The sequence below is a fragment of the Rheinheimera sp. ATLC3 genome, from assembly GCF_059429535.1.
On sequence record NZ_CM182103.1, the window covers coordinates 2,420,643 to 2,478,313 of the forward strand.

Here is a 57,671-nt window from a genome sequence, read left to right on the forward strand (position 1 = left end):
ACCTGGGTACGGCATTTAGTACTGCAGCCGATTAATCCGCCAGGGTGACGGCTACTGACCACAGGCTGATATGTTTTGCTCCGGCACGGCGCAGCAATCGGCACAAGGCATCTGCCGTGGCGCCTGTAGTGATAACATCATCTACCAGAGCAATGCGGGCGGGTATGGAAACATTTTCAGCCAGCTTGAATGCTGAGCGAAGATTGTTAAGCCGCTGCCTGCGGTTCAGGCCAACCTGTGCTGTGTTAGCTTGTGGCCGCACCAGCAAAGGTAGTAGCGGTATTTTCAGTAGCTGTGAGGCCTGCTCGGCCAGCAGCTGAGCAGGGTTAAACCCGCGCTTACGTTGCTTGGCAGGGTGCATTGGTACATAGGTTATCGCATCTGGCAGCTGGGATTGTTGCAACTGATACTGCCGCAGCAGCGCTGAGAACTGTTGTAGCAGCAGATCGCCTGCGGCGTAGTCCTGGGCAAATTTCCAGCGTTGTAGCCAATGCCGGTAAGGCTGCTGGTAGTAACTGATACTAAGTAAGCTATCAAGCCTGGTGCCGGGTAATCCCCGTGCAACCTGCGGCAGCCATAGTAAATTGTAATGGCATAACTGATAGGGCATGGACGGTAATGCGTGCTGGCAGGAGTGGCAAAGCTGGCGCTGAAAGTGCTGTACCGGTAAACTGCACCACAGGCAGGGCGTAGGCAAAACTAAATGCCAGAGTTTGGCCAATAACGTTAGCATTTCCGCTGTACACCTATCTTTTATTTACAATTTTATAACTATGGCAGCTGATATGAAGTCTGACAAACCGACATTGGTTTTATTGCATGGCTGGGGCATGAATCAGGGCGTTTGGCGCGCTGTTGTCAGTCAGTTTGAACATAAAGTTTCGCTGCTGACTCCTGACTTACCGGGCTTTGGTTTAAGTCAGCAGTACCCTATGCCTTATCAGCTGGATGCCGTGATTGAGCTATTGGCTGAGCAGATCCCTGATGACAGCTATCTGTGTGGCTGGTCACTTGGCGGCTTGCTGGCAATAAGGTTGGCAAAGTGTTTTCCACACAAAGTGAAGCAGGTGGGGTTGGTTGCTGCTTCGCCTTGTTTTGTTGCTGACGCCCACTGGCCGGGTATGGCAGAGCAGGTAATGCAGCAGTTTGCACAGGCACTGAGCAATAATCTAACGCAAACGATAGAGCGCTTTTTGGCGATTCAGGCCATGGGTAGTAGTAACGCCCGTGAAGACATCAAAGCACTGCGGCAGGCAATCATGGCTTACCCCGCTGCGCAGCCGGAAGCGGTAGTCGGGGCGTTACAGCTGTTAAAACTCGATTTGCGAAGCGAGTTTTCTGCTTTGACACAGCCGGTAAGAGGCATATTCGGCCGGCTGGATGCGTTGGTGCCGGCTGATGTTGTTAAGCCGTTGCAGCTACTTAATCGCAATGCGCAGCTTTCAGTGGTCGAACATGCCTCTCACGCTCCTTTTATCTCCCACCCCGATGCGTTTAACCATTGGCTAAGTGATTGGGTCGGCGTCGAATTGTAACCAGCGCAGCAGGCCCCGCTTAGCAGAGCTTTCCTTTTTTTGCGTTTTGGTTAATAATTAGCCAGTATTTGCTAATGTCACCGGAGTAGTATCATGGACATTCAATCTGCATTTTATTCTGGGTTACAGGGCTATTCGCGTGCCAGTGCCGGTGTTACGGAAGCGACGGTCAATATTAACCGGCAGACCCAACTTAACAGACAGAATGAGACAGAACAGGCGGTGGCCCAGACTGAGGCTGCTGAGTCCTCCCAGCGCCTACAGGCGCCGGAACAACAGGTATCGCTGACAGACAGCCTGGTGCAGCTTGGCCAGGAAGAGCGGTTGGCTCAGGCAAATGTAAAAAGTATCCAAACTGCCGATGAAGTATTGGGCACTGTGATCGATATCAGAGTCTGACAGCATGCTGGTGTCAAATTACCCTAATGTCAGTATTAACACCGCCAATCCGCCAACTGAGATGGCGCGGCGTGATGCTGTGCGTCGGGATTTATTTGAACCGGTAAAAGAAGCGGAAAAATCAGGCGCGGAAAAGCCACTGGTTTCTGATGAGAAAGCCCGTACAGCTGGCAGCTCATCGACGGTAAACCTGTATGATGCCCGGGGTAAGGAAACTGAAACCCAGCAGGCGATTGAAGGGCAGAGTGAACGTGAGCCGGGGCAGGAGGGTGAAGCGGGCGGTGGTGAACAACCCTCGCAGCAAAATGCTGAGCAGCAGACTACGGCGCAGCAAAAGCAGGCAGAACAGCAAGAGCAAAAGCAGATCCAGGAGTTGAAAAGCCGGGATCAGGAAGTAAGGCAACACGAACAGGCGCATGCAGCAGCAGGTGGCAGGTACGCCGGATCGCCAAGTTACTCCTATGAGCAGGGCCCGGATGGCAAACAGTATGCTGTTGGTGGTGAAGTGCCAATAGATGTTTCCCCGGTGGCGGGCGATCCACAGGCAACAGTGCAAAAGATGAAGCAGGTCCGCTCTGCTGCGCTGGCGCCGGCAGAACCTTCAGCTGCTGACCGTCGTATAGCTGCCGAAGCCGCCCAGACACAAATACAGGCGCAAGCCGAGCTGGTTGAACAAAACTCCGCTGTTACACAAAACAAAGGTCCTGAACCGTCAGAGCAAGGTGGTAGTTTTGCAGAGCAGGTGACGCAAACTGAAATTAGTTACAGTGTGTCAGATACGGAAGGCAATACTGCTATTGTTTATCCACAGCGCGATACTTTGGCCAGCTCTGCCCAGATGCAATTGCGCCGCAACGTCATAGCCGGGTTTTATCAGCAAGCAACAGAACCTAATATCAAACAGTATTTGCAGCAGGCCTGAGTGGGCCACTGCCTTCAACGTTACGCCTTTCCCATAACATACTGAATTATAATAAATAGATTAATAATAGATACTAAAACGGCCTCAAATAGTGCTGGTATTGCCAGCGACTGATTGTTCCATTTTCTCTCTTACTTCATGCTGAGCAGCAAACTGCCTGACACAACCTGTTATGCAGTAACTGATTTATCTGAATAAATACAGGAAGAGATTATGGCGCGATGGCTATTAAGCTTGATATTAACTTTTGCAGCCCTGGCTAGTGTTACTGAAAGTATCGCAAACACAAAAACTGAAACAGCTATGCCTAATCATGCTGTTAACACTATTCCATCTAAAGATATTCAATCCTCTGTAGAGGACGGTCCTTATGCTTTTTTTAGTGATAGCGAACAGCAACTGCAGATTAAATGGCTATGTGAAACGGGCGTGATAGAGAAGACCCAATCAGTCACGGAGGCTATAGCTCCGGTTTGCGCATATCCACGTGAGATCACTCTTCATCATAATCAAACACTTGAACCACTGTTACGCTATCAGGCTGATACTGTTGCAGTGATCAGTGATATTCATGGTCAGTATGACCTGATGAAAAAACTCCTTAGTGCGCACGCAGTGGTTAATGCCGACGCAAACTGGTCGTTTGGTCAGGGGCACCTGGTTGTTATTGGTGATGTCATGGATCGGGGGGATAAAGTTACCGAAATACTCTGGTGGCTTTATCAACTGGAGCAGCAGGCTGAAGCGGCAGGCGGTAAGGTGCATTTATTGCTCGGTAATCATGAAACTATGGTGCTGTACAATGACCTGCGTTACATAAACAAAAAGTACCAGCTAGTCGCAGAGAAATTTGGAGTTGGCTACAGCAGCTTATTCAGCGAGAACTCAGTGCTGGGGCAGTGGTTACGTAATAAGCCTGTACTGGCGCAAATTAATGACATGCTGTTTGTACATGGAGGGTTGCATCCGGATTATCTAGCACTGGGAATGTCTATGGCTGAGGTCAATGAGCAGTTCCGTTTGTCGCTGGGCATACCCCGTGACAAGTTAAAGGAAGTTCCGGTTTTGAATTTTCTGTATGGCTCTTTAGGGCCGTTGTGGTACCGCGGCTATTTCCGGCCGGAACAGGCTATTACAGAACCTCTTTTGTCGCAGTTACTTACCACTCTTAATGTCAACCGTATTGTCGTAGGCCACACGTCCATGGATGGCGTTTACTCACACTTTGCCGGCAGGGTCATCTCTATCGACAGCAATATTAAGCGTGGTAAAAGTGGCGAGATAATGTTTTGGCAACATGGCAACCTTACCCGCGGCACTATAAGCGGCGAAAAGTTACCCATGCGTTCTTTGCCGAATACTGCAAATCCTGCAGATTAACCCTTCTGTTACCACATATTTAGCGCTGATTTTCAGCTGAACTTTTTTTATGTTATTGATTTATAAAAGATAGATATTAAATAGAGTTTGAACTGGTTAAGAAAGGAGTTAGATGTCATTGCAATGACATGTAACACAGCGATAAACCTGCAAGCAGTAAGCCGGAGGTATTTCCGCCCATACCGGTTTTTCTGCCTGGTTGCAGATCAGAAACGCCAGAGTAAATAAAAAACACTGATAAAACTTGGGAACAATAAAATGAATAAGAAATCAGCAGTGGCGCAGGCCGTCAAAACTGTAATGCTGACAGGCGTGTTTGGCGGTGTGTTTTTCACCGGCGCCAGTTACGCGCAAGATAATACAGCAGAGTCAAACGAAGCCGGTAAAGTTGAACGTATTGAAGTAACAGGTTCCCGCATCAAGCGCACGGATATGGAGGGTGTTGCTCCTGTTACTGTTATTTCTGCAGAAGAGATTGAAAAAAGCGGCTTTACCAGTGTTGAAGAGATATTGCAGGCGTCGGTAGCCAATGCCGGACGTACTGTTGAAGGCAATGAAAGTAGCTGGACTCAGGGAGCCAGTACGATCAACTTACGTGGTATGGGCGCAAACCGCACTCTGGTGCTGGTCAACGGCAAGCGGGTGCCGCAATATCCTGCAGCAACGGGTGGCACCACGAACTTTGTTAACACTTCGACCTTTCCTACCAGCGCAGTAGAGCGGGTAGAAATTCTGACCGGAGGCGCTTCAGCTATTTACGGTTCGGACGCGGTTGGTGGTGTAGTAAACATTATTCTGAAGAAGTCTTATGACGGGTCTTCGCTCGACGTACGGTATGAGAACCCTCAGCATGGCGGTGCAGACCGTCAGCGGGCTACGTACACTGGCGGCTTTGAAACCAAACTCGGCCAGACTGTGCTGGTGGTTGAGTATGCAAACGATGAAATATTGCGGGCGGGTCAGCGCGAAATGACACGTGTTGGTGGACCTGATGGCACCGATACCTACAGCTCTACTTCAGCTTATCTGCGTGATTATGATAAGACATTCCATAATATCGGCGTGTCGGGCTCTTCTGCATCTTACATTATGGCCAACCAACAGCAATGCGCAGAACTGTTCGGTGAGCGCGGTATTTGGAATGACGCTGAAAGCCGCTATAAATGCCGTTTCGATACAGTCTCGGACGATGGCCTGCATACAGGTAAAGAAGAATTTAATCTGGTATTAAGCCAACACGGTGACCTGACTGATAACTGGCAATACAGCGTATTACTGCAAGGCAGTGATAAAACAACCAAGCGGGGTAATGGCCAGAAAAGTATCAGCCCGTATATCTATATGGATGCAGATAACCCGGGCACTTACAGCTACGATGCCGCAGAATTTGCCAATAGCCGGGAATTCCGCGTGTACCGCCGCTTAGACGATTACGGCCAAATTCGTGATTACACCGGTAAAGAGAAAAACTTCAATGGCTCAATTGGTGTAAATGGTAGCGTAGGTGAATACGAGCTGGAACTGAACTGGGCTTATGGTAAAAGCTCTTTCAACCGCATAGGCCGCAATCAGATGCGTGCCGATCGTCTGCTGGATGTGATCAGCTTTGATCCTGCCGATTCAGCTAATCCGGAAAAATGGTACCCACTGGACAAAATGACGCCAGAACAGGTGCAGTATCTGTACGCCGAAACCCTGACTGATGCTGATTCAGGTATGAATCAGTTTTCAGCCGTATTAACCGGTGACCTGATTGACCTGCCTGCCGGCCCGGTGCAGTTTGCCGCATCTGCTGAATGGGCGCGTGATTGGTATTCAGATATCAAAGATGCCGATACGTTAAGTGGTAATTTACTTGGTCAGGGTGGCACACAAGGCCGCGGCTCGCGTAAGCGCTATGCCGCAGCGGGTGAACTTGCTATTCCAGTGCTTGACCGTGGTTCAGACTGGGGTGGGTTAGATGCCAGCGTTGCACTGCGCTATGACAAATACGATGACAAATCTAACGTAGGCGGTGCTTTTACGCCGCAGGCTGGCTTAGTTTACCGTCCGAACGAGAGTTGGTTGCTACGTGCCAACCTGGGCCGCAGTTTCCGGGCGCCAGATTTACACCGCATGTATGCCGGTGTCAGCCGTTCTTTTGGTGAAACCAGCCGTCGTGTTGATATCAACCACCCGATCGATTTGGATGACAGCTACGAATCCATCAGTGCCGGTAACCTTGACCTGACAGAGGAGAAAGGCAAGTTCTGGAACCTTGGCGCTGTGGCAGAACTGACGGATAACATTAGCGCCAGTCTGGATTTTTGGAACATCGAGCTGCGCGGCGCGGTGTATACCGAAAGCGTAGACCGTATTCTGGACAATCCGGCGTACGATATGACAGGCGTTGCCGCAAATTGTAATGAACTGGATACGCTGGGTTATATCATGCAGCAGCCATCAGGGCAGGCGTATAAAGACTTACTCTGTGTAAGGCGCGGCATTATCAATAGCGCCTATGAAGCGTCACGCGGTATTGATGGTGAGGTAAGCTACAGCCTGGATCTGGACACGCTGGGTAGTCTTAAATTCACTGCTGCAGCATCTTACACACTGGAAAAAGAATATCAGGCGTTTGCTGGTGGTGAGGTAGTTGAAGAGACTAAAGATGACTATCTGCCAAAGTGGAAAGGGAACTTATCAGCACGCTGGAATTATGGCGACCTGAGCATGAACCTGGCCTGGTATTACCTGGGAACCGGAGAAGGCCGCGACTTGTGGGAGCTAGTTGATGCAGAAGGTGAAGAGTATGAAGATTATGTTCATAGCAAGTTGGCACCGTTTAAGCGGATTAACTTCAACACCAGTTATCGCTTTAACAGCAGCAATAAGCTGACACTGGGTATTAATAATCTGGCTGATGAGAAACCTCCTGTCTATGTGCCAGGCCATCCTGAGCGCAACGAGCATCCGTACTATCCAACCAGCAGTGGATATAACATTTTAGGCCGCACCTTCTATGCCAGTTACGAGTTACGTTTCTGATAAAGCGGTAACTTAGTTGATATAGCCCCGATAACGGGGCTTTTGTTATTGCAAAGGAAACGCCATGCTACGTATTGGATTGTTTTTTTTCAGTTGCTGGATCTCGTCACTGCATGCGCTGACTTATCAGCAACCGGATGGCCGGCTGGCGCAACTGGTTGATGCTGCCAGCAGTGTCAACTGGCAGCTTTCGGCCAGTGAAAAATGGCTGCTTCAGACCGAAGTCGCTGCTTATCCTGAGCTACAAATGTTGTCCCGGCAGACAGCGGCTCTGGCAGGGTTACAAATCGATTTGTCTCAGCTAAGTGCTGGGTTGGGCCGGGGCTATCAGCGTATTAGTATAAAAAGCATGCAGCAGGCAACCCGGCATGAATGGGCTGCTAATACCGGACAAGCGCTATTTAGCCCGCGCTTATCACCGGATGAACAGTGGCTCAGTGTTGTTGTGGCAGAACCTCACGGGCTCTTTATTGAACTGATGAATTTGCAAACCGGTAAGCGTAAACGTATGCGTCAGCGTTTAAATGCTGTCCTGGGCATTCAGTATCAGTGGCTGGCAGACAGCTCAGGAGTGGTCGCAGCTGTTGCTACTTCGCCAGATACACCGTTACAGGAAGCTTTATCAATACAGCCTGTAGTGCGTGAAAGCACGGGTAAAGCTGCTAAATTGCGCACTTTTCAGCACTTGCTGCAATCGGATAGCGATGCTGCTTATTTTGAGCAGTTAGTTCAAAGCCGGCTGGTACGGGTGTCGACGCGGTTAGCCGTTAAAACAATTGCTGAACTGCCTTTGTATGCCTTCTCATTGTCACCGGACAACCGTTTTATCCTGACACAGCAGCTTAGCCGTCCATATTCTTTCCGTGTACGTTATACTCATTTTCCCCGCCAGGCCGCCATTTACGATCTGCGTGGACACAAACTATTTGATGCGGGTTCTCTAGATTTACATGAGAGCCGTAAAACCCGCAATGGGCCGCGTATTCTGAGTTGGCAACCACATCAACCAGCTACTCTGTACTGGATAGCAAAGCGTGATGATAAAGCCAGTAAAGATGAGATCTGGCAGTGGTCAGCGCCTTTTTCAGAGAAGCCACAGTTGTTGTATACAACAGCATGGCGCTATAAAAGGCTGCTTTGGTCAGACAGCAAACTTGCCATTTTGTATGAGACAGATGAAGACACCGAACAGGAAAGGGCCTGGTTGTTTGCAGCAGGGCTGTCTGACACACCTCAGCTTTGGTACCAACGGCATATAAAAGATCAGTATGCGTTGCCCGGTGAACCTTTACTGGCAAAAAACCGCTATTTCCGCCAGGTGCTGCAACTTAGTGAGTCTGGTGAGTTTTATATACGAAGCCGGGATAATACAACGCTGCAGGCCCGGTTGCTAAAAATTATGCCGGTAACACAGCAACAAACATTACTTTGGCAGTCGGCAGCTGATGCAGAAGAAACTCCTTTAGCACTGTTGACTGACGAAGCATTGCTGTTTACCCGGCAAACACAGATGCAGCCTCCAGAGTTGTATTTAAAAACTGCGGCAGGGGCGGTGCAGCAATTCACCGCCAGGCCTCATCCGGCTCCGGTTTTTGCACAGGTGCAACAGCAACTAGTTGAATATCAACGTAAAGATGGGGTTAAGCTAAGTGGGCGGCTGTATCTGCCTGGCGGGTATAAACCCGCTGATGGCCCATTGCCGGTATTAATGTGGGCCTATCCCCGGGAATATACATCAGTAACTCTGGCAGAACAGCGTACTGTACCCGAACAGCGGTTTGCCAATTTCAGGCCTAGCAGTGCACAACCTTTTGCTGCTTTAGGCTATGCTATTTTTGATCAGGTAACTATGCCCATTATCAGCACTGAAGGCGCTTTGCCAAACGACAATTTTTTACCTCAGCTTATTGCTAACGCAGAAGCGGCAGTAGACGTACTGGTAAACCTGGGCGTCGCAGAACGTGGTAATATTGCCGTGGCCGGACATTCTTATGGCGCTTTCATGGTTGCTAACCTTTTGGCGCATACCGATCTTTTTGCGGCTGGCATAGCCCGCAGTGGTGCTTACAACCGTTCATTGACGCCTTTCGGTTTCCAATCCGAAAAGCGCAGTTTGTGGCAAAATACTGCTTTGTATACCAAGATGTCTCCTTTTCTGCATGCAGATCAGATCAACGCCCCTTTGTTACTGATCCACGGTGAGGCAGACGCCAACTCTGGCACCTTCCCGCTGCAGTCTGTGCGTTTATTCGATGCACTACAGGGCTTGGGTAAGCAAAGCAGATTAGTTTTATTGCCTTTTGAAGGACATCATTATCAGAGCCGGGAATCGTTATTGCATATGTTGTGGGAGCAGCAAAACTGGTTGTCCCGCCACCTCAAAGCGACACCCGCTATGCATGCCGTGCACTGAGCAGAGAGTGATATGACGGCCTTGTTTGGCGGTGAAAAAGGCTTTTTGCCGCCGGGTTGTGTTAAGATTTGCCGGCGAAACTTCTTTTAGGTACACCTGTATTGGTAATGCATGATAACGCAGCGATCTTTTTATCTGGCAGAACTTCTTGTCAATCCCGCTGAGCTGAGCCTTTGCACAGCGGCAGGAGCCGGGACGTCAGTGCAGCAGAAGCCAATGGAAGTGCTGGCTTATCTGGCACAACAACATCCGGCCCTGGTAAGCAGGCAGGAATTGATTGACGTCGTGTGGGCTGGCAACAGCTATGTTGGTGAAAAAGCTCTGACCAATGCTATCTGGCAATTGCGAGCTTCGCTGCAACAACTTGCTGAATCAGAACTTATCAACACAGTGCGGAAAAAAGGCTACCGGCTGGCTGTGGCACCTGTGTATCTGACAGAGCAAAATGCAACGTCGCCTGCTCCGGTTGAACCTGCAACAAAGGCTGCAACGGCGCGACGAAAAACAGTACTGTGGTCAGTCGCAGGGGTAATGCTGATTACCCTTTTGGGTATCGTGGCTCATTACAATACAGCAGCTATCGCTAAAGACACTGCTGCGCATATAGTGTCACTGACAAAAGGCAATGGCCGTGCAATGTTCCCGGCCTTGTCGCCGGACGAGCGTTATCTGGTATTCAGCTGGCGAAAATTCGAAACGGCCAGCAATCTGTATTTGCTGGATATGCAGAATACTTCCGCACCTGCGCGACAGCTTACCTTTAGTGTGGATGATGAAAGCCGGCCTCTGTGGTCAAAAGATGGCCGGCATATTTATTACTCCAGCAAAACAGCAGTTTACGGCGAATGCTTTATTATGCAGCTGGATACGGTAACGCTGGCCAGCAAGCAATTAGCAGCCTGCAACCGCCACAGTACTGTGTATATGGATATTTCAGCTGATGGCCGATATCTGGCATTCAGTGGTCGTTTGCAGCCTGATGGCGCCAGTTTGTACCGGCTCGACCTGCAAAATCCTGAAGCTGAACCTCAGGCTGTGCCATGCCATCAATATTGTCAGTATCGGGTAAGAGACATGGCCTTTTCACCTGATGGCCGGTATCTGGCTCTGACCCGCCGAGCTCATCGTCTGTCTGAAGAAATATATTTGCACGATCTCGCGACCGGCCAGGAGCAAAAGCTGACAAGCGGTGAAGAGGATATTCTGGGGTTAAGCTGGCACCCGGATAGCGAGCGGTTATTGTTTTCGACGTTCAGGCATGGCAAACGTCAGGGCTATTTGTTGAATGTGACTGATCGGCAATTGCAGCCTCTGGAGCTGGAAGATTTTGCCTGGCCAAGTCGTATCTTGCCTAATGGTGATGTGTTTTATCATTCCAACAACAATGTGCCTCAGTTGGGTTACTTGCCATTAAATCAGAGTGTGACTGGGGCTGTGTTTCCGCTGACTGCTGCGGATGCCCGGTATGAAGCGCCGCACTACAATAAAAAGCAGCATGCACTGGCTTATGTCAGTAATGAGTCTGGTTATATGGAAATATGGAAAGCCGACCTGAATATGGAAAACCGGCAACAGCTGACGCAATTGCACGGTATGGTAAAGTACCCTCAATGGTCCAACAGCGGTCGCTACATTGCCTTTGTTGCCCGTCTGCCAAATGAGGAAGAAGACAAGCTTATGCTGCTGGACGTTAAAACTGGGCAGCTGACTCAGCTTAAAACCGGTGCACTCTGGCATGGAAAAATTAGCTGGTGGTATGATGACAGCGCGGTCATTTTTTCACACAACAGTAATCTTTTCAGTATTGATACCAGTTCAGGTGATGTGAACCAACTGACGTTTAAAGGCGGAGTATGGGGCCAGATGATGGCAGTAGATCGCTTTTATTTCAGCAAAGGCCGCAATCGTGGTTTGTGGCAGCTCTTGCCCGATGGTTCTGAAAAACAGCTACTGCCTGGCAGCATATTCAGCTCCCGCACAGCATGGACAATCACAGAACATGGTATTTACTTTCTGCAGCAGAAGCCGGGACAGTTGCTGGTCAGCTATTATGATACCAACGATGGCCGGCTGCAGGATCTTATTCTTTTGCCCCCTGATTTACTGCATTTACTCAGCGTGATGAGTTTTGATGAAGAAAATCAGCGCCTGCTGTTTGAGTTGTCAATGCATCCTAGAGCCGATATCCAAAGACTTAGCCATCCGCTACTGCAGTAGCGGATGGCTGCAGCTGACTGGCGGCTACTTTTTCATTTTAGCGAAGGCTTCAGCAAAGGCATTTCCCATAGCGGCATTGCTGTCTGCCGGTTTTGCCTGACGCGGAGCGGCTGCACTGCGGTTGTTTTGTTGCCGCGGCGCTGCTTTATCTGCTGTTTTGGGCTGGGGCTGTTCATCCATACGCATCGTCAATGCGATACGTTTGCGTGCAACTTCGACATCCAGCACTTTTACCTTAACCACATCGCCGGCTTTTACAACCTGATGCGGATCGCTGACGAACTTATCGGTTAACGAAGAAATGTGTACTAACCCATCCTGATGCACACCAATATCAACAAAGGCGCCAAAGTTGGTTACGTTAGTAACTACGCCCTCGAGCTGCATACCCGGTTTCAGATCTTGTAGCGTTTCTACGCCATCTTTAAAGCTGGCTGTTTTAAACTCGGGGCGCGGGTCGCGGCCGGGTTTATCCAGTTCTTTTAAAATGTCGCTAATGGTGGGGATACCAAAATGCTCATCAGCGAAGGCCTTGGCATCAACGCTTTTTAAGAAGCTGCTATTGCCGATGATCTGATCAACCGATTTTTGATGCGCTGCCAGAATTTTTTCTACCAACGGGTAAGCTTCAGGATGCACGGCCGAAGCATCCAGCGGGTTATTACCCTTACTGATCCGCAGGAAGCCTGCAGCCTGTTCAAAGGCTTTAGGGCCTAGCCGTGGCACTTTTAACAGTTCTTTGCGTTCATTAAAGCGACCATGGCTGTCACGGTAAAATACAATGTTCTGCGCCAGGGTTTTATTCAGGCCGGCTACGCGGGACAGCAGTGGCACTGACGCCGTGTTTAAATCTACCCCTACCGCGTTCACACAGTCTTCGACTACGCCATCGAGAGATTTGGTCAGCAGGCTCTGGTTTACATCGTGTTGATACTGGCCAACACCAATAGCTTTGGGTTCAATTTTCACCAGCTCTGCCAGCGGGTCTTGCAGACGGCGGCCAATGGATACCGCGCCGCGCAGTGACACATCGAGATCAGGGAATTCCAGTGCTGCCAACTCAGATGCTGAGTAAACCGACGCGCCAGCTTCAGACACCATGATTTTCTGAATTGCCTGCTCTGGCAGTGCTTTGATGACATCGCCGGCCAGCTTGTCGGTTTCGCGTGATGCGGTGCCGTTACCGATAGCAATAAGTTCTACTTTATGTTGCTGGCACAACGCCGCCAGGGTGCGTACTGACTTATCCCACATATTTTGCGGCGCATGCGGAAATATCGTAGTTTGTGCCAGTAACTTACCGGTTTCATCAATTGCTGTTACTTTCACACCTGTGCGCAGGCCCGGGTCCAGTGCCAGTGTTGTGCGCATGCCCGCAGGGGCTGCCATCAGCAAGTCTTTTAAATTGCGCGCAAATACTTTAATGGCTTCTTCTTCGGCTTTTTCACGCAGTTCACCCAGCAAGTCGTTTTCCAGGCTCAGGTGCAGTTTTACTTTCCAGGTCCATTGCACTGCTGTTCGTAGAAAGGTGTCGGCGGCGCGGCCTTCATCTTTGATATTAAAATGTTGAGCTACCATTTGCTCACACAGGCTGTGTGCGGTTTCTTCGTTTGCGTCCGGCACCAGCTGCAACTGCAGTACACCTTCATTGCGACCGCGCAACATCGCCAGTGCACGGTGTGACGGCGTTGATTTCCAGCTTTCAGAGTGACTGAAATAATCGCGGAACTTGGCGCCGTCCTGCTCTTTGCCTGCAACAACGGTGCTTTTTACTACCGCATGTTGAGCCAGATGCTGGCGCAACCGGGCCAGCAGGTTAGCATCTTCTGCAAAACGCTCCATCAGTATGTATTTCGCACCATCCAGGACGGCTTTTTCATCAGTAAAGCCGGCATCAGCATTAAGATAAGCACTGGCCTCGGTTTGCGGGTTCAAATTAGGGTTTTGCATTAACGCGTTGGCCAGTGGTTCAATGCCGGCTTCAATGGCAATTTGCCCTTTGGTGCGGCGTTTGGCTTTGTAAGGCAGGTATAAATCTTCTAAACGGGTTTTATTGTCGGCTGCCAGTATGTCCTGCTTCAGCTCTGGTGTTAACTTACCTTGCTCATCAATAGTTTTTAAAATTACCTGGCGGCGTTCTTCCAACTCGCGCAGATAGGTTAAACGTTGCTCCAGATGACGCAGTTGGGTGTCATCCAGGCCGCCGGTGACTTCTTTACGGTAACGGGCGATAAAAGGCACCGTTGCGCCTTCTTCCAGCAAGGTAATAGTGGCAGCAACCTGCTCCGGACGGGCAGCAATTTCTGCCGCAATCTGCTTAACAATAATAGACATAAACGAAACATTCCTGATTTTACGCACCCTGAGGGGTGAAAGACGTCAGATGAAAGACCACGAGATATGCCGATTGTCCCCTTTGTCAGACAAAAAATCCATTCTTACATGCAGGGTGGTCGCGCTCAGGTGTAACGGATGGCGTTAATAAACCAAAGTTTATCACCAGTCGGGGTGCGTACCAGGGCGTCGTCATCCACCGCTTTTTTTAACAGCGCGCGGGCCATAGGTGAGTCGATAGAGATATAATCTTTGCGGCCATAGATCTCATCCGGGCCGACAATTCTAAAGTTCAGCACGTCGCCGTCGTCATTTTCAATTTCTACCCAGGCACCAAAGAATACCTTTCCGTCCTGCTGAGGCGAGTAATCAACAATCTTCAGAACCTCCAGCCTTTTACGTAAAAAGCGGATGCGCCGGTCTGTTTCCCTTAGCAGTTTTTTGTTGTACTGATAATCGGCGTTTTCGCTGCGATCGCCGAGGCTGGCAGCCCAGGCCACTTTGGCCGTTACATCGGGACGCTTTTCACGCCACAGGTAATTCAGCTCCTGTTGCAGCGCGTCAAAGCCTTCGCGGGTGATCAGATCTGTGCGCATAGAGTAAGTTGTTATTGCTGGTTAAAAACGACAGCAAATGGTAGCAGTTTTTAGCTAATGCTGGCTATCAGATGGCCATAGAATTGCGGGATCAAGGTTGTTGCTGGCAAAGAAAGATATTTCTTTCCATTAAAAATAGCCGGACAAACTTTGTAACATAAAGAACTGCCAAGGTTTTTCGCCCTGGCAGTTTTTTCGTTTATAGTGAAGCAAATATTGTGGAGACTTCACTATGGCCAGTTCTGAAACCCCGAAAATCCTGGTTGTTGACGATGATATGCGTCTGCGTGCTTTGCTGGAACGCTATCTGGTTGAGCAAGGATATATAGTGCGTAGCGTGGCGAACTATGAGCAGATGCAGCGGCTGATGGAACGGGAGAACTTTCATCTGGTGGTGCTGGATTTGATGCTGCCCGGCGAGGATGGCCTGTCTATCTGCCGCCGTCTGCGCCAACAGGAGAACGAAATTCCTATTATTATGCTGACCGCTAAAGGCGATGAAGTTGACCGTATTATCGGCCTGGAAATGGGCGCAGATGATTATCTGCCCAAGCCTTTTAATCCACGGGAGCTGCTGGCGCGCATTCGCGCTGTGATGCGTCGCAAAAGTAAAGAGCTGCCCGGCGCACCGAGCCAGGCCGAAGGCGTGGTAGAGTTTGGCCCATTTAAATTTAATTTAGCTACCCGGGAGATGCGAAAGGGCGATGAGCTGTTGCCGTTAACCAGTGGCGAATATGCCGTGCTAAAAGTGCTGGTTAGCCACCCCCGCGAGCCATTATCGCGCGACAAACTGATGAATCAGGCCCGCGGCAGGGATTATTCGGCGATGGAGCGCAGCATCGATGTTCAGGTGTCGCGTCTGCGCCGTATGCTGGAGGATGACGCCGCCAACCCGCGTTATATTCAGACTGTCTGGGGGTTGGGATATGTGTTTGTACCGGATGGCAGTGTGAATTAAATGCGTATACTCCCGCGCAGTGCTTTTGGTCAGACGGTTTTTCTGATTGGCTTATTGTTGCTGATTAATCAGTTGGTATCCTATTTGTCGGTGGCATTTTATGTGATTAAACCGACAACTCAGCAGATCAATCATCTGATTGCGAAACAGATTAAAGTGGTTTTTATTGATGTCGGTCACACCCAATCAGTGCTATCAACCGAGCTGACAGCCCGCTTTCAGCAGGCGACAGGTATAGAAGTGTATACCGAGCAACAAGCGCTGCATCAGGGCCTTGAGCAGGCCATTTACTACGGTTACTTTTCTGACCTTATGTCACGCGAGCTCGGCGGCCCTGCTGAGGTAAGGGTGGCACAGGGCGATACTTATGCGTTTTGGGTCAGGCCGCCACAAGCACCGCATTATTGGGTAAAAGTACCGCTTACCGGCCTGGATGAAACTGATTTTTCGCCGTTGACGTTTTATCTGTTGATGATAGGCGTGCTGAGTGTCGGTGGCGGCTGGCTGTTTGCCCGGCAGCTGAACCGGCCGCTGAAAAGCTTACAGCAAGCCGCGCTGCAGGTTGGGCGGGGCGAGTTTCCGCCGCCATTGGCTGAACACAAAGGCTCTACCGAAGTCATTGCAGTGACCAAAGCTTTTAACTACATGGCCCGTGGTATCCGGCAGCTGGAGCAGGACAGAGCACTGCTGATGGCTGGTGTATCCCATGACCTGCGCACGCCGTTGACACGGATCCGCCTGGCATCCGAAATGATGCAGGAACCGGACAACTGGATCCGTGAAGGCATTATTAATGATATTGATGATATGAACGCTATCATCGATCAGTTTATTGATTATCTGCGCCATCATAAAGAAGAGCCCGGCCAGAAAGAAAATCTGAATACATTGGTGCGGGAGCTGGTACAGGCGGAGCATCTGCAACAGCGCCGAATTGTTACCGAGCTGGCCGATGATTTGCCGGATGTTATGTTAAGGCGCATCGCTATTAAGCGCTTACTGAATAATCTGCTGGAAAATGCACTGCGCTATAGTGACGGCGACATTGAAATCTCCACCGGCTTTGAACGCAACCGTAAGCGGGCTTATCTGCAAATCCGTGACCATGGACCTGGTATCCCGGAAGATCAAATGAAAGCGATGTTTGAGCCGTTCACTCAGGGAGATATCGCCCGTGGCAGCGGTGGCTCAGGCCTGGGTCTTGCGATCATTAAGAAAATTGTCGATATGCACCATGGCGATATTACCTTACACAACCATGCCTATGGTGGCCTAGTTGTAACGGTATACCTGCCACAGCGTTAGTCTGCCAGTCAGTTCATTGCATGGGCATTTTTGTTGTGCGCATGCTGTTAATCTCATTTCGTACTAACTCGGTTAGTTAACTTTACATTTTTATCGCTGCTCCATATAAAAACTTTACGTTAGGGCGTTACATTTATTTACAGGTGTGATAATAGAGTTATTGCGCTAGCAAAAATAATAAAGAGAGTAAAACGCTCTTAAGTTGAAGTATGGAGTAGAACGTTTTGAAACAGATTAATAAATCACTGGTCGCTATGGCGGTCACTATGGCTGTTGCCGGTACCGCATCGGCGGCAACCCTGGAACAGTTCCGTATGGGTGCAAAAACTACCGTTTATGGTGGTGAGCGTAATGCCACGTTGCAACAGGCGGACAAAGAGTTAAAACAGCCTTCTGCCTATCTGGTTCAGCTGAATGCGCAGCCAACCAGCTATGCATTGTCCGGCAACCAATATGACAGACAGCGGGCGCAGCAGCTGTCACAAAATATCGCCGAGGTGCAGCAGCAGGTTGCATCACAGTTACAGCAACTGGATAAAGACGCCGAGGTGCTGACAACAACCAAATATCTGGCCGCATCTATTGTGGTTAAAGCCAGTGATAAAGCGCTGGCTAGCCTGAGGAAAAACCCGGCAGTAAAGCAGATTTTACCGGTTTATGATAGCAAACCTCTCGTTGCTGCCAGTCAGGAATATATAAAAGCGACACCGGTTGTACAGTCAGGTGTAGCGACAGGCGCAGGCATTAAAGTCGCTATTCTGGATACTGGTATCGATTATACCCATGCAGCTCTGGGCGGGGCTGGTACAGAAGAGGCGTATACAGAAGCATTTGCTAACCAGTCTGGCACAGTCAGCTGGCCACAAGGCAACGTCGTGGGTGGTTACGACTTCGTCGCTGACGACCCAAACCCAATAGATGATGTAGCACAGGGGCATGGTACTTCAGTGGCTAACTCCGTAAATGGTATAGCGCCGGACGTATCATTTTATGGTTACCGGGTATGTGCTCCGGCTCCGGTAAACTGTACGGGTGTGGCACAAATCAATGCACTGGAAGCCGCGATGGATCCCAATGGCGACGGTGATTTATCTGACCGCGTTGATGTGATCAATATGTCGCTGGGTGGCGATTTCGGTTCCACAGATACCAGCGGTGGTACTCAGCTACTGATCCAGCGTGCGGTAGAGCTGGGCGTTAACATGGTAATATCAGCCGGTAACGATGGTCCGAACCCGTTTATTGTTGGTGGCCCAAGTACGACACCGAATGCACTGTCAGTAGGCGCAATGACACACCCGACGGCTGAAACCGCTCACATTACTGCCAACACGGTAGCGGGTGAGGCTGTTGAAATGATAGCCGCCGGGTTTAACCCGGTAACCGTATTCAGCTTTACCAGTGCAGAACACGAGCTGGTGTACGTTGCGGAGAATGGCCTGGCATGTGATGCCTTCGCCGACGACATTGACCTGACGGGTAAAACTGTTCTGGTCGATCGCGGTGCTTGTAACTTTACACAAAAAGTACTGAATGCTCAGGCTAAAGGCGCAGTGTTTGTTATCATTGCAAATAATGCGGCTAACGCCGGTCCGGTAAGTGCCGGTGGCAGTGCGCCGGGTATTACTATTCCTGCTGTCGGTATCTCACTGGAGCAAGGCGCGCGGATTAAAGCGTTGCTGGCCGAAGGCAGCGCTGTAACGTATTCGGTAAAAGCTGAGTCTTTTGCGACACCTGGTTCAATTTCAGATTTCACCTCTCGCGGACCTGCTATGGATGGCTTATTAAAGCCTGAAATTACTGCGCCGGGCACCGCAATTATGGTTGCTGACGTAGGCACAGGCACGGGGCTGGCACCCGCGACAGGAACCTCATTCTCAGGCCCTATCACGGCAGGTGCCGTCAGTTTGTTGCGTCAGGCAAGGCCGGAGCTGAATGCTTTTGAAGCTAAAGCGCTGTTGATGAATACGGCCAATCTGAATGTTACCGCGGAGCCTAAAGCGTTAAATGCTAATGCAGAGCTTGCACCGATAAGTGCGATGGGCGCAGGTCTGGTTGATGTACAAAAGGCGGTAAACTCACCCGCATTGGCGTGGGTGTATGACAGTAAATTTGATACTAAGCAGGCTGCGTTATCTTACGGTTTGCAAACTCTGACTGAAAAAGCGCAGTTTAATAAAACGGTTAGCCTGAAAAACTTCAGCGATGAAGCGCGTACCTACAGTTTGAGTGTGCAGCAGCGTTTTGCCAACGACAGCGCAACTGGCGCATTAAGCTGGGAGCTGCCAGAGTCGGTGACGGTTGGCGCGGGTCAAACGGTACAGTTTGTTGTAGCGCTGACGGTGGACCCGACTAAGTTACACGACTGGGAACTAAACAACGGTAGCGATGTTAATGAGAAGAATGATTTGCTGACCGTAGTTGAATACGATGGCGCGATTTTATTCAATGACAGTGCGACTGGTGAAGATATTGATCTGCACTTGGTCTATCACATTCTGCCTAAGGCAAATGCCGATCTAAAAATCCGTTCTGATATTACCGAAGAGGGTATTCAGTACATTGTACGTAACGATGGTGCAGTGTCAGCACAGCCCTTTGCCGCACAACTGGTGGCAACATCAGCAAAAGATGCTGTGCCGCAGGATCTCAGGGCAGCAACGTTGGACGTGATACCGGTCGAATACTGCTCATCCGGCTATCTGTTAGCGCCAAGCTTTACGTTGGATAAACCACTTAGCCATACGTTACAGGCAAACTTTGCTTTCCTGCTGGATGTTGATAACGACGAGAACTTCGAATACGAAGTGATGAGCTTGCTGTTATCCCGCCTCAGTGATGACTACCCAACCGGTTATGTCGGCTCTTTCGCAGTGCCGTTTGGTACCTTAAGTGGTATGGCCGGTGATGCTTATCATGTTTCAGGACAGCGCAATGTCACGCTGACGGCTTGTTTTGAAGACGTCGGCCTGACGGCTGCCGATATCGGTAAAGACATCAGCGTCGCCTACCTGAGCTTTAACGACGGTTACAACCTGGGCTTTGCGTCGGGTTCAATAGATTACGACGATCTAATTTACACCAGTGCTAAGCTGACATTATCGCCAGATGTAGCTCTGACAGACGCGGCAGGTGAAGCCGTTACAGAGCTGGCACCAGGGCAGTCGGCTGTACTGAACTGGAATACCACCTCAGGCTTCGTGTTACTGTCTGATGTGGGTGATGGTATTGCAGTGGCAGATCTGAATGCAGCTGATAAGGCGCCGGTCGTTACTGCCGGTCAGGTATTTAGCGTGGATGAAAACAGTGCTGATGGCACTATCATTGGCAAGGTTGACGCTGAAGTTGATTTCTCTTCACCGGTCTCTGAGTTTGTGCTGGCGGGTAGTAATTCTAATGCGGTAACTGTTGCCAGCAACGGCGATATCATGGTCAGCAATAGTGCGTTGCTGAACTACGATGCGGGCTTAACCCAGATACAGCTGGAAGTGATTGCGCTGGATACAGCCGGTAATGTATCGGCACCAGAGCAGGTCATTGTCAACGTAAACAACCTGGCGGATGAAAGCCCGGTGGTGTCGGTAACGCTGACCAAAACCAAGGTTGATGTTGGTGCTGCATCAGGCACCAGCCTGGGTAATGTGGCGGTAAATGTCACTGAAGCGGGTGCAACGGTAAACAGCCTGACAACTAGCAATAGCTTGTTTACTGTAGTAAATAACCAGCTGGTGCTGGCGCGTACGCCAACCAAGTCTGATGCTAAAACCCACAGCGTTGTTATTACCGCGACAGACAGCGCAGGTATGACAGGCACGGCAACGGTAAGTGTAACGGTAAATAAACCATCAAGTGGTAGCTTTGGCTGGTTTAGCTTACTGGCACTGCCATTATTGCTGCTGCGCCGCAAACGTAGTTAACCAGTAGAGAAAAACAGAGCCTTCGGGCTCTGTTTTTTTTAGTGCTATTGCTGATCTGAGGAGGGTAATTCTTTACCGTTAAATTGCTGAGTTTTCTCTGCCATTAACGCTGCAACTTGCTGCTCCAATTGCTCCAGCTTTTCGCGCGTGCGCAGTAACACCTGGCGCTGTACATCAAACTCTTCACGGCTGACAAAATCCATATCTGCCAGTTTATTTTGCAGCACCTGCTTTACCTTGGCTTCGACATCATCAGCGAACTGCCGTACTTGTGGTGGGATAGCATTGCCAATTTGTTTGGCGATATCTTCAATTTTTTTTGCATCTATCATTTCGTTCTCCTGTGTTACATCAGTAACTTGCGACCTCGTGCAAAACCTTCAGCGTTATTCTACAGGGCAAAAGCTGTCAGTCGAATGCTAATTAGCGGCAAATTTCGTTACAATGCCCGCCTTGGTATAAGGGTGTGTCAATGAAGTTAAATCCGCAACAAAATGCTGCAGTTAAATTTATTTCCGGGCCTTGTCTGGTGTTGGCGGGTGCCGGCAGCGGCAAAACCCGGGTTATTATTAATAAAATTGCGTATTTAATTCAGGAATGCAATTTACCTGCGCGCCATATTGCCGCGGTAACGTTTACCAATAAAGCAGCACGCGAGATGCGTGAACGTATTAACCACCAACTGCCTAAAACGGCAACACGTGGCCTGACAATTTCAACTTTCCACACACTGGGTTTGGAAATTCTGAAAAAGGAATACCGGCATATTGGTTATAAAGCCAACTTTACGTTATTTGACGATCAGGATAGCCTGGCGCTGTTAAAAGAGCTGAGTGAGCATGACATTCAGGGTGATAAAGATATCCTACGGGCATTGCAAAGCAAAATAAGTAACTGGAAGAATGAACTGACATTGCCCGCCAAAGCGCTGGCTGACGCTGCTGACGCGCAAAGTATCAGTTTCGCAAACTATTATCAGCAGTATAGTCAGCAACTTACTGCTTACAATGCATTAGATTTCGATGACTTAATTCTGATGCCAACCTTGCTGTTTCAGCACAATGCCGAAGTACGCGCCAAGTGGCAGCATAAAATTCAGTATCTGCTGGTCGACGAATATCAGGATACTAATACCAGCCAATATCAGTTAGTTAAGTGGCTGGTGGGTGAGCGGCAGCGCTTTACCGTCGTAGGCGATGACGATCAGTCTATTTATTCCTGGCGTGGTGCCCGGCCACAAAACCTGGTGCTGTTAAAAACCGACTTTCCCAGCCTGAATGTGATTAAGCTGGAGCAAAATTACCGCTCGGCCGAGCGTATTTTGAAAGCGGCCAATATCCTGATTGCCAATAACCCGCATGAATTTGATAAACAACTGTTCAGTGAGAATGGTTATGGTGTGCCACTTAAAGTTTTGCCCTGTAAGCATGAAGAAGACGAAGCCGAAAAAGTGGTCGCAGAGATAATCTCGCACCGTTTTATTAACCGCAGCCAATATCGGGATTATGCGCTGCTTTATCGTGGCAATCATCAGTCGCGCTTGTTTGAAAAAGCGCTGATGACCAACCGCATTCCGTACAAAATATCCGGTGGTACCTCATTTTTTTCACGCAGCGAAATTAAAGATGTAATGGCGTACCTGCGGCTGGTAGTCAATCAGGACGATGACAATGCGCTGCTGCGCATTATTAATGTGCCCCGGCGTGAAATTGGCGCGGCGACACTGCAGCAAATTGGCAATCTGGCGAATGAGAAGCAAATCAGTTTGTTTGCGGCTTGTTGTGAAAGTGAGTTATCGATGCATTTGTCTGCCCGTGCCCATAGTGCCGTAAAACAGTTTGCTCACTGGATAGTAGGTATTGCAGACAACGTACTGCGGGCCGACCCGGCTGAGGCTATTCGGGATTTGATCCGGCAAAGCCACTATGAAGCCTGGTTGTTTGAAACCAGCACCAGCCCGAAAGCCGCCGAAATGGCACTGAAGAATGTCAATGAGCTGTATCGTTGGATAACAGAGATGCTGCAAGGCAAAGACGATGATGAACCCATGACTTTGCCGGAGGTGGTGACACGCCTGACACTGCGTGACATGATGGAGCGGCAAGAGCAAGAAGACAATGCTGATCAGGTGCAACTGTTAACCTTGCATGCTTCTAAGGGCCTGGAGTTTCCTTATGTGTTTATGGTGGGGATGGAAGAAGGCATATTGCCGCACCAGAGCAGCATAGACGAGGATAATGTCGAGGAAGAACGACGCTTGGCCTATGTTGGTATTACGCGGGCTCAGCGAGAGTTATTTTTTACCTATGCCAAAGAGCGACGCCAGTTTGGCGAGACGATTCGTCCTGAACCAAGCCGGTTTTTATATGAGCTACCACAGGATGACCTGGAATGGCAAAATGCGGCACCCGTGAAAACCGCTGAACAGCGCCAGCAGACCGGTGCTGCACATATTGAGCGTTTACGCCAGTTGCTGAAAAACAACTGATGGCGCGTTAGCCAGCTCGTGGGCGCTGAGTAACTCCGCAACATATTTACCCTGCATAAAGCAGCAGCCCTCTGCCAGCAACAGGTTGAGCAAGTCAGCGTTGTCAACGCCGTCTGCCAGTAGGCGGAATTTGTAACTTAGCGCTAAGGTTTGCAGCATCTGAAGTAACTGACGCTTTTGCTCATTGCGTGGAAGTTGCCGACAGAAGCTCGCGTCGAGTTTTACAAATTCAAACAGCTGTTGCAACAATAAGCCCATCGGAGCCGTTTCAGCAGCGAACTGATGCAGTGCCAGCCTGATGCCCATTTGTTTTAGTTGTTTTAACGGCCCGTAAGCCGAGCTATCTGCCTGCAATAATTCACGCTCGGTAAATGCCAGGCATAGTCGGTGTTTATGCTCTACGACCGCAAGTTGTTGCTTTAATTTTTCGAACAGCTCGGGTTTTTGCAGGTGCGCTGTACTGAGTTTGACGGTCAGCAAACCGCTATCGTTACTGCTGACCGTCAGATGCCGGCAAGCCTGTTGTAACATCAGCTGTTCTATCTGTGGCGTCATGCCTGCATCGGCAGCATATTTACTGAAATCGTATTGAGTGCCAAGTTCAGGATGTTGCCATTGAGTGTGTACTTCATACCCGATAAGATCCCGGGCCTGACCACATAAAACCGGTTCAAATACCGCTGTAAACTGTTGTTGTTCCAGAGCTTGTTGTATCACTTGCTCCATCGTCAGTGCTTGCAGCATCCTCTCGCGCATAGTGTCATTAAATATGACAAAGCGGTTGCGCCCCATCGATTTGGCCTGATACATAGCGGCATCTGCATCACGTAAAATAGCCTCTGCGGCACTGTGTTCTTTCTGAAACTGAGCAATACCAATACTGGCACCGGAATGTACGGGTTGGCCTTGCAGCAAAAAGGGCTGACGGATCTTATCAATGATACGCTCTGCAATATCCTCAGCGTCAGTGTCATCCAGCAGACTGGTCAGTAATACAACAAACTCATCGCCACCCAGACGCGCAACCAAATCATGCTCGCGCACTGTGCTTAACAGGCGCTTACTCACTTCAATCAGAAAGGCGTCGCCAACATGATGCCCCAACGTATCGTTGATCAATTTAAAGCGGTCTAAGTCGATAAACAGCAGCGCCATGTTCAGTTGTGGCTGGCGTTTACTCAGTGCGAACTGTTGTTTTAACTGCTGTAAGAACATCTGTCGGTTAGCTAACCCTGTCAGTGCATCATGGTTAGCTTCATAAAACAGTTTTTGCTCGGCTTTTTTCCGTTCTTCGACCTGCAAGCGCAGAAACAGGTTGGTTTGGCGTAACTCGCGTGTACTTTCAAACACTTTGCGTTCGAGATCTTCCTGCTGGCGTTTTTGCTGTTCTGTCGCCAATTTGCGCTGGATAGCAACGGCAATATGCTGAGAAACAAAACGTAGAATATTCAGCTCGGTATCGCTGTAGCTGTAACTCTGTTCATAAGACTGTAAAGCGATAACCCCAATAACTTTCTGATCAATCAGTAGTGGCGCACCCAACCAACTGGTCGAGTAACGGGCCTGATGGTTCGGCGACGCCATACCCCGGCGTATCTCGCCGGCATTAACCAGCTCGGTAGCTTTTTCACTGCTAATTAATCTGGCATCGCCACAACGAATCACATATTCGGTAAAACCGCGGCTTAGTGGACGCTCTCTGGCCGGCGGAGAGTATTGATCAAGATAGAAAGGAAATGTCAGTTTTGCTTTGTCTGGATCTAACAGTGCGATATAGCAATTTTCTGCGGGCATCAGGCCGGATAGTACCTGGTGTACAGCGTGATAGAAGCTATTCATATCATGGCTGCTGGCTGTTAACTCTGAAATACGATAAAGCGCAGCTTGTAATTGTTCAGCGTTACTACGCTCTTTAATTTCTTTTTGCAGGGAACTGTTAATCTTCTGTAGCTGACGAGTGCGTTGTCGTACCGTGTCTTCCAGTAACTCGCGGCTTTTAACTCTGTCCAGCGCTGTAATAGTATGTCCACCGATGCTGCAGAACAAATCTAAATCAGACTCGGTGTACCGCTGCTTTTCGTTATATGACTGAATTGCCATGACGCCTATGACTTTACTGCCACGGCAAAGTGGAATACCGAGCCAGTGTGTACTTGGCGAACCCTGAGACTGGATATGGCCCCCGGCAATCAGTTGCTCGAACTGCTGATTATCGCAAAGTAGTGGCTTGGCGGTACGGACAACATAGCCGGTCAGGCCGCTGGAAAATGCGCTCGAAGGGACCTGCTCGATAATTTGCTGGTCTTTTTCATCAGAAAAATATTGTGGGGCATATAACTCGTTTTCGTTGTCATAGAACACGACGTAGAAATTTTCGGCATGCAACAATTCTGACACCATCTTGTGAATCGCAGGATAAAAGTCCCGCATGTCACTGATCGTGCTTGCTAATTCAGACAGCCGTAATAAGGCGCCCTGAGTAATATACGCCTGCTTATAACGCTGTGCCAGTAATGTTAGGCGGCGCAATTTGTTTTCCGCCTGTTTTTGGCTTTTGTTCAGCTTCGTTGATCCCTTCAACCCTGACTCTTATTTTTACAGTCGAACAGCTGCGACTTTATATTAACAGCGCATCATTATGCACAAAGTTTAACCACATGGAAGAGGGGTATGGCTATTATTTATACCTTTTCTTAGGTCAATTTTTTATATAAAACAACAAAGACAATAAAGGCCACCGTCAAGTGGCCTTTATTTAAAAGCTTTAGCTGTGCAATTTAGACACCTTCAGTCATAAACTTAATTGCTGCAGCCAGCTCGTCGTCGCTACAGTCACCACAAGTGCCGCGGGCAGGCATATTCCGAATGCCTTCAATCGCATGCTTCAGCAAGGTGTCATAGCCTTGCTCTAAGCGGGGTTTCCAGGCTGCATCACCTTTCTTTGGTGCATTCAGTGCCCCGGTACCATGACAGGCAAAGCACGCTGTTTGGTACACCTTCTCACCACTGCGCGGACCTGATGCGCCTGCTGCTGGAGCTGCTGCTGCACCAGCAACATATACTTGCCCAACCGGCGCAAGGCGCTTAGCCAAAGCTTCTTTGTCTGCATCAGCGCTGGCATGAATGCCAAATGTCGTTAACAGCAAAGCTATCGCTAGGGTGAATTTAGTCATGTTATAGATTCCTGTGGTAATGTCCGCACAAATTTTACGCCATTATAGCCTCCAAGCTGCGGCAAGGGGAAGCCCTATAGTCGCTGCTGATCTACCGATTAAGGCACAACGCGATAAAGTACAGAAGTAGGGAGGCGAACTAACAAAACCCGGCAATATAGCGCCAATACTCGCATATGCTTTTCATGTCAGTTTGAAGCTTTTTTAAAAGCAAAATTATTTAAGGGTTTTGCTTTGCATCTGCGTTCAGTGTGGTAGTCTACTTGACCGGTAGATACTCAGAGATTCAGAGTTTTCCGCCGGCGGAAGACATTAAAAAGAGTTTTCCACAAAAAGGAAGTACAAAAATAATAATATGGGCTCAGCAGTAACTCCCTTATTTTTTCTTTTAAAACAATGAATTAAATTTATTATAAACTGGGCTTTTAGCTAAAGCACCAGCTCTTCTGCTTTGGTTTTTCACAAAGTTATCCACAGCTTTTAGTATGGCTGCACCCGGCAGACTTGCTGGCAGTAAACAGGGTGCCTGTGGCATGCTATAGCCCATCGCTTTCTTTACTCTTCAGGACAATATTACTGATGGTTTCTATTCCTGGTACTCCGCTGATTCTGGTCGATGGTTCATCTTATCTGTTTCGTGCCTATCATGCGCCACCACATTTGACCAATTCCCGCGGGGAAGCCACTGGTGCAATCTACGGTGTGGTTAACATGCTTAAAAGCTTGTTACGACAGTATCAGCCAGAGCAAATGGCGGTTGTATTCGATGCCAAAGGGCCGACATTCCGCAACGATATGTACAGTGAATATAAAGCACATCGCCCGCCGATGCCGGATGATCTGCGCAGTCAGATTGAACCGCTGCATCGTATTATTGAAGCGATGGGTTTACCGCTGTTATGTGTCAGTGGTGTGGAAGCTGATGATGTTATCGGGACATTAGCGCGTCAGGCCAGCCGGCAAGGAAGACATACTTTAATTTCCACCGGCGACAAAGATATGGCGCAGCTGGTCGACCAACATGTCACCCTGATTAATACGATGACCAATACACTGCTGGATCCGCAAGGCGTAGTAGACAAGTTTGGCATTCCGCCGGAGCTTATCATCGACTACCTGGCTCTGATGGGGGACAAAGTAGATAATATTCCCGGCTTGCCTGGTGTAGGGGAGAAGACTGCTGCGGCATTATTGCAGGGGCTCGGCTCAATAGAGCAGATATATCAGCAGCTGGACAAGGTAGCGACACTGACTTTCCGCGGCGCTAAGACCATGGCAGCGAAGCTGGACGAATATCGCAGCCAGTTAGAACTTTCCTATCAGCTGGCCACAATTAAGACAGACGTTGAATTGCCATATCAACTGGCAGATTTGATGATTAAAACCGCTGATAATGAGCGCCTTGCTGAACTATATAAGGAATGCGAGTTCCGTCGCTGGCTCAGCGAAGTGTTGAGTGCAGGGGCAACTGCCAGTGTGGATACTGAAAACAACACTGGTCAGCATGTGGCGCCGCCAGAAGCTGGTACCGAAGAAGCTTCGCAAGATAGTGATAAGGTAAAGTCTGCGAACTATGTAACAGTTCTGGATAAGGCCGCGTTTAATAGTATGCTCGAACAACTTAATGCTGCCAAGTTGACTGCTTTTGATACCGAAACGACCAGTCTGGACTATATGCAGGCCGATTTGGTTGGATTGTCTTTTGCTATCGAAGCGGGGGTTGCCTGGTATGTGCCTGTCGCACATGACTATGTTGGTGCTCCGGAGCAACTCGAGCGTGACTGGGTATTAGCGCAATTAAAGCCCTGGCTAGAGAATGATAGTAAAGCCAAGGTGGGACAGAACCTTAAGTATGACCAAAGCGTGCTGGCTCGTGACAACATCGCACTGTGCGGTGTCAGATTTGATACGATGCTTGAGTCCTATGTGCTGAATTCCGTAGCCGCACGGCATGATATGGATAGTCTGGCGCTTAAATACCTCGGTTACAAAACGGTAAGTTTTGAGGATATTGCTGGTAAGGGCGCTAAGCAGCTGACATTTAACCAGGTAGAGCTGGAAAAGGCCGCGCATTATGCAGCTGAAGATGCTGACATTACGTTAAGGCTTCATCAGACGCTATGGCCGCAGCTGAAACAACATAACGGTTTGGTCACTGTACTGCAGGATATCGAAATGCCGCTGGTAGATATATTGTCCCGTATAGAGAGACATGGCGTGCTGATTGATTCTAAGCTACTGGCTAAGCAAAGCGAACAACTGGCTGAACGTATTGCTGAATTAGAGAAGCTGGCTTTTGAACAGGCAGGCAAGCCGTTCAATTTGTCGTCGCCTAAGCAATTACAGGAAATTCTATTCGAGCAGATGCAATTACCAGTGCTTAAAAAGACACCAACAGGCGCGCCTTCAACGGCTGAGGACGTGCTGGCTGAGTTGGCGCTGGAATATGACTTTCCCAAGCTTATCACTGAACATCGTGGCTTAACCAAGTTAAAATCTACTTACACGGATAAGTTACCGCGGATGCAAAATAAGCAAACCGGCAGAGTACATACGTCTTATCATCAGGCTGTAGCGGCAACTGGCCGGCTTAGCTCAACCGATCCTAATTTACAAAATATCCCCATTCGCACTGAAGAAGGACGCCGTATCCGGCAGGCATTTGTTGCTCCGGCAGGTAAGAAAATTGTGGCTGTCGATTATTCTCAGATAGAACTGCGGATCATGGCGCATTTGTCGCAGGATAAAGCATTACTTGATGCTTTTGCCCACGGGCGGGATATTCACCGCACAACGGCTGCAGAAGTTTTTGGTGTGGCGCTGGACGAGGTTACGTCTGATCAGCGACGTAGCGCCAAGGCTGTTAATTTCGGCTTAATCTACGGGATGTCAGCATTTGGCCTTGCCAAACAACTGGGCGTCAGCCGCAGTGAAGCGCAGCAGTATGTTGACCGTTACTTTGAAAGGTTCCCCGGCGTTCTGGATTATATGGAACGTACCCGTAAGCAAGCGCACGAGTCTGGTTATGTCGAAACATTGTTTGGCAGGAGATTATACCTACCGGAGATCAATGCGCAGAACATGGCACGGCGAAAAGGCGCCGAACGTGCTGCAATCAATGCACCAATGCAGGGTACTGCTGCAGATATTATCAAAAAAGCTATGATCGTCGTTGATAACTGGTTACGACAACAGACTGAACCAGCTGCGACAATGATAATGCAGGTTCACGATGAGCTGGTATTTGAAGTCGATGCAGATAAGGTCTCGTTAGTTAAGCAGCAATTGGTTGAGCTGATGGCCAAGGCGGCACAGTTAGATGTGCCGTTGCTGGCAGAAGCTGGCGATGGTGATAACTGGGACCAGGCGCACTAAATATTTTGAACTAACAGTATAAAGAGCGAGTCTGAAGAATTAGTAATGCTGTTAGTTTCTCTCCTGTACCCTTTTCTAACCCGCCTAAAAAGCGGGTTTTTTTTATTCTAGCTAATTTAATTTGGTAATTTAATTACTAAAATAAATTGATATTGTGCTTTTATCGGTATTTTGTAGTTTTATTACAGAAATGACTTGCATTCCGGCTCGGTCTGGTTAAAATTTGAGTTGTAGGGTACAGAGGTAAGATGTTCTATCTTTCAGTGTCTGAGCTCAATAGAGCTACAGTGCAAGAAAGTAGGCTTATTTAGCCGCCCCACTGCTTGCAGTGGGGCGTTTTTTTTTGCTATTTGAAATCGATGGCATAGCAGTTGTTAAAATACGAAATGTGGCTGTATGTGACAGCTGGCAGCAGAAAGTTGGCGGGGAAACTGAAAATTTATTAGATTTTTTAGAGTAAATACTTCAAACCGACAAGAATTGCTGTATAATGAACCTGTCTTAGCAATAAGACACCCTGTTGATTTGAAATTATAGCTTCTCCCCGTTTGCTATGACCGACACCTGAGTGTGTCGGTTTTTTTATGCCTGTTATTCAGCAACAGTTTGTTCCATTTCACTGGCACCAAACCAGAGATCAAGCACTTGTTCCAAATCACTCAATCCTTGTTTATTTAATGAACTGAAGCTATGCACAGTTACATCACCCATAAATGCCAATGCAGCTTCCCGGACTTCAAGTAAGGTCTTCTTTCTGGCGCCTGGGCCAAGCTTATCCGCTTTAGTCAGTAAAATGAGTACGGGTAACTCACTTTCCACTGCCCAGTGGATTAGGTCTTGATCGAGATCTTTTAGCGGGTGTCGAATATCCATTAACACAACCAGACCTTTGAGGCTGTCGCGTTTCATCAGGTATTCAGCCAGTGATTTCTGCCATTTTTGCTTTACCGCTAACGGTACTTTAGCAAAACCGTAGCCGGGTAAATCAATAAGCCGGCGTGTTGGGTCCAGACTGAAGGTATTAATAAGCTGGGTTCGCCCGGGCGTTTTACTGGTTCTGGCTAAGCTATTTTGCTTAGTTAGTGTATTTAATGCACTGGATTTGCCAGCGTTAGAACGCCCGGCAAAGGCAACTTCGATACCTTCATCAGCAGGTAAAGCTGCAATATCCGGTGCGCTGGTTAGAAATGCAGCACGTTGATAATTAATTTTTGACTTGTACACAGCCTTCTCCGGCGAATCGTTTGGTGCCATTGTAGCGGATCTGAGGGATCGGCAGAAGCTTTTGCGCGCTGTATGGGATTTTACTTTGACCAGTTTCGTGTAAAATAGGCATAAAAATTAGGGTTATTACACTTGGTTGCCAGTATGCTGGCGGTTTAATGCGGACAGAGACGGATAAAAAATGAAAAAAATTCTATTTCCACTGACGCTGTTATTCGGTCTTATCGGAACAGCTCAGGCGTTTGATGGTGATGCCGAAGCCGGTAAAGCGAAATCAGCAGTATGTGCAGCTTGCCACAGCGCCGATGGCAATAGTTTAGTGGATATGTATCCAAAGCTTGCCGGGCAGCATGCAACGTATTTATATAAGCAATTGAAAGACTTTAAAACCGGCATGGAAACTGGCGGCAAGCAAGGTCGTAACAATAGCATCATGTTTGGTATGGTTGCTTCGTTGTCCGATCAGGATATGAAAGACCTGGCAGCATATTTTGCTTCCCAAAAAATGAAAGCTGGCGCGACCCCTGAAAATGTCATAGCGCGAGGCGAAGAGTTATACCGTGGTGGTGACGCCAGCCGTGGTATTGCAGCATGTATTGCGTGCCACGGTCCGCGTGGTTCGGGTTTGAGTCTTGGTGGTTTCCCTAAAATTTCATTCCAGCATGCCACATATCTTAAAAAGACGCTGACGGAATTCCGTGAAGGTAAGCGGGCAAATGATTTAAATGGCATGATGCAGGATATTGCCAGAAAGCTGACCGATGAGGATATTGAGGTGCTTTCGCAATACCTGGGCGGTTTGCACTGATTATTTGTAGCGACTGCTGAAATTTATCGCGGAAAAACCGGCGTTCATCGCCGGTTTTTTTATTTTGGGGCCAGGATTTTGTGAGATATATCTCACAGCTGGTGTAGGAAAAAGGCCTTCCTTAAAATAAATTGAACTTTTTTTGAACTATGATTTTATTTTAATCTATTGATTTTTATAATTAATTATCCTGAATATTAAAAATAACGTAGTTTTTTTTGAGTAGTGTATTGCCATATAAACTCATCAGAGTAAATTAAGCCTCAGTTACATTTCGTAACGAATGAAAACAAGGACTATCCGCAGGGAAGTGTCAGTACCAGTACGTAAGTGCGCGGTGCCTTTGTTTAGAACACATCCGGATGATGTGCTGCGTGATTTCACGCTCAGGGAAGATTACGAAAGTATCAGGACGATCGTAAAGAATAAAATTACTCAGCCAGGAAGGCAACATAAAAACAGGAAGAGCAGACAGGGTGTCGTAACTTCATCAGGAAGATGGCAGCGAATGAGAGAAGTGTCCAGTTGACACACATATATCCAGGGCGATAAGGCGATCTTATCGCCTTTTTCTTTTAGTAGGTTAATCTTCTGTCTATGTTGAACTCCCCTTGCCCTTTGTGTTTGGCTGAGCAATGCCAGTTTTTCCATCAGGACAGCCGTCGCAGTTATTATCAGTGCCAACGTTGTAGCCTCGTCTTTGCCGACAGAGCATCAGTGCTTACAGCGCAAGAAGAGTTAGCACAGTACCAGCTACACCAGAATGATCTGAACGATAAAGGTTATCGTAACTTCTTACAGCGATTAGCGGGTCCCCTACTACAGGCGCTGCCTGCGAAGGGGTTATCCGGCCTGGACTTTGGCTGCGGCCCGGGACCTTTACTGGCAAAAATGTTAACGGAAGCCGGGCAAACGGTGGCGGTATGGGATCCGTATTTTGCCCCGGACGCGACAGTGTTGCAGCAGCAATATCACTTTATCTGCTGTAGTGAGGCGATAGAACATTTTGTGAACCCGGCACAGGAGTGGGCATTGTGGTTATCACTGCTGAAACCCGGCGGCACTCTGGCCATTATGACAAAGCGTTATACCACTTTAGAAGCCTTTACCGGTTGGCATTACAAACTTGATCCAACCCATGTCAGTTTCTTCAGTGAGAATACTTTTCGCTATCTGGCAGACCGAGATAATTTTGAACTGGATTTTGTTGCGCCAGATGTCGTGATACTGAGGCACCGAAAGCATTAGTGTTTCGCCTCAAATCTGGTTAAAATGTGCGCCCTTTTTTACAGGTGATAACCATGACTCGTCAGAAAAAAACACGTTCGGCTGGCCCGAACGGACAGCGGCATTTGTCGGCGGATGATATCCGTAAAACCCGGCAGCCAAAAGAACAGACCAAGAAAAAAGGCGCCGGTTTGAAATCAGGTAGCCGTAACAGCGTTGCTGTTGTTTCGTCTGTGTCAAAAGGAGAGTCTGTAAAAAAAGATAAGCGGGTTGGCAGTAAGAAGCCGATAGCCCTTGTGGTTGCAGATACACAGCAACCGGTATTACATACTCAGCCGAAAGCCAGTTTGGCTAAAGCGAAACCGCTAACATTGACACCGGAGCAGGAACTGGCTCTGATAGAAAATGATGGCTACCTGCAACAACTGCTTGAGCGGGTTGAGCAGGAAGAAATTCTGACGGGTAAAGATGCAAAATATTTTAATGCCAAAACAGCACGTTTAGAGCAGCTTCTGCAGCAGCTGGGATTAGCCGATGATGCAGATGATGAAACTTTAGATCCACTGGCAGCGTTTGAGCGTAAAGATTGGCGTAAAGATTTACTGGGTGATGAGGACTGATTTTGACTACAACACTGTGGGTGCTTTTTGTCGCGGCGGCGTTGTTAGTGGCAGGGTTGGCATTTTATGCCGGCACTCTGTTGTGGCGCTTGCAACAACAGAGTAAACAGGCGAAGCAGCAACTGGCCGACAAAAAACGCTATCTGCTCGATAGCATTGTACTGATATGTAAGGCAATGCGCGAAGAGCAATGCGAACTATCTGAAGGTGCTCTGCGGGTGTGGGTGTTGCTGGATCATCTGGTGCCGGAACATGAGCCAGACCCGGTAACGACTTACCCTGGTATACATCAGATGTATCAGGTGGTGAAAGATATGCCGACACATCAGGCGCGCAAAGCGCAGGATAAAGCTCTGACGCGGCAGCAAGACGATATCAGGCTGAAAGCTGAACAGGACTTGAAAGACTTCATTCTTGCCGATGCGAATGCATTGTTAAAGCGCTTCCAGCCTCAATAAAGCCGGAAGCGCGGCGTTATTATTGCCGGAAAATTTGGCCGGCTTTCATCACGAAGCTGATTTGTCCCATCAAATTTATATCCTGTAAAGGATCGCCCTGTACAGCGACGATATCTGCCAGTTTACCCGCTTTAATGCTACCCAGCTCATCCGCTACGCCCAGCAAGCGAGCCCCTTCGATCGTGGCACTGTGAATCGCTTCAAGTGCTGGCATACCAGCCTCTGTCATGTAAATAAACTCGCGCCAGTTGTTACCATGTTCATACACTCCCGCGTCGGTGCCAAAAGCAATCTTTACACCTGCCTTATAAGCTTCAGCAAAGGTCTGCTGAATTTTGCCACCAATAGTAGCGGCCTTAGGCCTGACCAAATCAGGGAAGAAACCGGCAATATGCGATTTTTCTTCCGCCCACTTACCGGCACTGATTGTTGGTACAAAGTAGGTGCCTTGTTTTCGCATCATCGACATGGTGTTTTTATCCATGTAGGTGCCATGTTCAATTGAATCAACACCCGCACGGATCGCCCGTTCCATACCTTCTTTGCCATGGGCATGTACGGCCACTTTCATGCCATAATCTTTTGCCGTACTGACAATTGCCGCCAGCTCTTCATCGGTAAATTGCGGATTGCTGCCACTTTTGGCAACACTGAGCACGCCGCCTGTGGCTGTAATCTTTATTAAATCGGAGCCTTCTTTATAGCGCTGACGCACGGCTTTACGGGCATCATCCGGACCATTGATCACACCTTCTTTCGGCCCCGGATCAGCCATCAGAGCATAAGCCAGTCCGTTAGTTGGGTCGGCATGGCCACCGGTTGTGGCGATAGATTTACCGGCGGCATAAATTCGTGGTCCTTTGATATACCCTTTAGCGATGGCTTTTTTTAGCGCCACACTAATCTGATTATTATCACCTAGCTCCCGCACCGTGGTAAAACCGGCCATAAGGGTTTTCTCAGCAAAAGTGGCTCCCCGAAGCGCGTAATCTGCTTCATTCATGGTGAATCCTTCGCTGTATACGGAAGGGCTAAATTGGGTGTAAAAATGCGTATGCATGTCCATTAAACCTGGCATGACGGTATGTTGTTTAAGATCGATCACAGTATCGTCAGCCTTGGCTTGGCGGAATCCGGCCTCCAGCGCTGATATTTTGTCCTGCTCTACTACGATGGTGTGGTCGGTAAGAATTTTACCGTCTTCGGCGGTAATAATTTTACCTGCATGGATCAATGTAGCGGCGTTGACGCTGCAGATGACTGAACTACAGATAAGAGCGGTGCTGAGTAAGGTTGCTATTGGCGTTTTCTTCATGTTGTTATGGCCTTATGTCATCAATTAGACACTAAGTGATAACACAGTCGGCTGATTCAGCAACCGGCTTTAGATAAAATGTCGTATTTCACCGACCAGCATCACAGGCGCCTATCGCGAAAGTGTATGGGAAACCGCCACTTTTTATCTGGTAATGCAACCGGGCATTACAGTATACGGCACTGACATGTTCCGCCAACTGATAATAGACATTGCGGTGTAACTTCGCGGTTAACCCACGCCATAATTGCAGATAGGGTAAAAGCTGTTGCTGCGGATCGCGCTGAAGTTGTAATGGATACTGCGGGCTAACAATGAGCTGCTGTTCTGTGTTAAGTGTCAGGCACAGCGCTTTGCCGTTATCCGTTTCATGCCAATGGTGTTGTGTCACGATAAGAGGCGCGTCAACAACGTCGATACGGACTTTTTCTACCGGCGTCTGTAAGTAATATGCATCGTCCTGATACAGCAACACGGATGCAAACAGCTTTATCAAAGCAGGGCGCTGAATTTTACTGTGCTGATATAACCAATCGCCATTGCTATCAATTTGCAATGGTATATCGCCGCAAAAAGGCGGATTCCAGGTTTCTACTGGCGGCAGGCTGGACTGTTGTAATTGCTGCTGTAACGCGGCAAGGCTCAGCATATTGTTCTCTGTGTTATTGTCAGAAGCACTTAGCTTAGCAAAAAGAGAAGAGTGGGGTGACTGATGGGGCTCGAACCCACGACAACCGGAATCACAATCCGGGGCTCTACCAACTGAGCTACAGTCACCACTTAGAAGAGGCATTTTACCTAAGTTTGATGTGGGTACCAAGCGTTTTCCGCTGCCCGGTTAGGTTAACAACTTGTAGGTTTTGCCTGACCAGGCCAGTGCTGCTGTGTTATTATCTGCGCTGCTTGCTAAACCGGATAATTCACAGGAGCGTGTTATGGAGAAAATTACTCAGTTATTCGAAGAAAATCACGAGTTGCTGTTAGCCTACCTGTTGCAGCTTGTCGCCGCGATAGTTATTTTTTGCGTTGGTCGCATGGTTGCCAAAGCTGTACGTCGTTTTCTGGAGAAATCACTTTTAAAGCGTGCGGTAGACAAGGCGGTCGTTTCCTTTGTCTGTGGCATCGTTTACGCCGTTATCATGATTGCGACGGTTTTAATGGCGCTGTCTCAGGTTGGTGTACAGACGACGTCATTTATTGCCATTTTAGGTGCTGCCGGTTTAGCGATCGGGTTAGCATTGCAGGGGTCTTTGGCAAATTTCGCCTCTGGTATTTTGATTATTCTGTTCAGGCCGTTTAAATCAGGCGATTTTATCGACGCGGGTGGTATCACCGGCACAGTAGATAAAATTGAGATTTTTCAGACCATCATGAAAACCCCGGACAACAAGCTGGTGATAGTGCCAAATGCACAAATCACCGGTAGTGCCATTACCAATTACTCAGCAGAAGCGACACGTCGCGTCGATTTGACCATCGGTATCAGCTATGACTCTGATCTGCGCAAAGCCAAACAAATACTGGAAGAAATTATAAAGAGCGATGAGCGCGTGCTGGCTGAACCGGCAGCAGCAATAAAGGTTGGCGCGCTGGCAGATTCCTCGGTCAACATTCTGGTGCGGCCTTGGGTAAAATCGGCTGATTACTGGGGCGTGTATTGGGATACGCTGGAAAAAGTGAAGCTGACATTTGATGAGCACGGTATTGGTATTCCATTTCCGCAAATGGATGTACATATTAAGAAAGATAAGCAGGAGTAAGTATGAAGGTTTATTCAGTTTTAGCATTGGCCGTGATTGCCAGCATGCAGGCACAGGCTAACGATACTGCTGCTACTGACAAAGTGTGGACAACATCGGCAGAGTTGGGGGCGATAACCACCTCAGGTAACACTGTCGGTACCTCCATTACCGGTAAGATCGATGCGAAGCAAGAACTGCAGCAGTGGAGCAATCAGTATATTTTCAGCGCTTTTTTTAAAGAAGATGAAAAAACCGATGACAACGGTGATAAATACACTGAAAAGTCTGCAGAAAAGTATCTGATCTCGGCAAAAGCGGCGTACAAGCTGGACAATGAATTTGATAAGTTATTCGCTTTTGGCTCGTACACTGATGATGAGTTTGGCGCTTATACTGAATACACCACTGTTGCTTTAGGTTATGGTACACGGGTGTACAATACCGAAGATAAATATCTGGACGTGGAAATCGGTCCGGGTTATTTCACCGGTAAGCGTTCAACAGGCGAGACAGAGAATGGCCTGATTGTGCGTGGTGCGGCTGCTTTTAACTGGACAATCAGTGAGTCAGCCAGCTTTGCTCAGACGCTCAGTGTAGAATACGGGGATGACAATACCCGTACTATCAGCGAAACGTCGTTGTTGGCAAAAATTAATGGTTCGCTGCAAATGAAAGCTGCCTTTGTGGTGCAAAATGACTCTTCTGTTCCGGAAGGAAAAAAGAGTACAGATACGCAAACGTCCCTGACACTGGTGTATTCTTTCTAATTATTCCAAGGCCTGCATCATGCAGGCCTTTTACTAAATACCTTTCAATTTAGCCATTTAGCTTGGCCTGCGACAAAAGTAGGCTATGCTGTCATTATCAATACATTAATAATATCTCTACTTTAGTGTCATGAATCAGGTATGGAAACCCCGCTTGCAGCTGCTGTTACAGCACCCCTGGTTTGGTGCTCTGGTGTATTTCCTGTTTGGTCTGCTGTGGATTACCTGCAGCGATAAAGTACTGGCCTGGCTGGTCACCGACAGTCATATGCTGACGCAGTATCAAAGTTATAAAGGCTATTCCTATGTCGCGCTGACAGCTCTGCTGGCGTGGTTTCTGTTAAAACAAAAACAGCACATAGCCCGCTCGCTTAACCAGTCTGAACAGGCTTTTATTGATACGTTTTCGCATGCAGCAGCTGGCATAGCGCATGTGTCGATGGATGGTCGTTTTTTACGGGTGAATCAGGTGTTATGTCGCATGCTGGGTTACACCGAAGCTGAGCTGATAAGAATGAACTTTCAGCAACTTACTTTCCCGGCAGATTTGGATACTGATATTGCCATGGTCAGACAGCTGCAAAATGGCCAGATAGACAATTATGAATTAGAAAAACGGTATATCTGTAGGGATGGTAAAGTGCTGTGGGCGCACTTGTCCGTCGCCATGATCCGCGCCCCGGCATTCAGTTACTTTATCTCAGTGATACATAATATTAATGAACAGAAGCAGGTCCAGCAGCAACTGGCGCAAAGCGAACTGCGCTTTCGTACTTTGCTGGACAACACGCCACAAATTGCTGTTCAGGGTTATTATGCTGATGGCTCGACGTTTTACTGGAATAAAGCAAGCGAACTGATTTACGGTTATAGCAGGGAAGAGGCAATTGGCAAAAACCTGCTGGAGCTGATTATTCCTGCACCGATGAAACCATTAGTCGCAGAAGCGATGACACAGATGGCGCAGACAGGTACGTCTATCCCTTCAGAAGAGCTAATGTTGCAACGCAAAGACGGCTCAATGGTGTCAGTATTTTCAGGTCATGCAGTAGTGAAACTACCGGAAATGGAGCCGCAGATTTTCTGCATTGACGTCGATTTAACTGAACACAAAAAGCAAGCAGCAGCCCTGGCATTTCTGTCTGATTTTGATGCTGTGACACAGCTACCTAATCGCCAGCACTTTACCCGCTGCGTTGATAAAGCTATTGCCCGTGCCCAACAGCTAGAACAGCAATGCGCCGTATTACTGATGGATTTGGATAATTTTAAAGATATAAACGACAGCTTTGGCCACAGTGCCGGCGATCAACTGCTGATGCAGGTGAGCCAAAGGTTGCAACAAGGCTGTGGTACACAACATGTGCTGGCCCGGCTGGGTGGCGATGAATTTGGTGTGTTGCTGCCAATTGTGCAATCTGGCGCTGAAGCTGAAGCGTTGGCAAGGTTACTGATGAAGCAGTTGCAGCAACCTTGTACGCTAAATAACGGTGCGGAAGTTAATACCGCGGTTTCCGTCGGAATAAGTCTGTATCCAGACCATGCTGCCAATAGCGAAGATTTGCTCAGAGCCGCCGATGCAGCAATGTATAAAGTCAAAGGCGAAGGGCGAAACCATATCGCACTGTATACCGATGCCTTAACTGCTCAGGCTAAGCAGCGAGTTATGCTTGAGGCACGTTTGCGCCAGGCAATTAAAAATAATATTTTGCAATGTTATTATCAGCCACAGATTGACATTGCCAGCGGCAAAATTGTTGGTGCTGAGGTATTACTGCGCTGGCATGATGACGAGTTAGGTGTTATCACGCCGTCAGTATTTATTCCATTGGCGGAAGGGTGTGGCCTGATCCACAATCTCGGGGCCTGGGTATTGCGCAATAGTCTCAGGCAGCTCAAGCATTGGCTTGATCAGGGTATCGCTTCGTTTAGCCTGGCCGTTAATGTGTCGGCACAGCAATTTAGCAAAGATCAGCTGCTTAAAGAATTAAAGCGGGCATTGGCAGAAACAGCGGTACCGCCTGAACTGCTTGAACTGGAGGTCACCGAGAGCGTGCTGATGACAGATGAAGAGCGGGTTATTGCTACCATGCATCAGATCAAAGCGTTAGGAGTCAGGCTGGCGATTGATGATTTTGGTACCGGCTATTCATCATTGTCTTATCTTACGCGCTTGCCATTGGACGTACTGAAAATAGACAGGCGTTTTATCGAGCATATTCCCCAGGCAAAGGATGACAAGCAGATCGCTACGGCGATTATCGCGCTGGCACATACGATGAATTTTAAAGTGCTGGCAGAAGGTGTGGAAACCGCTGAGCAACTGGCGTTTTTACGCCAACAGGGCTGTGACTTCTATCAGGGTTACTACTTTAGTAAAGCGTTACCTGCCAGCGAGTTTACTGAGCTGATACAGCGGTAATTAACCGCTGATCCGGATCTGGCTGTAGCCTAACCCTTGCTGCTTCTCTACTTTGATCTGCACACTAATACGCTGCTTTAACGCTTCAACATGGCTGATAATGCCGATCATTTTACCGCTGGCGTTCAGGCCGTCCAGAGCACTGAGCGCACTGTCGAGGGTGTCAGCATCCAGTGTACCGAAACCTTCGTCCAGAAACAGAGAATCGATACGCGTTTTATTGCTGACCAGATCGGACAGCGCTAACGCCAATGCCAGGCTCACCAGAAAGCTTTCGCCGCCGGATAATGTTTTGGTATCACGCATGCTGTCGGCCTGCCAGGTATCCAGCACAACCAGCTCCAACTCTGCTGCAGCATGCCGGGCCAACTGGTACCGGTTATGCAAAGTCTCAAGCTGCTGGTTGGCCAGTACAACCAATTGCTGCAATGTCATGCTTTGCGCAAACCGGCGGTATTTAGCACCGTCGGCAGAACCAATCAGGCTGTTTAGACGCTGCCAGTGTTCATACTGCTGCTGTTTCTGTGCAATATCCTGCAGTAACTGCAACTGATTGTTTTGCCGCTGTTCGTCGCTGCTGAGTTGTTGTTGTAGCTGCCCTTGTCTCGCGCTTAATTGTTGCATCTGCTGCTCATGCTGTTGCAGTTTTGCTGTAATCCCGGCCAGCGACTCCGTTGTTAGTTGTTGCTGCTGCAATTGCTGACAACGCTGTTGCCATTCACTCTGTAGCCGTTTTGCCGCAATGTCGGCCTGCTGTAGCTGCTGCTGTAATTGCTGCAAGGCCTCGACTTCTGTCTGCTCCAATACGGCCTTTTTGAATGCGGCTTCGTCGCTGAAACTGCTTGCTGTAAGAGCGTGTTGCCACTGCTCGTCATACTGCTTTACCTTAGCGTCCAATGCTTGTTGTCTGCGCAGCAGAGCCTGTTGCTGGCCCTGCGCCTGTTGGTTCTGTTGCTGCACTTGCTGTAATGCCGTGTTTAACGCTGCAAAGTTTGCTACCTGCGTCGGCTGTTGCGGCGGGTCTTGCCGGGTATCCTGCCATTGCTGCAGCCAGTCCTGATGCTGTGCCGCCACGGCATCATATTGTTCTTTAAGGCGTTGTATGTGTTGCTGCAGCAGCTGTTGCTGATGTTGATTTTGTTCCAGTTGCCGCTCTGCTGTTTGTAATTGTTCTTTTTGCTGCTGCAGCTGTTGTTGCTGCTGTTCTGATTGTTGCAGAGCATTGGCAGTGTGCTCCAGTTTGGCGGTTGTGTCGGCCAAAGCGGCATCTAAATCGGTTGGCTGCTCTCCTTTTAACCGGCTCGCCATATCTGCTTCAAGCTCAGCAAGCTCTTGCTGTTGCCGGCTGAGCTGCTGCTGTAACTGCTTCTGTTCTGCCTGCAAAGCAGATTGATTCTGATTAAGCACTTCTCCTTGTTTCTGTATTGCAGCCAGCTGTTGTTCTTTTTGCAGCAGTTGTTGCTCGGTAGCTGAGCTGCTTAATTGCTGATAACGCTCTACAGCAGGGTGGTCAGTTGCACCACACAGCGGGCAGGGTTGGTCGGGCTGCAAGCGTGAGCGGTGTTCGGATAATTGCATAATCAACTGCTGTTGCTGTAGCAACTGCTTTTTGTCAGTAATCTGTTCCTGCAGGGTTTTATATTGCTGACGCAGTGCCTGTAGTTGTTCTGCCAGCGGCTGCAGCTGTTGTGTGTTTTGCTGCAATTGCGACTCTGTTGCTGCATACTGCTGTAGCCACTTCTGCCGTTGCAGTTGCTGTTGTTGCACATATTGCAATAAGTGCTGCCTGGCCTGATGTCGCTGCAGCTGCTGACGCAATTGCTGAATATCGGTGTCTTGCAGTGCCACTGTCAGTTGTTTTAACTGGAGTTGCAGTGTCTGCTGCGTCGCGCTGATCACCGGTTGCTGTTGTGTCAGTTGCTGCAGTTGCTGCTGCTGTTGTTGCAGCTGCTGCTGGATTTGTTGTTTTTGCTGTGCAAGCTGCTGTACGCCATGCCAAAGTAAACTGGCTTGTTGCTGCTCGGCCTGCTGTTGCTGCTGTTGCAGTGCCAGTTGCTCCTGCTGACATTGTCTCTGCTCACTGAGCGCACTTTGACAGGCACTATATAACGGTAACAGCTGACTGGCCGGTTGCCATGCTGTTAAACGGGCCAGCTGTGGGCGGTGGGCTTCTATGGCGCTGTGTGCAGCACTAACCTCCAGTTCAGCCTGTTGTAGCTCGTACTGCGCTTTGTCCAGCTGCTCACGCCAGCTTTGCTGCTTACGCTGTTCTGACAGCGACAGTTGCATGGTGGCAAATGTAGATTGCACTTCACTCAGTTCTGTTTGCAGCTGTAGTTTCTGATCTTCGCTTAGCAGCTCTACTGCGCCAGCGCGCGCCTGCAACAATTCCAGCTGGCTTTTCTGTTCACGGCAATCGGTAAACACTTGCTCAGAAATACGGCCGTAGATATCGGTACCGGTTAGTTCTTCCAATAACTCGGCGCGTTCGTTAGCATCCGCATTTAAAAAAGCGGCAAAGCCGCCCTGAGCCAGCAGCATTGATTTGGTAAAACGGCCGAAGTCCAACCCGGTTATTTCGGTAACCAGCCGCAGTTTGTCACTGGTTTTTTCGGCCAGAATAGAGCCATCGAGCCTGGCCAGTTCGGTTTTTGCTGCTTGCAGGTTGCCATCAGATGCTCCTCTGGCACGGCGCTGACTCCAGAATGCGCGGTATCCAATGCCGGCAACTTCAAATTCAACCTCTGCCAGGCATTCGCTGCAGTTGCGCGTCATCAGCTCATTGCTGGTCGGTGATGTTTTTAACCTTGGTGTCTGGTGGTATAGCGCCAGGCAGATAGCGTCCAAAATAGTGGTTTTACCCGCGCCGGTTGCGCCGGTAATGGCAAAAATGTTGGTCTGGTTAAAAGGGGACTGGCGAAAATCAATTAACCACTCGCCACGCAGTGAATTCAGGTTTTGCAGCCGTACCGACAGGATCTTCACTGCGCCTCCAGTACGGTAGCTAAAACCTGCGTGTGCAGTTTGCTCAGTTGTTGTTGCTGTTCTGCGGTCAGTTCCTCGCCAGCAAGCCGTGCTTGCCATACCTGTTGCGGCGTTAATTCAGACAGTTGGGTGTCATTTTGGCCGGCTAACACGTTAGTTACGGCAGTGCGCTGGCGGCGCAAGCGTAGCAGGGCAACGGGCAGGTCTTGCAGCTGACTTTCTACTCTTTGTTGCAGGTCTGTCAGGTAGGCGTCGGTTTCGGTAATAACCAGCTCCAGCCATAAGGTGTCGGTTGCCGCTATAGCCGCAACTGCTTGTTGTACCTTTTGCTTTAAACCCACTAACTCGGTTTTTATACTCACAAGCGGCTGAAAGCATGGCACCGGTAGCGTCGAAACCGTTTTAACACCGTCTTTGAACTCTATCAGCCACAGCTGTTTTTGCTGCTTCGCTTCATCAAAACTCAGCGCTATCGGTGAGCCGCTGTAGCGGATATCGGTGTCGGCTTTTATCTGCTGGCTTTGATGAATATGACCAAGCGCAATGTAATCTGCCGGCGGAAAGGCATTTGCCGCAAAAGCGTCAAGTGTGCCGATATAAATATCCCGTACTGACTCAGACCGGCTGGCTCCTATTGTTGTCAGATGTCCCGTCATTACCACCGGCAGCTTTAGATTATGCTTGGTATTATATTGCTGTGCCAGCTCGTACAACTGCTGATAGTGCTGGGTTATCGCCAGTTGTAAGCTTTGCTGTTTATCGCTGGCGCTTTGTCCGGCCTGGCTTTGCAGCAGGTCACGGGCGCGCAGAAAAGGTATTGCGCAAAGAAGTGCAGCAGGCTGGTTCTGGTGATGTAATATCAACAGTTGCTGGCTTACATCTTCGCTGATATTGGCGATGACGCTGGTGTTTAAATGCTGCAGCAATGCTTTACTTTCATTTAATACCGCCGGCGCATCATGATTCCCAGCCAGCAAAACAAGCTGACACTGACAACTTTGCAGCTCAACGATGAATTGGTTATAAAGTTCACGGGCATAGCTGGGTGGGGTGGCAGTATCAAAAATATCACCAGCTACAATAATCGCATCAATCTCGAGCGCTTTTACCTGGGAAACCAGCCAGAGTATAAAGGCCTGATGTTCAGCGGCGCGGCTGCGGCCAATAAAATGCTGGCCAAGATGCCAGTCTGAAGTGTGCAAAATGCGCATAACAGCATGCTACTAATATCGTCAGTGGCGCCAGCATACCGGAATGGGTCTCTAACAGCAAAACGCCAGCCCGGGCATAAGGCCCAAGCCGGCGTTTAGGATAACGGCACAAGTTATTGTGCTACTTGCAGTTTATCGACGACTTTCGTTACATCATCGGTATTTTTGGCAATAGCAACGGCTAAGTCTTTTTCAGCGTCAGAATCAACTTCGCCCTGTAAAGTTACCACACCGTTTTCGGCGTCTACATCAATTGACGTACCGCTGACTTCTGACTCAAACAACAGGCGGGTTTTCACCACAGTTGCGATTTTCGCATCTTTCAGTGCACTGTTTTCTTTGTCGTCCCGCTTCATATTTTTGTCAGCCAGGACCGTCAGCTGGTTGTCAACGCGGCTAACACCGTCCAGATTTTCCAGCAGCTCTTCAGCCAGCGCTTTATCAACTTCGCTTTCTACTTTACCGGTCAGGGTAATAACACCGTTTTTTACATCGGTATTGATATCAAATGAATTTAAGTTGCCGTTTAACAACAGAGTTGTTTCGGCTTTACCATCAATCCACGCATCTTTTGCACCATCTTTCCAATCATTGGCAGCTACCGCTGTAGTGGTAGAAAGTGCCAAGGTCATCATCATTGCTAAAGTTGTACGTTTCATGTCTTCGCTCCTTTGTATTGAGACGACTAACCTAATGCTATTTCAATGCCACTTTTTAATTTGTTGTTTTTAATAGGTTTAATTTCTTATTTTACAATTCTGATAAAACTTTTGTTGTAGCTTTTGCCCGTTTGTCGGTAAAACTTTCAGCAGAGGTGATAACTGATCATAGGCCATCTGCAATGCGGCTGATAAATGCGCCAGCGTCACCTGTGCGGAGCTATTGCCAACGTGTTTGGTTAGTTGTTTCAACGCATGCAACTGTTGTTGCAGTAAGTCTGCTAATTCGGTCAGCATCAGCGGTTGCGGTCGTTTATTGTTTAAGCCTGCTTGCTGATGCAGATACCAGAACTGAACAGCAGCAAGCTCGCTATCTGGTATCTGTGGCGACGCGGTTGACGTTGCTGCTGGCAGCTTTCTGGCGGCATTGGCATGCAGTTTGGACAGCTCAAGGAATTTATAACGCAGGTTGCTGTCATCTACCTGATAAGCAGCTTGTTGAAAGAACTGTTGTGCTGAAACACAGAGCATATGAACGCCATGCAGCATTCTTAATTCAGTGTTATTATTTTGTGAAGCCGGTTCTGCATACCCCATAGTTACACCTCTTTTTCTATGCCGGTACTGGTTCATATTCAATTCATATACCAAAGTTTAAATTTATGATTTGCATGGTTATTTTTTGCAGAAGAGTACGGTGAACAGATAAGGCAGGTAAGTTTTACCAATGGGTATTGTTATAATTACAGTACCGACATAGGGTTAGAGCTCATAACTGAGTACTTATATATGACACAACCACGCTTATTTTTACATGTGCATGATCCTGAACTGAGCGCCCAACTATTGCAGTCAGAAATCGTACGGCGTTTTGTGGTTGTCAGAAGCAGCAATACGGCTCCCTGGTCAGAACAGCTACTACAACAACCCTGTGACGTGGCTTTTATTCAGGTAGATCATGAAAGCGAAGCCGACTATCAGCCGTTAATTAGCAGCCATTTACTGGCGGAAATGGATTTTATTTTTATCAGCGATGGTAGCGCAGAGCCGATGCTGGACGAATTGATGCGCTATGGTGCTGGCTATCATTTCAGGCAACCTATTGATATATATTCTATTTTAGAAACTTTGCAAGATTTTTATCAGCAGCTTAGCAATATACGTCAGCCTGCCGACACCAAAGCCAGTATGCTTGACCAGTTCGGCTTGCTGGTAGGTTCGTCCAGAGTCATGCTGAAGCTGTACCGTACGTTGCGTAAGGTCGCGGTAACGGATGCTAATGTACTGGTGATCGGTGAAAGTGGTTCCGGTAAAGAGTTGGTGGCGAATACGTTGCACCTTGCCAGCTACCGGGCAGAACAGCGCTTTGTCGCGATTAATTGTGGGGCCCTGAGCCCCGAGTTAGTCGACAGTGAATTATTTGGGCATCGTAAAGGCGCTTTTACCGGGGCATTACGTGATCACCAGGGGGTGTTTACCCAGGCTCAGGGCGGAACCTTGTTTCTGGATGAAATTACCGAGATGCCAACGGAGCAGCAAGTTAAGCTACTGCGGGTACTTGAGAGTGGTGAGTTCCGACCGGTAGGTGCTGACAAGGCGCATCAGGCCGACGTAAGGGTCATCGCGGCGACGAATCGCGACCCGCAGCAAGCCATTGCAGAGGGCTTGTTGCGCGAAGATTTGTATTTTCGTTTGGCCCAGTTTCCGGTGCATGTGCCCCCCCTTCGTGACAGAGGCAGCGATATCAGCGGCCTGGCGCAACATTTTCTGGCCTATCGCAATGCGCAGGAGCAGCAAGAGAAGTCACTTACGGAAGAGACGATGCAGCTTATTGCCAGCCACAATTGGCCTGGTAATGTCAGAGAACTTAAACATGCTATTGAACGTGCTTACATTTTGTCTGATAAGCAGATCCTGCCTGAGCACTTATTGCTGAACACTGAAGATACCGAGGCTGATGCACAATGTCTGGCGGAAGTGCCTTGCGGGGTGCCACTGGACGATTTGGAAAAGGCAGCAATTTTGAATACTCTGGAGCAAAACGCTGGCAATAAAACGGATACGGCGCAGCAACTGGGGATCAGTGTGAAGACGTTGTACAACAAGTTGGAAAAGTATCAACAGACTGACCAGTAACCCTGCTTAGCTGACAGGAGTGTCTTCTGTATCCTCGTCAGCCAGCATTACACAGAGCGACGCCGGGTTGATGCTAATATCCAGAGTTTTGGCTTCAAATAGCTCGCCGTCAATTACATAATGCAGTGGTTGGTCATCCTGGCGGCGCACTGCAACTTTGCTGGCCTGACAGCTCTGGCTGGCAACATTGGGGTTGATATTGGTTAGCCCGGCCAACGCCAGCTCAGCCAGACCCAGAAACTGGCTATCCTCGTTATCAGCCACCAGCCAGGTGATATCCAGTTTGCCGTCGGTTAAATCCGGGGCGCCACTGCCCTGTGCGAGAAGTGTTGTCAGCGGTGCTGCATTGGCAACAACCAGACTGGCGGTATCGAGTAGCTGCTCAGGTTGTTCATCAAATTTTACCCACAGTGACTGAATATGGTTGCTTTGCACTGCCTGCCATAGCCCGTTAAGGTAGGCCAACTGCCCGAGCTGGTTTTTTTGGTCCCGATCTGCAGCTGCAACCATCTGCTGTTCAAAACCCACGCCGGCCAGCAGCAACATTAATTTATCATTGCAGCGCGCAGTGTCTATCGCGCGGCTCTGGCCATCGAGAATATTCAGACAAGCTGAACGCACCGGCATCAGTTTGGCACTGATACCCCACAAAGCATGGCTCAAAGCATTAGTCGTACCCAGTGGAATAATGCCGAGGCAGGTATCACTGCCAACCAAAGCCGAGGCCACTTCGGTAACAGTGCCATCGCCACCGCAGGCAATAACCAGTTTGCAACCGGCTTGTCGGGCTTGCTGTGCCAATTGTTGTGCAGAGTTGATCTCGTTACTTAGTTTGATATCCAGTGTCATAAAAGGCGATAACAGACTAACGATTTCCGTTTCGGCTTCATGCCACTTACCACCGCCGGATACCGGATTTGCAATCAGCCAGACAGGGCTTGGATCCGGGCTGTCAAAGCTGGCGACAAACTGATGCAAGGCGGCAAGCTGGTGCCGGTTTAGTCGCGCAGTGCGTCTGACTTGTTTAATCAGCGCCAGTGCTTGCTCAGCTTTTTTGCTATTGTGGCGGCTTAACAGAAATGCAGCCAAAACCAGCACCGAGCGACCACGACCCAAAGCACAATGCACCAAGATTCTTCTACCGGCAGCGCGTTGCTGTTGTAGCCAAAGCACGCTTTGTTTCAACTGTGCTGTGGTCGGGCTGGCGTGATCCAAAACCGGCACATTCAGATACTGCATGCCCTCCATCTGGCTAAGGCCATCAAGTGCAGCAAACTCGGCCGTGACGTCCAATACTGCAGTAATACGGTTTTTCTGCAGGTAGGGTATATCTGCTGCAGTAAGGCGCGCGCCCAGAAACAGCCCTTTGGCTACCCGTTGCATGGGTGGCACTGTATCACGGCGCCGGGTCAGCCGATTATAGGCACCGGCACCGAATAAAAATGGAATAAACAACCAGTAGCTATACCAGGGGATGCTGCCGTCACTACGTTTACGAAATACACTGGCGCTATTGAGCCAGTAGGCTGAGCTGACGACAAACAATGAAAGTGCTACCCAGGCCAGCAATAGTTTTAACAACCAATAGGGCGCGAGCCAACTGGCAACAGTGAATAAAAGTGCAAGGAAGATATACAGTGCGGCTATGGTCATAATACAGAGTACCTTTTCAGAAAGTACCGTCTGGCTGAAGGGAGAAAAAGCAAAGCGGCAACAGTGTTAACTGTTGCCGCTTATAAATTAGCAGTCTTTATCTTCGGCATCTGCTTTATCTTTCACATCTTCGCAGACATCTTCGACTTTATTGCCGGCGTCAGTTACAACTTCATCTATTGTCTCACCGACTTCCTCTGCGTTGTTGTCTTCACAGGCAACAACAGACAGTGCAAGCATGGCAACCAGTGCGAAACGGCTCATCAGATTAGCTAACGTCATAATTTTTATCCTTCTGTAAATTAGTTAAATTAAAGCCTTGGCGATTTTCCCCGCAGCGCATTTACCAGCAGCGATATCACTAGCAACACGATGAAGATAAAGAAAATTACCTTGGCTATACCGGCTGCTGCACCGGCAATACCACCAAAACCCAGCACTGCTGCTATCAGTGCGATGACTAAAAATGTTAATGCCCAACCCAACATACTTTGCTCCTTAGTGCTTAATGCACAGATCGTAAGAAAACGATGTATTAGCTATAGCCAAAGTCATGCCAGATTGTTTTTTATGGATAACATTATGAATTATATTGCTATTTTTGTTTTGCGCTGGACGAGGGCTTGGCAGCTGGCGGCAAAAATCACGAAAAAGTTACCGGCAAGCCGGTAACGTTTTCATAGCAGTAGATAAGAGCTGGGTTTACAGCTGTTGCAGCAGTTGGGTTAAATCTTCGCGGCTAAAATGGTAGGTTTTATTGCAATATTCGCAGCTGATATCCAGTTTGCCTTCTGCAATATGCTCGTTGATGACATCACGGCCCAGACTGACAATAGCAGAACTGCATTTTTCACGTGAACAGCCGCAAACAAAGCTCACTTGCTGCGCCGGGAATAATTCTACCTGCTCCTGATGGAATAAGCGGTACAGCAGTTGCTCTGCAGGTAAGTCGAACATTTCGGCCTGCGTCAGCGTATCGCTTAGCATAACCAGATCATCAAAATCGGCTTTGGCTTTTTGCTGGTCAACCGGCAGAACCTGCAACATAAAGCCGGCCGCGCGACAATGCTCAGGTTGCAAGTCGGTATACAGGTACAAGCGTGTAGGTAACTGCTCAGATTGAGCAAAATAGGCCTCCAGCGTAGTCGTCAGGCTGTCACCACTTAGCGGAATAATGCCCTGATAACGCTCACCCTGTTTGGGTGTGATGGTAACCAGCAAATATCCTTCACCGATAAGATCGCGGAAACTGCTGCCGGTAATTTCTGCCTGCATCCTTACGACACCGCGAAACTGCTGCTGGTCTGTGCCGTTTACTGCGGCAAAACGCACCGGGCCATCGCCCTGAACCTGCACGGCGATATCACCTTCAAACTTTAGTGTGGCTGTCAGCAGGCTGGTCGCAGCCACCAGTTCTGCCAGTAGTTGCTTCACCGGCTGCGGATAACTGTGGTGCAACAGCATTTGGTCCAGGCTGGACGACAACTGCACTATCTCGCCGCGTACGTTGCGTTGCTGAAATAAAAAGCGGAATAAATTATCTGAATTCATGCTGTTCTCTTACTGCTGCGATTTTAATAAGAGCAGTTTACGCCGCTCTTTTTTGTCAGGTTTGGTTTCCGGGTGCGGGGCAAACAAGCTATTGGTTTTTCTAAGCTCAGCCCGCTTTAACCGCTGTTCAATACTCTCGGCGGTTTCTTCATACAAAGCCTGCGCCAGTGGCGCCGACAAACGTTTCTCTGATAAACCCAGCACAACAACGGTTTTTTCATCAGTGCCCTGGGCCAGTTTTACCGTAGCGCCCGGTTCCACCGTTTTACTGGCTTTGCAGCGCTGGCCATTATAATGTACTTTACCGCCTTCGATCATCTCTTTCGCCAAAGCACGGGTTTTATAAAAGCGGCATGCCCACAGCCATTTATCTAATCGTAATATTGGGCTGTCAGACTGTGCCGGCGTTTTTGCTGACGACATAAAATTTATCACTGCTGTTGCCGAACTAAGACCGCCATTATAGTGCCAAAGCGGGGAAATTGGCGGCAGAAAACAAAAAAACGTGGTTAATACCTTGTAAATGTTGGTGCTGACCTTGTTGGCTGCCAGACAACTGGGTAAGATAATTTTCTCTTTGAAAGTAGAAGTGTGCAATGAAGCCGTTAATAGACACGCAACAGCTAATGAAGCAATTACAAAAGGTGCCGCTAAAGCAGGTACAGCAAGGGCTGAATCTGATGTTAGTGCTCGCACTGGCGTGGCTGCTGGCCAGATTGACCTGGCAACTTCTGCCAGCTGACACACCGGCATTTTCCCCAAGGCCAAATACCACTGTAGCGGTAAAACAAAGTGGCGGCATTAGCCTGGCAGCGTTAACCGGTTTTTCGTTATTTGGTAAAGCTTCTGCAGAGCCGGTAAAGATGGCGGCACCGGTGGTGACCGAAGCGCCCAAAACCCAGCTGAATGTGAAGCTGACCGGCCTGGTGGCTGTTGGCTCTGAGCCGAATCAGGGCAGCGCTATTATCGAAAGCCGCGGCGTTGAAGCCACCTATGCGGTGGACGATAAGATAGAAGGTACCAATGCGGTATTAAAGCAAGTGTTGTCTGACAGGGTATTGCTGCAGCAAGCCGGACGCTATGAAACGCTGATGCTGGATGGCTTTGAATATACCAAAATTGCTCAGGCCAATGCCGGCCTTGGCCGGGCCGACGAGCCATCTAATGACGAGCCTGCGGTTGATATGGCACCGGTTGCCGAGCCAATGGAAATGCAGCCGCTGCAGGTCAATGAACAACTTGAACTGCGCCGCGAAGAGCTGATAGCTGAGCCGATGAAGTTTTTTGACTACATCAGGGTTTCGCCGCACAGGGTCAATGGGCAGCTGGCCGGGTATCGCTTAATGCCGGGTAAAGACCCCAGCTTGTTTACCCAGCTTGGCTTACAGCCAAATGATCTGGCGGTAGAGATAAATGGTATAGCATTGAACGATATGCAGCAGGCGATGAGTGTAATAAATGAGTTACGCGAAGCCAAAGAAGCGGCAATCAAAGTAGAACGCGATGGTGAGATCAGAGATATTCTGGTAAGTCTGTCACAATAATTATTAAAACTAATTGGTTATAAATTAATGAAATCAGGGCAATTTTCTCTTTTCTCCCGCCGGTCACTGGCCAGTATGCTGGTTGCCGCTGCGCTTAGTGCTATGCTGGTTCCGGCAGCTTCCGTTGTCGCCCAGGAAGAGGTGATGTACTCGCCAAACTTTAAAGGCACCGATATTAATGAGTTTATTAATATTGTTGGCATGAACCTGAAAAAAACCATTATTGTCGACCCTCAGGTACGTGGCCGTATTAATGTGCGCAGCTACGAAATGCTGAACGAACAGCAGTACTACCAGTTTTTCCTCAATGTGCTGGAAGTATACAGCTTTGCCGTGGTGGAAATGGACAACGGCGTGCTGAAAGTGGTGCGCAACAAAGATGCCAAAACCAGCAATATACCGGTAGTGACAGATGATTCCCCTGGGCAGGGCGATGAAATGGTCACCCGGGTGGTGCAGGTGCGTAATGTGTCAGTGCGCGAGCTGGCACCGCTGTTGCGTCAGTTCAGTAACCAGGCCGGTGGTGGCCATGTTGTCAACTACGACCCGTCTAACGTCATTATGATGACTGGCCCGGCTGCGGTGGTAAACCGTCTGGTGGATATTATTCAGCGCGTAGACAAAGCCGGCGATCAGGAGCTGGAAATTGTTAAGCTGCAGTATGCGTCGGCGCCGGAAATTGTCCGTATTCTGGAAAGTATTTATAAAAGCCAGGGCCGGGCTGAACAGCCTGATTTTCTGGTGCCGCGTATCGTCGCAGACGAGCGTACCAACAGTGTGATTGTCAGTGGCGAATTACAGGCGCGCCAGCGGGTAATCGAGCTGGCTAAGCGTTTGGACAGCGAACTGCAAACCAGCGGTAACACTCGGGTATTCTATTTAAAATATGCCAAAGCCGAAGAGCTGGTGCCGGTGCTTAAAGGTGTAAGTGATTCTATCGTTGCTGAAGTGCAGGGCGCAACAGGTGCAGCCGGTGCACAGGGTGGGCGCAGTGCGTCAGCCAATCAGGGCCGCGCTATCAGTATTGAAGCCCATGCTGACAGTAACTCGCTGGTGATCACGGCACAGCCCGATATGATGCGCTCGCTGGAAGAAGTGCTGCGTCAGCTGGATATCCGTCGCGCTCAGGTGCTGGTAGAGGCGATAATTGTTGAAGTGTTTGAAGGCGACGGTACCGATTTTGGTGTGCAGTGGCTAAACGCTAATGGTGGTGGTACTAACTTTAATAACGGCAATACCATTCCTATTATCAGTGTGGCAGGTGGTGCTGCGGTAGCGTCGCAAGTTACAAGGGGAACCACAACAACATCTATCGTTAATGGAACAACGGTGACGACAACAACGCCAGATTCTAATCGCGACTACTCCGTTCTGGCAGATGTGTTAAGTGGTTTAAACGGCGCTATGCTGGGTTTTTATAAAGGCGATTGGGCGGCAATCCTGCAGGCGGTACGCACCAGCACCAACTCTAATGTATTAGCGACACCGCATATTACCACCATGGATAATCAGGAAGCCTTCTTCCTGGTGGGGCAGGAAGTACCGGTTATTACCGGCTCTACCACAGGCTCCAATAACACGAACCCGTTCCAGCAGGTCGACCGGCAGGAAGTGGGTATTAAGCTTAAAGTGACACCGCAGATTAACGAAGGTGATGCGGTGCAATTAACCATCGAGCAGGAAGTGTCCAGTATCGGTGGCGCCACTGCGGTAGATATTACGATTAATAAACGCGAGATCAAAACCACTGTGATGGCCGATGATGGCGCCACTGTGGTGCTAGGCGGTTTAATTGACGAAGACGTGCAGGAAAGTGAGTCTAAAGTGCCGTTGCTGGGCGATATTCCAATACTGGGGCATCTGTTTAAATCGACCAGTGTCACCAAGCAAAAGCGTAATCTGATGGTGTTTATTAAGGCGACCATCGTACGTGAAGGCTCGGCTATCTCCGGCATTTCAAAAACCAAATATAACTATATCCGCGCTGAGCAGTTAAAACGGCAGGAAGAAGGCATCAGGCTGATGCCGATGACCGACCAGGTGGTATTGCCAGAGTGGGATGACAGCCTGGCATTGCCGCCAACCTTTGATGAGTATATGAATAAGCAACAACAGCCAGCTGCAGGCGCGGCAGAACCACGGAAGCAAGACTAATGGACGCGCTGGACGCAGAGCAGGTTGTACCTGCCAGCAACCGCATCCGGCTGCCGTTTGGCTTTGCCAAACGCCACGGCGTGTTGCTGCAGCAGCAGGATCACGGCTGGCAGTTGTATATTCACACCGCGACAGCACCGGCTGCCGTGTTAGAAGTGCGACGTATGCTGGCAGAGCCATTTCAGATAAAGCGCTTATCTGCCGTTGAATTTGAAGCCTTGCTGGAAGCCAGCTATCAGCGCGACTCTTCCGAAGCGCAGCAGTTGATGGAAGATATTGGCAATGAGGTGAATTTAGCCTCGTTAGCGGATGATATTCAGGAAAGTGAAGACTTACTGGAAAACGAAGACGACGCGCCTATCATCAAGCTGATTAATGCCATGCTGGGTGAGGCAATTAAACTTGGCGCCTCGGATATCCATGTTGAAACCTTTGAGAAAGCCTTAATTGTGCGGTTTCGGGTGGATGGTATTTTACGTGAAGTACTGCGGCCAAACCGGCGGCTGTCGAGCTTACTGGTGTCGCGGATTAAGGTTATGGCCAAGCTGGATATTGCCGAGAAACGCGTGCCGCAGGATGGCCGCATCAGCCTGCGTATTGCCGGCCGTGCGGTAGATGTGCGGGTGTCTACCATGCCATCCAGCCATGGCGAGCGCGTTGTGCTGCGTTTGCTGGATAAGAACAACTCACATCTGAACCTGGCTGACCTGGGCATGACACCATCCGTGCAGCAGGCATTTTCACAACTGATTTTAAAGCCGCACGGCATTATTCTGGTGACGGGCCCTACAGGTTCAGGTAAAAGTACCACTTTGTACGCTGGCTTAACCGAAATTAATACCAAAGATCGTAATATTCTCACCGTCGAAGACCCTATTGAATATGAGCTGGAAGGCATAGGCCAAACCCAGGTAAATACCAAGGTGAATATGACTTTTGCCCGTGGCTTAAGGGCGATACTGCGGCAGGACCCGGATGTGGTGATGGTGGGTGAAATACGTGACCTTGAAACCGCACAAATAGCGGTGCAGGCCAGTTTAACCGGCCACCTGGTATTATCCACGCTACACACTAATACTGCAGCCGGTGCTATTACGCGATTGGAAGACATGGGCGTCGAAGCATTTTTGCTGTCCTCCAGCTTACTCGGTGTGCTGGCGCAAAGGCTGGTACGCACACTGTGTCCGCATTGCAAAGCTGCACACGAACCCGATAAAGAAGAGCGTAATCTGCTTGGCGTTGCTAAAAAAGATGGCGTGCTGATTTACCGCGCAACCGGTTGCGAGCACTGTAACTTTAGCGGTTATCGCGGCCGTACCGGTATTCATGAGCTGCTGCTGGTCGATGAGCATATCCGCGAGCTTATTCACAATGGTAAAGGCGAGCAGGCGATTGAAAAATATGTGCGGCAGCACAGCCCAAGTATCCGTACTGACGGCTTTAGCAAGGTATTAAACGGTGAAACCACACTGGAAGAAGTGTTGCGCGTTACCCGTGAGGACGTGTAATGGCGGCGTTTGAATATCAGGCGCTGGATGCGCGTGGCAAAACCAGCAAAGGCGTGCTGGAAGCCGATAATGCCCGCCACGCCCGTTCGTTACTGCGTGAGCAAAAACTGACGCCGGTGAACGTAGTGTTGGCGTCGCAGCAGGAAAAACTGCTGGCGTCGGGCAAGCAATGGTTCAAACGCAGTATTTCGGCATCAGAGCTGGCACTGATCACTCGGCAAATAGCTACACTGGTTGAAGCAGCGCTGCCAATTGAAAGCGCGCTGCTGGCAGTGGCAGAGCAATGCGACAAGCCGCGGCTGAAAAATATGATGATGACAGTGCGCTCAAAAGTGGTCGAGGGCTACAGCCTGGCCGAAGGGCTGGCTGAGTTTCCGCATGTGTTTGATCATTTATTCCGTTCAATGGTGGCAGCAGGGGAAAAATCCGGCCATTTGGATCAGGTGCTAAACCGGCTGGCTGATTACACTGAACAGCGTCAGCATATGCGCAGCCAAATCCTGCAGGCGCTGCTGTACCCAATCATTCTTACCTGTTTTGCCATCCTGGTTATTTCCATTTTGCTGGCTGCTGTGGTGCCAAAAATTGTCGGCCAATTTGAGCATATGGGCCAGAGTTTACCCGGCACCACATTGTTTCTGATTGCCGCCAGTGATTTTTTGCGTGCTTACGGCATATTCGTGTTGCTGGGTATCATGCTGGCGCTGGTGCTGTTTAAACGGGCACTGCTAAAACCGGCATTTCGTTTTCGCTGGGATGCGCTGGTATTGCGTAACAGGCTGCTTGGTAAAGTAACTAAGGGGCTAAATACCGCCCGTTTTGCCCGTACCTTAAGTATTTTAAATGCGTCGGCGGTGCCGCTTTTGGAAGCGATGCGTATCAGTGCTGACGTGTTAAGCAACAGCTACATGAAGCAGGCGGTAACCGATGCCACCGCCAGGGTGCGCGAGGGCACGTCGCTACGCAATGCGCTGGAGCAAACTAAACTGTTTCCGCCGATGATGCTGCATATGATTGCCAGCGGTGAAAAAAGTGGTCAGTTAGATTCTATGCTGGAGCGTGCCGCGAATACGCAGGACCGTGAATTTGAAACCCTGGTTACAGTGTCATTAAAGGTTTTTGAACCGGTGCTGGTCGCGGTGATGGCCGGTATGGTGTTATTTATTGTGATGGCGATTTTGCAGCCCATCTTAGCGTTAAACAATATGGTAGGTGGTGGTTAGTATGAAAAGGCAACAAAACAACAAACAGCGCGGTTTTACCTTGCTGGAAGTGATGGTGGTTATCGTTATTTTGGGCATTATTGCCAGTATGGTCGTTCCCAACCTGATGGGTAATAAAGAGCAGGCAGACCGCCAGAAAGCGGTGGTGGATATTCAACAGCTGGAGAGCGCACTGGATATGTACCGCTTACGCAACGGCTTTTATCCGACAACCGAGCAAGGCATGCAGGCACTGGTTACCGCGCCAACATCACAGCCTGTACCACGCGCTTTTCCAGACGGGGGCTTTATCCGTCGTTTACCTAAAGACCCATGGGATGAAGATTATATTCTGATTAGCCCGGGCCAGGTAGGCCGTATTGACATTCTGACCAAGGGGCCAGATCGCACTGCAGGTACAGAAGACGATATTGGTAACTGGAATC

General features: G+C 49.0%; 44 protein-coding genes and 1 tRNA gene (2 of these 45 cut by a window edge). 26 read left to right on the forward strand and 19 right to left on the reverse strand.

The annotated features are described in order from the left end of the window. Positions 1 to 35 carry the final stretch of a M14 family metallopeptidase gene (locus AC5SV9_RS11190; protein ID WP_475152513.1) on the forward strand. 2,506 nt of this gene lie to the left of the window's left edge, so only the last 35 of its 2,541 coding nucleotides appear in the window; its start codon lies off the left edge, out of view; its stop codon occupies positions 33 to 35. Here AC5SV9_RS11190 and AC5SV9_RS11195 read toward each other — a convergent pair. Continuing rightward, positions 32 to 733, reverse strand: a complete 702-nt coding sequence (locus tag AC5SV9_RS11195) for a ComF family protein (RefSeq protein ID WP_475152516.1) — start codon at positions 731 to 733, stop codon at positions 32 to 34. The two genes, AC5SV9_RS11190 and AC5SV9_RS11195, sit on opposite strands and share 4 nt — an antisense overlap. A gap of 52 nt (positions 734 to 785) precedes the next feature. Between AC5SV9_RS11195 and bioH the strand changes: the two genes are divergently transcribed. The 7 genes from bioH to AC5SV9_RS11230 all read left to right on the forward strand — a co-directional run bounded on the left by bioH (position 786) and on the right by AC5SV9_RS11230 (position 11,893). Beyond that, complete coding sequence (bioH, locus tag AC5SV9_RS11200; RefSeq protein WP_475152518.1) at positions 786 to 1,535, forward strand: pimeloyl-ACP methyl ester esterase BioH; 750 nt, start codon at positions 786 to 788, stop codon at positions 1,533 to 1,535. Between the two features lie 93 nt (positions 1,536 to 1,628). Continuing rightward, positions 1,629 to 1,934, forward strand: a complete 306-nt coding sequence (locus AC5SV9_RS11205; RefSeq protein WP_475152519.1) for an excinuclease ATPase subunit — start codon at positions 1,629 to 1,631, stop codon at positions 1,932 to 1,934. A 4-nt stretch (positions 1,935 to 1,938) separates the two neighbouring features. Beyond that, positions 1,939 to 2,856: a putative metalloprotease CJM1_0395 family protein gene (locus AC5SV9_RS11210; protein WP_475152520.1), complete on the forward strand. Its 918-nt coding sequence runs from the start codon at positions 1,939 to 1,941 to the stop codon at positions 2,854 to 2,856. Between the two features lie 303 nt (positions 2,857 to 3,159). Further along, on the forward strand, positions 3,160 to 4,236 hold the full coding sequence (locus AC5SV9_RS11215; protein ID WP_475152522.1) for a metallophosphoesterase: 1,077 nt from the start codon (positions 3,160 to 3,162) through the stop codon (positions 4,234 to 4,236). Between the two features lie 258 nt (positions 4,237 to 4,494). Continuing rightward, positions 4,495 to 7,263, forward strand: coding sequence for a TonB-dependent receptor domain-containing protein (locus AC5SV9_RS11220; RefSeq protein ID WP_475152524.1), 2,769 nt, complete (start codon positions 4,495 to 4,497; stop codon positions 7,261 to 7,263). A 64-nt stretch (positions 7,264 to 7,327) separates the two neighbouring features. After that, the gene (locus AC5SV9_RS11225) at positions 7,328 to 9,676 is read left to right on the forward strand and encodes an alpha/beta hydrolase family protein (RefSeq protein WP_475152527.1); all 2,349 of its coding nucleotides are present in this window, start codon (positions 7,328 to 7,330) and stop codon (positions 9,674 to 9,676) included. A 201-nt stretch (positions 9,677 to 9,877) separates the two neighbouring features. Then, on the forward strand, positions 9,878 to 11,893 hold the full coding sequence (locus AC5SV9_RS11230) for a winged helix-turn-helix domain-containing protein (RefSeq protein WP_475152529.1): 2,016 nt from the start codon (positions 9,878 to 9,880) through the stop codon (positions 11,891 to 11,893). A 24-nt stretch (positions 11,894 to 11,917) separates the two neighbouring features. Here AC5SV9_RS11230 and AC5SV9_RS11235 read toward each other — a convergent pair whose 3' ends face one another. Next, positions 11,918 to 14,227, reverse strand: coding sequence for a Tex family protein (locus tag AC5SV9_RS11235; protein WP_475152530.1), 2,310 nt, complete (start codon positions 14,225 to 14,227; stop codon positions 11,918 to 11,920). Between the two features lie 125 nt (positions 14,228 to 14,352). Further along, on the reverse strand, positions 14,353 to 14,823 hold the full coding sequence (gene greB / locus AC5SV9_RS11240; protein ID WP_230819728.1) for a transcription elongation factor GreB: 471 nt from the start codon (positions 14,821 to 14,823) through the stop codon (positions 14,353 to 14,355). A 232-nt stretch (positions 14,824 to 15,055) separates the two neighbouring features. On the opposite strand from greB, the gene ompR reads away from it, so the two are divergent. From ompR to AC5SV9_RS11255, 3 genes are all read left to right on the forward strand, one after another. Continuing rightward, entirely contained in the window at positions 15,056 to 15,781 is a 726-nt protein-coding gene (ompR, locus tag AC5SV9_RS11245; protein ID WP_134058621.1) for an osmolarity response regulator transcription factor OmpR, read from the forward strand. Beyond that, complete coding sequence (gene envZ / locus AC5SV9_RS11250) at positions 15,782 to 17,086, forward strand: two-component system sensor histidine kinase EnvZ (protein WP_475152533.1); 1,305 nt, start codon at positions 15,782 to 15,784, stop codon at positions 17,084 to 17,086. A gap of 224 nt (positions 17,087 to 17,310) precedes the next feature. Continuing rightward, on the forward strand, positions 17,311 to 21,003 hold the full coding sequence (locus AC5SV9_RS11255) for a S8 family serine peptidase (protein WP_475152534.1): 3,693 nt from the start codon (positions 17,311 to 17,313) through the stop codon (positions 21,001 to 21,003). A 44-nt stretch (positions 21,004 to 21,047) separates the two neighbouring features. Here the strand turns inward: AC5SV9_RS11255 and ubiK are convergent, their stop codons facing one another. After that, positions 21,048 to 21,335 (reverse strand): ubiquinone biosynthesis accessory factor UbiK, encoded by a 288-nt coding sequence (gene ubiK / locus AC5SV9_RS11260; RefSeq protein ID WP_475152537.1) that lies wholly within the window; start codon positions 21,333 to 21,335, stop codon positions 21,048 to 21,050. Between the two features lie 140 nt (positions 21,336 to 21,475). Here ubiK and rep point away from each other — a divergent pair, with 140 nt between their 5' ends. After that, the gene (gene rep, locus AC5SV9_RS11265) at positions 21,476 to 23,491 is read left to right on the forward strand and encodes a DNA helicase Rep (protein ID WP_475152539.1); all 2,016 of its coding nucleotides are present in this window, start codon (positions 21,476 to 21,478) and stop codon (positions 23,489 to 23,491) included. On the opposite strand, the gene AC5SV9_RS11270 is transcribed toward rep, so the two are convergent. Beyond that, complete coding sequence (locus AC5SV9_RS11270; RefSeq protein ID WP_475152541.1) at positions 23,465 to 26,020, reverse strand: sensor domain-containing phosphodiesterase; 2,556 nt, start codon at positions 26,018 to 26,020, stop codon at positions 23,465 to 23,467. The genes rep and AC5SV9_RS11270 overlap by 27 nt on opposite strands. 248 nt (positions 26,021 to 26,268) lie before the next feature. Then, on the reverse strand, positions 26,269 to 26,664 hold the full coding sequence (locus AC5SV9_RS11275; protein WP_134058606.1) for a c-type cytochrome: 396 nt from the start codon (positions 26,662 to 26,664) through the stop codon (positions 26,269 to 26,271). A gap of 579 nt (positions 26,665 to 27,243) precedes the next feature. On the opposite strand from AC5SV9_RS11275, the gene polA reads away from it, so the two are divergent. Then, positions 27,244 to 30,039, forward strand: coding sequence for a DNA polymerase I (gene polA, locus AC5SV9_RS11280; protein ID WP_475152542.1), 2,796 nt, complete (start codon positions 27,244 to 27,246; stop codon positions 30,037 to 30,039). Positions 30,040 to 30,630: 591 nt separating this feature from the next. On the opposite strand, the gene yihA is transcribed toward polA, so the two are convergent. After that, positions 30,631 to 31,263, reverse strand: a complete 633-nt coding sequence (yihA, locus tag AC5SV9_RS11285) for a ribosome biogenesis GTP-binding protein YihA/YsxC (RefSeq protein ID WP_475152544.1) — start codon at positions 31,261 to 31,263, stop codon at positions 30,631 to 30,633. Between the two features lie 181 nt (positions 31,264 to 31,444). On the opposite strand from yihA, the gene AC5SV9_RS11290 reads away from it, so the two are divergent. The 4 genes from AC5SV9_RS11290 to AC5SV9_RS11305 all read left to right on the forward strand — a co-directional run bounded on the left by AC5SV9_RS11290 (position 31,445) and on the right by AC5SV9_RS11305 (position 34,376). Next, positions 31,445 to 32,071 (forward strand): c-type cytochrome, encoded by a 627-nt coding sequence (locus AC5SV9_RS11290; protein ID WP_475152546.1) that lies wholly within the window; start codon positions 31,445 to 31,447, stop codon positions 32,069 to 32,071. Positions 32,072 to 32,668: 597 nt separating this feature from the next. Continuing rightward, positions 32,669 to 33,319, forward strand: a complete 651-nt coding sequence (locus AC5SV9_RS11295) for a class I SAM-dependent methyltransferase (RefSeq protein WP_475152547.1) — start codon at positions 32,669 to 32,671, stop codon at positions 33,317 to 33,319. Between the two features lie 53 nt (positions 33,320 to 33,372). Beyond that, positions 33,373 to 33,918 (forward strand): Der GTPase-activating protein YihI, encoded by a 546-nt coding sequence (gene yihI / locus AC5SV9_RS11300; protein ID WP_475152549.1) that lies wholly within the window; start codon positions 33,373 to 33,375, stop codon positions 33,916 to 33,918. A gap of 2 nt (positions 33,919 to 33,920) precedes the next feature. Beyond that, entirely contained in the window at positions 33,921 to 34,376 is a 456-nt protein-coding gene (locus AC5SV9_RS11305) for a DUF2489 domain-containing protein (RefSeq protein WP_475152551.1), read from the forward strand. Between the two features lie 19 nt (positions 34,377 to 34,395). On the opposite strand, the gene AC5SV9_RS11310 is transcribed toward AC5SV9_RS11305, so the two are convergent. The 3 genes from AC5SV9_RS11310 to AC5SV9_RS11320 all read right to left on the reverse strand — a co-directional run bounded on the left by AC5SV9_RS11310 (position 34,396) and on the right by AC5SV9_RS11320 (position 36,468). Then, the gene (locus AC5SV9_RS11310) at positions 34,396 to 35,691 is read right to left on the reverse strand and encodes a metal-dependent hydrolase family protein (RefSeq protein ID WP_475152552.1); all 1,296 of its coding nucleotides are present in this window, start codon (positions 35,689 to 35,691) and stop codon (positions 34,396 to 34,398) included. 88 nt (positions 35,692 to 35,779) lie between these two features. After that, a complete protein-coding gene (locus AC5SV9_RS11315) occupies positions 35,780 to 36,340 on the reverse strand; it encodes a DUF1285 domain-containing protein (protein WP_475152555.1) in 561 nt (186 codons plus the stop codon). Between the two features lie 52 nt (positions 36,341 to 36,392). Continuing rightward, positions 36,393 to 36,468: transfer RNA gene (locus tag AC5SV9_RS11320), tRNA-His, on the reverse strand. 158 nt (positions 36,469 to 36,626) lie between these two features. On the opposite strand from AC5SV9_RS11320, the gene AC5SV9_RS11325 reads away from it, so the two are divergent. From AC5SV9_RS11325 to AC5SV9_RS11335, 3 genes are all read left to right on the forward strand, one after another. Then, positions 36,627 to 37,451 (forward strand): mechanosensitive ion channel family protein, encoded by an 825-nt coding sequence (locus AC5SV9_RS11325; protein ID WP_475152557.1) that lies wholly within the window; start codon positions 36,627 to 36,629, stop codon positions 37,449 to 37,451. A 2-nt stretch (positions 37,452 to 37,453) separates the two neighbouring features. Then, complete coding sequence (locus AC5SV9_RS11330; protein WP_273023919.1) at positions 37,454 to 38,200, forward strand: DUF481 domain-containing protein; 747 nt, start codon at positions 37,454 to 37,456, stop codon at positions 38,198 to 38,200. Between the two features lie 154 nt (positions 38,201 to 38,354). Further along, positions 38,355 to 40,622, forward strand: coding sequence for a putative bifunctional diguanylate cyclase/phosphodiesterase (locus tag AC5SV9_RS11335; protein ID WP_475152559.1), 2,268 nt, complete (start codon positions 38,355 to 38,357; stop codon positions 40,620 to 40,622). Here AC5SV9_RS11335 and sbcC read toward each other — a convergent pair whose 3' ends face one another. The 4 genes from sbcC to AC5SV9_RS11355 all read right to left on the reverse strand — a co-directional run bounded on the left by sbcC (position 40,623) and on the right by AC5SV9_RS11355 (position 46,074). Continuing rightward, positions 40,623 to 43,607 (reverse strand): exonuclease subunit SbcC, encoded by a 2,985-nt coding sequence (gene sbcC / locus AC5SV9_RS11340; RefSeq protein WP_475152562.1) that lies wholly within the window; start codon positions 43,605 to 43,607, stop codon positions 40,623 to 40,625. Further along, positions 43,604 to 44,818 carry an exonuclease subunit SbcD gene (sbcD, locus tag AC5SV9_RS11345; protein WP_475152563.1) on the reverse strand — a complete coding sequence of 405 codons (1,215 nt, stop codon included), beginning with the start codon at positions 44,816 to 44,818 and terminating at the stop codon, positions 43,604 to 43,606. Before sbcD ends, sbcC begins: the two co-directional genes overlap by 4 nt. 113 nt (positions 44,819 to 44,931) lie before the next feature. Next, a complete protein-coding gene (locus AC5SV9_RS11350) occupies positions 44,932 to 45,477 on the reverse strand; it encodes a BON domain-containing protein (protein ID WP_273022559.1) in 546 nt (181 codons plus the stop codon). Between the two features lie 78 nt (positions 45,478 to 45,555). Further along, the gene (locus AC5SV9_RS11355; protein ID WP_475152566.1) at positions 45,556 to 46,074 is read right to left on the reverse strand and encodes a hypothetical protein; all 519 of its coding nucleotides are present in this window, start codon (positions 46,072 to 46,074) and stop codon (positions 45,556 to 45,558) included. A 192-nt stretch (positions 46,075 to 46,266) separates the two neighbouring features. Between AC5SV9_RS11355 and AC5SV9_RS11360 the strand changes: the two genes are divergently transcribed. Continuing rightward, positions 46,267 to 47,613, forward strand: coding sequence for a sigma-54 interaction domain-containing protein (locus AC5SV9_RS11360; protein ID WP_475152567.1), 1,347 nt, complete (start codon positions 46,267 to 46,269; stop codon positions 47,611 to 47,613). 6 nt (positions 47,614 to 47,619) lie between these two features. On the opposite strand, the gene AC5SV9_RS11365 is transcribed toward AC5SV9_RS11360, so the two are convergent. From AC5SV9_RS11365 to hslR, 5 genes are all read right to left on the reverse strand, one after another. Further along, entirely contained in the window at positions 47,620 to 49,266 is a 1,647-nt protein-coding gene (locus tag AC5SV9_RS11365) for a diacylglycerol kinase family protein (protein ID WP_475152570.1), read from the reverse strand. Positions 49,267 to 49,353: 87 nt separating this feature from the next. Next, entirely contained in the window at positions 49,354 to 49,548 is a 195-nt protein-coding gene (locus tag AC5SV9_RS11370; protein WP_134058551.1) for a hypothetical protein, read from the reverse strand. Positions 49,549 to 49,577: 29 nt separating this feature from the next. Continuing rightward, positions 49,578 to 49,754 carry a DUF1328 domain-containing protein gene (locus AC5SV9_RS11375; RefSeq protein ID WP_134058548.1) on the reverse strand — a complete coding sequence of 59 codons (177 nt, stop codon included), beginning with the start codon at positions 49,752 to 49,754 and terminating at the stop codon, positions 49,578 to 49,580. Between the two features lie 214 nt (positions 49,755 to 49,968). After that, positions 49,969 to 50,817, reverse strand: a complete 849-nt coding sequence (gene hslO, locus AC5SV9_RS11380; protein WP_475152572.1) for an Hsp33 family molecular chaperone HslO — start codon at positions 50,815 to 50,817, stop codon at positions 49,969 to 49,971. A gap of 9 nt (positions 50,818 to 50,826) precedes the next feature. After that, the gene (hslR, locus tag AC5SV9_RS11385) at positions 50,827 to 51,240 is read right to left on the reverse strand and encodes a ribosome-associated heat shock protein Hsp15 (RefSeq protein ID WP_475152574.1); all 414 of its coding nucleotides are present in this window, start codon (positions 51,238 to 51,240) and stop codon (positions 50,827 to 50,829) included. 173 nt (positions 51,241 to 51,413) lie between these two features. Here hslR and gspC point away from each other — a divergent pair, with 173 nt between their 5' ends. The 5 genes in view from gspC to gspG are tightly spaced (at most 27 nt apart) and all read left to right on the forward strand, a layout consistent with a single transcriptional unit that may run on beyond the window. Continuing rightward, complete coding sequence (gene gspC, locus AC5SV9_RS11390; protein WP_495473512.1) at positions 51,414 to 52,361, forward strand: type II secretion system protein GspC; 948 nt, start codon at positions 51,414 to 51,416, stop codon at positions 52,359 to 52,361. A gap of 27 nt (positions 52,362 to 52,388) precedes the next feature. Then, positions 52,389 to 54,515, forward strand: coding sequence for a type II secretion system secretin GspD (gene gspD / locus AC5SV9_RS11395; protein ID WP_475152579.1), 2,127 nt, complete (start codon positions 52,389 to 52,391; stop codon positions 54,513 to 54,515). Continuing rightward, complete coding sequence (gspE, locus tag AC5SV9_RS11400) at positions 54,515 to 56,023, forward strand: type II secretion system ATPase GspE (protein WP_475152580.1); 1,509 nt, start codon at positions 54,515 to 54,517, stop codon at positions 56,021 to 56,023. Before gspD ends, gspE begins: the two co-directional genes overlap by 1 nt. After that, positions 56,023 to 57,246, forward strand: a complete 1,224-nt coding sequence (gene gspF / locus AC5SV9_RS11405; RefSeq protein ID WP_134058531.1) for a type II secretion system inner membrane protein GspF — start codon at positions 56,023 to 56,025, stop codon at positions 57,244 to 57,246. Before gspE ends, gspF begins: the two co-directional genes overlap by 1 nt. Position 57,247: 1 nt before the next feature. Beyond that, positions 57,248 to 57,671: the 5' portion of a type II secretion system major pseudopilin GspG gene (gene gspG / locus AC5SV9_RS11410; protein WP_475152582.1), read on the forward strand. It continues 29 nt past the right edge of the window; the window shows 424 of its 453 coding nt (coding positions 1-424); it begins with the start codon at positions 57,248 to 57,250; the stop codon falls past the right edge of the window.

Coding starts and splice junctions, on each gene's coding strand:
- gspE (WP_475152580.1), top strand. CDS start 54,515: ATGGACGCGCTGGACGCAGAGCAGGTTGTACCTGCCAGCAACCGCATC.
- rep (WP_475152539.1), top strand. CDS start 21,476: ATGAAGTTAAATCCGCAACAAAATGCTGCAGTTAAATTTATTTCCGGG.
- AC5SV9_RS11375 (WP_134058548.1), bottom strand. CDS start 49,754: ATGTTGGGTTGGGCATTAACATTTTTAGTCATCGCACTGATAGCAGCA.
- AC5SV9_RS11215 (WP_475152522.1), top strand. CDS start 3,160: ATGCCTAATCATGCTGTTAACACTATTCCATCTAAAGATATTCAATCC.
- AC5SV9_RS11205 (WP_475152519.1), top strand. CDS start 1,629: ATGGACATTCAATCTGCATTTTATTCTGGGTTACAGGGCTATTCGCGT.
- polA (WP_475152542.1), top strand. CDS start 27,244: ATGGTTTCTATTCCTGGTACTCCGCTGATTCTGGTCGATGGTTCATCT.
- AC5SV9_RS11315 (WP_475152555.1), bottom strand. CDS start 36,340: ATGCTGAGCCTTGCCGCGTTACAGCAGCAATTACAACAGTCCAGCCTG.
- AC5SV9_RS11220 (WP_475152524.1), top strand. CDS start 4,495: ATGAATAAGAAATCAGCAGTGGCGCAGGCCGTCAAAACTGTAATGCTG.
- hslR (WP_475152574.1), bottom strand. CDS start 51,240: ATGTCGTCAGCAAAAACGCCGGCACAGTCTGACAGCCCAATATTACGA.
- AC5SV9_RS11290 (WP_475152546.1), top strand. CDS start 31,445: ATGAAAAAAATTCTATTTCCACTGACGCTGTTATTCGGTCTTATCGGA.
- AC5SV9_RS11310 (WP_475152552.1), bottom strand. CDS start 35,691: ATGAAGAAAACGCCAATAGCAACCTTACTCAGCACCGCTCTTATCTGT.
- AC5SV9_RS11330 (WP_273023919.1), top strand. CDS start 37,454: ATGAAGGTTTATTCAGTTTTAGCATTGGCCGTGATTGCCAGCATGCAG.
- sbcD (WP_475152563.1), bottom strand. CDS start 44,818: ATGCGCATTTTGCACACTTCAGACTGGCATCTTGGCCAGCATTTTATT.
- hslO (WP_475152572.1), bottom strand. CDS start 50,817: ATGAATTCAGATAATTTATTCCGCTTTTTATTTCAGCAACGCAACGTA.
- AC5SV9_RS11295 (WP_475152547.1), top strand. CDS start 32,669: ATGTTGAACTCCCCTTGCCCTTTGTGTTTGGCTGAGCAATGCCAGTTT.
- AC5SV9_RS11360 (WP_475152567.1), top strand. CDS start 46,267: ATGACACAACCACGCTTATTTTTACATGTGCATGATCCTGAACTGAGC.
- AC5SV9_RS11235 (WP_475152530.1), bottom strand. CDS start 14,227: ATGTCTATTATTGTTAAGCAGATTGCGGCAGAAATTGCTGCCCGTCCG.
- bioH (WP_475152518.1), top strand. CDS start 786: ATGAAGTCTGACAAACCGACATTGGTTTTATTGCATGGCTGGGGCATG.
- greB (WP_230819728.1), bottom strand. CDS start 14,823: ATGCGCACAGATCTGATCACCCGCGAAGGCTTTGACGCGCTGCAACAG.
- AC5SV9_RS11210 (WP_475152520.1), top strand. CDS start 1,939: ATGCTGGTGTCAAATTACCCTAATGTCAGTATTAACACCGCCAATCCG.
- AC5SV9_RS11225 (WP_475152527.1), top strand. CDS start 7,328: ATGCTACGTATTGGATTGTTTTTTTTCAGTTGCTGGATCTCGTCACTG.
- gspD (WP_475152579.1), top strand. CDS start 52,389: ATGAAATCAGGGCAATTTTCTCTTTTCTCCCGCCGGTCACTGGCCAGT.
- envZ (WP_475152533.1), top strand. CDS start 15,782: ATGCGTATACTCCCGCGCAGTGCTTTTGGTCAGACGGTTTTTCTGATT.
- AC5SV9_RS11325 (WP_475152557.1), top strand. CDS start 36,627: ATGGAGAAAATTACTCAGTTATTCGAAGAAAATCACGAGTTGCTGTTA.
- AC5SV9_RS11355 (WP_475152566.1), bottom strand. CDS start 46,074: ATGGGGTATGCAGAACCGGCTTCACAAAATAATAACACTGAATTAAGA.
- AC5SV9_RS11195 (WP_475152516.1), bottom strand. CDS start 733: ATGCTAACGTTATTGGCCAAACTCTGGCATTTAGTTTTGCCTACGCCC.
- ompR (WP_134058621.1), top strand. CDS start 15,056: ATGGCCAGTTCTGAAACCCCGAAAATCCTGGTTGTTGACGATGATATG.
- gspF (WP_134058531.1), top strand. CDS start 56,023: ATGGCGGCGTTTGAATATCAGGCGCTGGATGCGCGTGGCAAAACCAGC.
- yihI (WP_475152549.1), top strand. CDS start 33,373: ATGACTCGTCAGAAAAAAACACGTTCGGCTGGCCCGAACGGACAGCGG.
- AC5SV9_RS11350 (WP_273022559.1), bottom strand. CDS start 45,477: ATGAAACGTACAACTTTAGCAATGATGATGACCTTGGCACTTTCTACC.
- AC5SV9_RS11370 (WP_134058551.1), bottom strand. CDS start 49,548: ATGACGTTAGCTAATCTGATGAGCCGTTTCGCACTGGTTGCCATGCTT.
- gspC (WP_495473512.1), top strand. CDS start 51,414: ATGAAGCCGTTAATAGACACGCAACAGCTAATGAAGCAATTACAAAAG.
- AC5SV9_RS11275 (WP_134058606.1), bottom strand. CDS start 26,664: ATGACTAAATTCACCCTAGCGATAGCTTTGCTGTTAACGACATTTGGC.
- AC5SV9_RS11365 (WP_475152570.1), bottom strand. CDS start 49,266: ATGACCATAGCCGCACTGTATATCTTCCTTGCACTTTTATTCACTGTT.
- ubiK (WP_475152537.1), bottom strand. CDS start 21,335: ATGATAGATGCAAAAAAAATTGAAGATATCGCCAAACAAATTGGCAAT.